Here is a 56,568-nt window from a genome sequence, read left to right on the forward strand (position 1 = left end):
TTTTCAAGCAATCGCATCCGCATGTCGAGCTGCGGCTGGTCGATACCGACCTGCAGCAGGTCGAGGCGTTGATAGGCGCTGGAGAGGCGGACCTGGGGCTGGGGTTCTTCTTCAAGCCGTTGGCGGGCCTGGACCGGGCGCCGGTGGGCAAGTTCAGGCTGATGCGCGTGGCACCCACCGAAGGTGCGCCGGGGCGGCCCACCGGCACGGTCGCCTGGGCCAGTCTGCGCGACGCGCCCTTGATCGGCCTGCCGTCGAGCAATCCCATTCAGCGGCTGATCGAACCGCACCTGGAGAAGATAGGCCGCGGCAATGAAGACCGGCCCAGTTTCAATTTCTTCGAGACCTTGATTTCCATGGTCGAGGCGGGGGTGGGGACGGCCGTCATTCCCACCTTCGCCCTGGTCGCCTGCCACCGCCACCAAGTGGCGACCGACCTGCTGGTCAAGCCGGCGGTCAGCCTGGATCTCTATCAAGTCACGCGGCGCGGTTTCAAGGTGCCGCCCATCATGGAAGCGTTCCGGGCCACACTGACCGAAGCGCTGCCGGCGGTAGGGGGCTGATGAGCGGCGGATCGCCACCGGCTTAGGCTATGCTCCATATCATGTTCGTTAGCGCGAAGGACGGCTCATGAGCCAAACTTCTTTGCAGTACCGCACCTTTCTTTTTTTGATGATCCTGGTCACGGTGGCCTTCGGCTGGCTGTTGTGGCCGTTTTTCGGCGCGGTGTTCTGGGGAGCCATCCTGGCCATCATCTTCTTCCCCATGCAACGCTGGCTGCTGACAGTATTCCGTGGCCGGGCCAATCTTGCGGCGCTGACCACGCTGCTGACCTGCGTGCTGATCGTCATTATCCCGGTCTCGCTGATCGCCGGCGCCATTATTCGCGAGGCCGCGGGGGTCTATGATCAGATCCGTTCCGGCAACATCGACTTCGGACTGTACTTCGAACGTATCGTGGCCGCCATGCCGGAGACGGCGCAGAACCTGCTGGCACGATTCGGGCTCGTCGACATATCGAGCTTCCAGACCAAGCTGGCCGAGGTCGCGACCCGGGGAAGCCAGTTCTTTGCCACGCAGGCGCTCAGCATAGGCCAGAACACGTTCCAGTTCGTCATCAGCCTCGGCGTCATGCTGTACCTGCTCTTCTTCTTGCTGCGGGACGGCTCGCGCCTGTCGGGACGCATACGCCAGGCCCTGCCGCTGGCCGAAGAGCACAAGCGCCACCTGTTCCGCAAGTTCATCGAGGTCGTGCGGGCAACGGTCAAGGGCAACATCGTGGTCGCGATTACGCAGGGGGTCCTGGGCGGCATCATCTTCTCTATCCTGGGCATCCATGGCGCGTTGCTGTGGAGCGTGGTGATGGCCTTCCTGTCGCTGCTGCCGGCGGTGGGCGCGGGCCTCATCTGGGGACCGGTAGCCATTTATTTCATCGTAACGGGCGCGGTCCTGCAGGGCATTATCCTGACGCTGTACGGCATCTTGGTCATCGGCCTGGTGGACAACGTCCTTCGCCCCATCCTGGTCGGCAAGGACACCCGCATGCCGGATTACGTCGTGCTGATTTCCACGCTGGGCGGCATGGCGCTTTTCGGCATCAACGGCTTCGTCATCGGGCCGCTGGTGGCGGCGCTGTTCATTGCCGTGTGGGACCTGTTCTCGTCCATAGACGGTCCGCCGGCTCCGAACTGATCCCGGCCCGCATCCCCAATCCCTGCATGGAGCCCGCCGTTCCGGAATCCCGGAATGGCGGGCTCTCGTTTATTGCGGGTCCCCGCCGCACGAGCCGCATCGTTCGGCTCTCATCGCAAGAATCAAGGCCAACGCCAGCAAGCTGTTCCTGGCCAACGCCGGGGTGGGGGAGATTCCCGCTGCTCCCGAGCAAGGCCTGCCGGGGATAGAGGTCAAGATATGGCACGCCATGTATGCGCCGAAGGGAACGCCGGCGGATGTGGTGGACAAGGTGTCGGCCGCCTTGCAGGCCGCAGTCCAGGACCCGGTATTCCGCGACAAGATGAGCGAGCTCGGGGCGCAGGCCGTTACGGCCGAGCGTGCCCGGCCGGATTCGCTCCGCAAGCACCTGCAAAGCGAGATCGCCAAATGGACGCCCATCATCCGGGCTGCCGGGGCCTATGCCGATTGATCGTGGCTGGACCGTGCCGGCAAGGTGACGCAAGGGCGGCTGCCTTTCCGGGCTCGGTTAGGATAAATTGTCGATCGCTCGAGAACAACGACAATGGGTGGGGACTTGCGCGACAGCCTGTACCCAAGCACGGCGTTCAATCCACGCCTGGTATGGACGGGGGCGTGTTTATTTGCTGTCGGGCTGATCGTCGCCTTTGCCTACGCCTGGGGCGAGCGCACCGGTATCCGGGCCTTGCGCCAAGGCGTCGAGCATAGGCTGGACATCTATGCCGGTGGACTGCAAAGCGAGTTGACCCGCTACGACTACCTGCCGGGAGTCCTGTCCCTGAACAAGGACGTCATCGCCTTGCTGCAGGATCCCGGCAATCCGCAGTGGCTGGCCAGGGTCAATCATTATCTGGAGACTGTCAATCGCAAGGCCGGATCGTCGGAAATCTACGTGATGGACATGGAGGGACTGACGCTGGCGGCCAGCAACTGGAACCGGCCTCCGAGTTTCGTCGGCCGCAATTTTTCCTATCGGCCTTATTTCATCGACGCCGCCAAGGGCCTGCCCGGCCGTTTCTACGGTATCGGCACGGTCAGCCATACCCCGGGCTACTACTTTTCCTACGGCATCTACCATGACGGCAAGATGCTCGGCGTTGCGGCGGTAAAAGTCGATCTGGACAAGCTGGACGATGCCTGGCTGCGCGCCGACGAAAAAGTGCTGGTGGTCGACGAAAACGGCGTGATTTTCCTTACCTCGGTTCCCGCTTGGAAATTCAAGACTCTTGCGCCGCTGTCGCCGCATACCATGGAGAGGCTGGCCGTCACGCGCCAGTATCACCGTGCCGGATCGCTCGCGCCGCTGGGCATGGCTGAAATCAGCAGACTGCCGGACGGCACGCGGGTCATCCAGTTTGCCAGCGAGCCCGGACAGCAGGAGGCCAGCGGCAATTTTCTCCAGCCGTCCTATCTATTGCAGAGCAGGCCGATCCCGGGCACCCAGTGGAAGCTCATGGCGCTGTCCAACATTGCGCCCATCCATGCCCGCGCGCGGAATACGGCAATCGCTGCGGCGCTGGCGATGGGATTCCTGTCCATCCTGGTCCTGTACCTCCAACAGCGCCGGCGTACTGTCGTACAGAGCCTTGCCGCCAGCGCGGCCTTGCAGCGCGCGCACGACCAGCTGGAACGCAAGGTGGCAGCCCGTACCGAGGCATTGAGCAACGCCAATCGGCATTTACAGACCGAGATCGCCGAGCGGCGGCGGGCCGAAGAGGAGCTCAAGTCCACGATGGAAGAGCTCGTGCAGGCCGGCAAAATGGCGGCTCTGGGCCAGATGGCCGCGAGCATCACCCATGAGCTGAACCAGCCTCTGGCGGCGCTGCGTACCCTGGCGGACAACGCGGCGGTGCTGCTGCAGCGTGGCCGGCTGGCCGATGCCGAGGAGAACCTGGCCATGATCGGCCAGTTGACCGGCCGCATGGGGAAGATCACCGGTCAACTAAAGAAATTTGCCCGTAAATCGCCGGCTTTGCTCAAGCCGACATCGATAGCGGTGACCGTCGCAGAAGCCTGCTTCCTGCTAGAGCAGCGGCTGCGCCAGGAGCGGATAACGCTGAAGATCGATGTCCCCGAGCATGCCTGCGCGTATTGCGACGGCAATCGCCTCGAACAAGTCCTGGTCAATCTGCTGGGCAATGCCATCGATGCCATGATGCATAGCGACGACCGGCAGATGGAAATCCAGGTGAGGCAGTTCGACGATTGGGTGTCGATCGCCGTGCGCGATAGTGGCCCAGGTATTCCCGATGAGTTGATGCATCGGTTGTTCGAGCCATTTTTCACGACCAAGGAGCCGGGTGCCGGCCTGGGCCTGGGGCTGGCGATCTCGGCCGGCATCGTCCGGGACTTCGGCGGCATCCTGCGGGCGCACAATCGTCCGGAGGGCGGGGCGGCGTTCGTCCTGCAACTGCGGCCGGCAAAGCTGGAGGAGACGGTGGATGTTTGAAGGGTTGACGGTGCTTTTCGTCGAGGACGATCCGGCGGTGAGGCTGGGCGGCAAGCAGGCGCTGCAACTGGCCGGACTGACTGTTCATGCGCTCGAGTCCGGCGAGCAGGCGCTCAAGCTGCTGGTGGCCGGCTTCCCGGGCATTCTGGTGACCGACGTGAAGATGTCCGGCATGGACGGCCTCGAGCTGCTTCGCCGCGCTTTGGAGGTCGATCCGGGCTTGCCGGTGATCCTGGTGACGGGCCATGGCGATATATCGATGGCGGTCCAGGCCATGCGGCTGGGGGCCTACGATTTCATCGAGAAGCCGTTTTCGTCGGAACTATTGAGCGAAGTGGTGCAGCGAGCCTTGGAGAAGCGCGGCTTGACGCTAGAAGTACAGAGCCTCAGGCAACAGCTCGAGAACCGGCGCGCCATCGAGGGCGTGCTGCTTGGGCGCTCGCCCGCCATCGAGGCCTTGCGGCGTGTCAGCCAGGATCTGGCCGATACCGACGCTGACGTACTGGTAGTGGGCGAGACGGGGACCGGCAAGGAGCTCGTGGCGCGTTGCCTGCACGACTACAGCCCGCGCCGGGGCCGCCACTTCTCGGCGCTCAACTGCGGCGGTGTGCCCGAAACGCTGTTTGAAAGCGAGGTGTTCGGCCATGAGGCAGGTGCGTTCACCGGAGCCGCCAAGCGGCGCATCGGCAAGATCGAGTATGCGCAGGGCGGCACGCTGTTCCTCGATGAAATCGAGACCATGCCGCCGGTCCTTCAGATCAAGCTTTTACGCACATTGCAGGAGCGCGTATTCGAGCGGCTGGGGGCCAACGAGCCGCTTCCCATGGATTGCCGCATCGTGGCGGCAACCAAGTGCGACCTGCTTGCCGAGACCGAGCGCGGGACTTTCCGCCCGGATCTTTACTATCGCTTGAGCGTGGCCGTGCTCGAGATCCCGCCATTGCGTGAGCGGCGGGAAGACATCCCCCTGCTGTTCGAACACTTCGTCCTGCAGGCGGCGGTGCGCTACGGACGGGAGGCGCCGGTCGTGTCCACGGCGCAGCTGCAGTCGCTCATGGCCCATCACTGGCCAGGCAATGTTCGTGAACTGCGCAATGTCGCGGACCGGTTCGTATTGGGCCTGACCAAGGACAAGCTCGCGGGCGGTGCCGCCAGCGGTCGCCGTTCGCTGGAGGAACAGCTGACCATGTTCGAGCGTCTGCTGATCGAAGACGCGCTGAAGAATTGTTCCGGCCGGACAACCGCCGCCAGCGAGCTGCTCGGCCTGCCGCGCAAGACGCTCTACGACAAGATGCACAGGCTGGGCCTGAGCACGGAGGACTTCAAGCAGGGATGAGCGAGCCGGCCAGCCTCGGGGCCGTGCGCGGGGAGTCTTGCGGCCCCGGCACGGGAACGAGGACGTAGCGGCCGCTTTCCTGCGCACTGGCGTAGCCGGTGCCGCGCAACAGCGTGTCCAGGGCTTCCCGCACGGTATAGCGGCCGTGTAGTCCCGCGGTCGTCAGCCCGGCTACCCGCGCAGGATCGAACGAAAGCCGGACGCCGGCCTGCCGGGCATATTTTTCGAGCGCCGGCCGTAGCTGCCCGGCAGCGATGGCGAAATCCAGGCGGTGTTCCTGCGCGGTGTCCGGATTGCTCCGCGCGTGCGGCATGCCCGGCAGCGCGAGCAGCCAGCCTATGGAGAAGGCCACCGGTACGGCGATCATCAACAACTTGCCCGTCACGGGGAAGGTCCGCCGCTTGGCGCGGCGCGGCCGCAGAGGAATCACTTGGCAAGTCATGCGAGTCTCCTGTTGCAGGGTGGCCCTGGGAGGCAGCCTGCTTGTAATTGTTCGATGACGCCTTTAGCGTATCACGGCGGCCGCATTCCGTTTAGTTGCAAGTATCCATAATGATGGCCGCGGGCGGGTCAAGTGGCGGGCGTGCCACGGTGGACTTCTATCGTGATGTGGGCCAGGCGCGTCACATCGGCAAGCTGGCGCTTGTAGTGATCGGGTGTCTGGGGGCGAGGGCTCACGATGGAGGCGATCAGCCCCAGGTGTTCGGGGCCCAGTCGCCAGAGATGGAAGTCGATGACCCGGTCACCATCCTGTTCCAGCCGGTCGCGGATACGGGCGGCAAGTGCCGGATCGGGGATGCGGTCCAGCAGGGTGCGGGACGCTGCCTTGAGCAGGTTCCACGACCAGATGCCGATGACCACCGTACCGACCAGTCCCATGATGGGGTCGACCCAGCCTATGCCGCCAAAGTAGCCGGCGAGCAGGGCGGCAATTGCCAGCACCGAGGTGAGCGCGTCGGCCAGGACGTGGACGTAGGCGGCGCGCAGGTTGGTATCGTGGGCGTGGTCGTGGTGATGACCGTGGCCATGATCGTGATGGTCATGGTCATGGTCATGGTCATGGTGATGATGGTCGTGCAATAGCCACGCGCTGGCCAGGTTGACCACCAGGCCCAGCACCGCGATAGGAAGGGCTTCGGCAAAACGGATGGGCACCGGCATGAACAGCCGCTCCAGGCTTTCATAGCCGATCAGCAGTGCGATCACCAGCAGGAGCAGCGCATTGCCAAAGGCGGCGAGTTCGCCGAACTTGCCTGTTCCGAAGGTGAAGTAGGCGTTGTGCTGGTGCTTGCGGGCCACCCGGTAGGCGACGGCCGCCAGCGCCAGCGCCGCCGCATGGGCGGACATGTGCCAGCCGTCGGCGACCAGCGCCATCGAGCCGAACAAGGTGCCGCCAACGATTTCGGCGACCATCATCGCAGCCGTGAGCGCTACGACCTGCCAGGTTCTGCGCTCGTGCATGTCGTGGCGGCTGCCGAGGAAGACGTGACCGTGCTGCTTGGTGGGGAAGAGGGGCATGGCGGATGGTGTCAGAGGTACTTGGCGAGTGCTTTCATATCGCGCAGCGCTTGCGGCGCTTCCGCCGGACGCGCTTCTTCGAACAAGTGCTCGATGTGGTCGAGGATCAATGCCTGCTTGGCCTTGGCCACGGCGGCCTCGACCGCATGCAGCTGCTGGGCCAGGGCCAGGCCATCCCGGCCTTCTTCGATCATGGCGATGACCGAACGGAGGTGGCCCTCGGCCCGCTTGAGGCGGGGAACAATGTCGGGATGAGTGCGGTGCATGGCGGTATCCTATCGGGGGGGATAGGATACTGCAAGTTTCGCGGGCGTGTCTGCGCCTGCGCCTAGCGCGAGACTTTCACCACCAGCTTGCCGAAGTTGCGGCCTCCCAGCAGCCCGATGAAGGCCGTAGGCGCGTTTTCCAGGCCTGCCACCACGTCTTCCTTGTAAGTCAGCTGGCCGTTGGCGAGCCACCCGCGCATCTGCTCGAGGAAGTCGCGGTACAGGGGGCCGTACCAGTCGGACACGATGAAGCCCTGGATCCGCAGGCTTTTGTTCAGTACGAGCCGCATTAGCGCCGGCAGGCGATCGACGGCATGGTCGCCGGACGTGCCGTTGTATTGCGAGATCAAGCCGCACAAGGGAATGCGCGCGTAGCGATTGAGCAGCGGGATGACCGCGTCGAACATCGCTCCGCCCACGCTTTCGAAGTAGATATCGATTCCGTCCGGGCAGGCTGCCGCCAGCCGCAGCGGCAAGTCGCCGACCCGGTGGTCCAGGCAGGCATCGAAGCCCAGCGTCCCGGTGGCGTAGTCGCATTTCTCGGGACCCCCGGCAATGCCGATCACCCGGCAGCCGTACAGTTTGGCGATCTGCCCGGCAACGGATCCCACCGCGCCGGTCGCGGCTCCTACCACCACGGTTTCGCCCGCCTTGGGCGCGCCTATCTGCAGCAGCCCGACATAGGCCGTAAAGCCCGGCATCCCGAGTACGCCCAGCGCCAGCGAGGGCTGTGTCAGATCGGCAGGCAGGCGGGTGAGCCCCTTGCCTGAGGAAAGCGTGTAGTCCTGCCAGCCGGCGGCCGCCAATACGAGCTCGCCGGCGGGGAAGTCGGCATGGCGGGATTCGACGACGCGGCTGACGGTTCCTCCCAGCATGACATCGCCGATTTCGAGCGGCCTGGCGTAGGACGGCGCATCGCTCATGCGCCCGCGCATATAGGGATCCAGCGAGAGATAGACCGTTTGCAGCAGGATTTCGCCGTCGCCGGGCACAGGTACGCTCGTCGTTTCCAGACGGAAGTCTTCCGGGACCGGTGTCCCGGCCGGGCGGCGAGCCAGGACGATGCGGCGATTCAGGGAAGCGGACTGGGGCATCTCGATCTCCTCGCTGGCCGGCGGGCGCCGGGCATGCTTCATGCTGGGCAAGTGCGGGCCGCCGATTGCCGGCGGCCCGGATCAACGATAAGCGCTCTGGAGTATTTATGAAACCTTCCTCTAAGACGCCTTCCCCGGCGCCCAAGCGTGATCAAGGGAAGGATCCGGACAGGACCGGGTTTGAAGCCACGCGCGAACAGATCGAGCGGCAGAACGACCGTAACACCTCGGCCGACGAGACGGGGCGCTCGCCTAAATCGAACAAGCTGTCGGGCAGCGGCATCAACGTGGCGGGTCCGGGCGGCAAGTAAGCGCGACGCCGGCACCTGGGCCGCGGCCGATTAGTGGCGAGGCGGACCCAGTTTCAGCAGCGGGACCATATTCAGCCGATCGCGCAGGATGCGGTGGACCTCGTAGTCGCACTCGCTATGGCCGGCCTCCAGCAATTCATGGAGCGCCTCGTCGCTGGTCGCGCTTCCCAGGAATTGCCAGCGCTCGACCACATGAATCATCCGGGCCTCGCGGATGCCGACCGGTCCTGGGTAAGGCCAGCCCGGGTCCGCGGGCGGTATCGCGGAGCGGGGACGCCGGTTGTGCGTGGGCGCCAGCACGCGCAGCAATCGGTTTTCGTGCAGCAGCGCCCCGATCGTTCCACCGGTTTCCATCCACTCGATACGCCGCACCTGTTCGGCCAGGCGCCGTGCCTTGGCCGATTTCCACCTGGCCGGCTGGAAATGCGACAGCACCTTGTCCCGCAGGCGGTCGGCGCGGCCCACGTACAAGGCTTGGTCCTGGGGCCCGTAGAAAACATAGACGCCGTGGCCATCGGGAAGCGTATCGGGCAATCCGGGGTCGAGGTGTTCGGGCCAGCGCACGCGGCCCAACAGAGACTCGACCATATCGTCGATGTGCCATGCCGGAAATTCGTTCTGGACGACCTGCCAGAAATGCCAGAGCAGGCGGGCATCGTCCAAGGCCCGGTGACGCGCCTGGAATCGCAGGCCATGGCGGGCGATCAGTGCGTCGAGGTTGTGGTAGCGGTGCTGGGGGTAGAGCTTGCGCGACAGGCGTACGGTACATAACACCTCGGGCCGGAACGGGCGCTCCAGCCGGCGGAACTCCTCGCGCAGGAAACTCTGGTCGAAGCGGGCATTATGGGCAATGAAGAGCCTGCCCTCGAGCCGGGCCGCGATCTCGTCGGCCAGTGCCGCGAAGGCCGGCGCGTCAGCCACCATGGCGTCCGATATGCCGGTCAGCGCCTGGATGGCCGGCGGAATGGGGCGGCCCGGGTTCACCAGGCTGCTCCATTCGCGCATGCCGCGCTCGTCGACCTGCACGATGCCGATTTCGGTGATGCGGTCCTGCTGGGCGGTCGTACCCGTGGTTTCCAGGTCGACGAAAGCCAGCCTGGGCGAGGTGTCCATGGAGGCCAACACAATAGATAGAGAGTCAGCCGGTATGTTACCCGCGACCGGACGCCGCCTCTTCGCCATCCCGCCATAGCTCGTACTATATAGGGACAGGAGAGCGATAAGGAGGCAGCTCGATGGCCGTTTCTTCATGGCGCCGCGAATGGTTGTCCAAACCTTTGTTCGGATGGGCCAAGCGAGCGTTGCCGTCCATGTCGGACACCGAGCGGGAAGCAATCGAAGCAGGCGACGTCTGGTGGGATGCCGAGCTCTTTACCGGCAATCCCGAATGGCGCAAGCTGATCGACATGCCGCCGGCCCGGCTGACCGACGAAGAGCGCGCATTCCTGGATGGGCCGGTGGCCGAGTTGTGCGCCATGGTCGACGACTGGCGCGTCAACTGGGAACTCCATGACCTGCCGCCCGACATCTGGGCTTTTTTAAAGGCCCGCAAGTTCTTCGGCATGATCATCCCCCGCCGGTATGGCGGGCTGGGATTCTCGGCCTATGCTCATTCCGAGGTGGTCCGCCGTATCTCGACACGGTCGCTGGCCGCGGCGGTCACCGTGATGGTGCCCAATTCGCTCGGCCCGGGCGAGCTGCTTCTTCATTTCGGCACGGATGCCCAGCGCGACTATTGGCTGCCGCGGCTGGCGGATGGGCGCGAGATTCCCTGCTTCGGCCTGACGAGTCCCGAAGCGGGATCGGACGCGGCCGCGATGGTGGATCGGGGCGTGGTGTGCAAGGGCAGCTGGGAGGGCCGCGAGGTACTGGGTATACGCTTGAACTGGCATAAGCGCTACATCACGCTGGGGCCGGTCGCCACCGTCCTTGGTCTGGCGTTCAAGCTCTACGACCCCGACCGCCTGCTGGGCGACCGCGAGGAGCTGGGCATTACCGTGGCGCTGGTGCCCACCCAGGCGCCGGGCGTCGAAATCGGCAGGCGGCACATTCCCTCGATGCAAGTGTTCCAGAACGGGCCGAACCGCGGCAAGGACGTCTTCATTCCGCTGGACGCGGTGATCGGCGGCGCGGAACGTGTGGGCCAAGGCTGGCAGATGCTGATGACCGCCCTCGCGGCGGGGCGGGGCATTTCCCTGCCCTCGTTGGCGGCCGCTTCCTGCGTATTCGCGGCGCACACCAGCGGTGCGTATGCGCGCGTGCGGCGGCAGTTCGGTATTCCGATCGGCAAGTTCGAAGGCGTCCAGGAAAAGCTGGGGCGCATGGCGGCATTGGCCTATCAGGTGGACGCCGCGCGCCGCCTGACCTGCGCCGCGCTGGACGGGGGCCACAAGCCGGCGGTGATCTCGGCCATCATGAAATACCACGCCACCGAGCGCATGCGGGTCGCGGTGAACGACGCCATGGACGTGCATGCGGGCAAGGGAGTGATCGACGGGCCACGCAATTATCTGTCCAACGTCTACCGGGCCGTTCCCATCGGCATCACGGTGGAAGGCGCCAACATCCTGACGCGCTGCCTGATCATCTTCGGGCAGGGCGCCATCCGCGCCCATCCTTATCTGATGCACGAAATGGCGGCCCTGGCCGATGCCGATCCCCAGCGGGGCCTCGACGCGTTCGACCAGGTCTTCTGGCGCCATGCCAGCCACGTGGCGGCCAACGCCATGCGTGCCCTGGGAAGGGCGTGGACCGGCGCCCGCTTCGCGCCCGCGCCGCGCGCAGCGGGCGCCATGGCGCCGTACTACCGCCAGTTGAACCGCTATGCGTCCGCCTTTGCCTTGGTCGCGGATGTGGTGTTGGCCATGCTGGGCGGCGCACTCAAGCGCAAGGAGATGCTGTCGGCGCGCCTGGGTGACATCCTGGCCGAGCTGTATTTGCTGTCGGCAGTGCTCAAGCGCTGGCACGACGAAGACCGGCAGGCGGGTGACCTGCCCTTGGTGCAATGGTGCATGGAGAGCGGCTTTGCGACGATCGAGGACCGCCTCGACGGGGTCCTGGCCAATTTGCCCAACCGGGCTGTTGCCGGGCTGCTTCGTGTTGTATGCCTGCCCTGGGGCGTGCGTCGCCGGGGGCCGGCCGACGCCGTGACCCAGGCGTGTGCCGAGATATTGCTCCAGCCCTCGGCGGTGCGAGACCGCTTGTTGCCTGGGTTGGCCCAGCCCCGCCCAGGCGAAGCGCTGGACCGGCTGGCGAGGGCGTTCGACCTCGTCACGCGGGCTGCACCCATCCTGGACCGTCTGCGTAGCGCCGGTGTGGACGACTGGCGGGAAGCCGCGCGCACCGGGGGGCTGGACGCCGCGCAAGCTGTTTTGCTCGAGGAAATGGAGCAAGCCGTGGCCGACACGGTCGAGGTCGACAGTTTCGAGGCAGAGGCGCTCGCGGCCCGGCGGGCTGCGTAGCCGCGGGGATCTCGGCTGCAGGGTGAAAGATAGGTATATTTCAGCGAAATGTCAGAAGATGGCGCGTGAATACGGGTAAATGCGTACCCGTTGGCGTCAAGTTGGCTCTCGAGCCCGGTTGACAGCCGGACTGATTCTGGATAGAATTATTTGAGTTGAAATCATTGCTCTACGTATGAGCAGTGATTTTTTTTCGACCATTGAGCTTCAGCAAGAACATGGACCAAACCGGCTCGGTAGCGGATACGGGCGTCAACTACAACTTGCGTATTTTGCGGGCCTTGCGCCGCATTACGCGCAACATCGCGTTGCACTCGAAGCAGTTGGCGGCCTGCAGCCACATCACCGCGCCGCAATTGGTCTGTCTGTTGGCGGTCATCGAGTCGGGGCCGCTTACTGCTACCGCCATCAGCCGCGAGATCTCGGTCAGTCCCAGCACGGTGGTAGGCATCCTGGACCGGCTGGAAGAAAAGGGCTGGATCAAGCGCGAGCGCAGCAGGGAAGACCGCCGCACCGTGCTGGTGTCCGCAACGGATGCGGGGCGCGAAGTGGCAAGCCAGGCGCCTTCGCCGTTGCAGAAGACGCTGGCCGATGCGCTGAGCGCCTTGCCAGAGCTGGAGCAGGCCACCATCACGCTGTCACTGGAGCGGATCGTGAGCCTGATGGAAAGCCCGGGCGGAGATACGTCGCCGCTGCTGGATCTCAATGCGTCGGATACGTCCCCGGAGTCCGGCCTAGCGGTTTGACCCGGCGCCAATCAACCCAGTATGCCGGGACGGCACGTTGTCCCGGTGTGCGAAAAGAGAGGAGGGTCCGAGTCTGAACGCGATCGACGACACGCTCATCCAACCTGCGGTCTTCAATCCGGCCTTGGAGAATTTCGATCTCAGGCCGCCTGAAATCGAAGATGCCGCGGGCATCCAGCGACTCATCCAAGAGTCGCCGCCGCTGGATGTCAACTCCACCTACGCCTATCTTCTTCTGTGCCGGCACTTTCGCGAAACCTGCGTAGTGGCCACCCGGCAAGGGCAACTGGCAGGGTTTGTTTCTGCCTATATCCCGCCCAAGCAACCCAATGTGTTGTTCGTCTGGCAGGTTGCGGTCCATCCCGCAGCTCGAGGCCATCGCCTGGGTCAGCGCATGCTCGAGCATCTGCTGACACGGTCCCTGCCCACACCCATACATAGCATCGAAACCACGGTGTCCCCGTCCAACCAGCCATCGCGGCGCATGTTCGCGGCGCTGGCTCGGGATCGCGGCGTCCCATGCGTAGAAGCGCCCATGTTCCCTCCCGAGCTGTTCGGCGAGGCGGAGCACGAGGATGAGCGGCTGCTGCGCATCGGCCCGTTCTAGCAGGCCGGATGCCTTCGCGTCCGTCCCGGCCAGTTGCCGGGTATGCCTAAATGTCTTTCAAGCTTCTAGAAGCAAAAACAGGAGGGAAAACCCATGGATCTCAAGATCTTTGACCGCCTCGAATCGGAAGTCCGCGGCTATATACGCTCGTTTCCGGTCATCTTCAGCAAGGCCAAGGGGTCGTTGCTGTTCGACGAGGAGGGCAGGCAGTACATCGACCTGTTTGCCGGCGCCGGCACGCTCAACTACGGCCACAACAACCCCGTGCTCAAGCAGCCGCTGCTGGACTACGTCCAGGCAGATGGCGTGGTGCATGGACTGGACATGGCGACCTCGGCCAAGAAGGAATTCCTGGAAGCGTTCGAGCGGCTGATCCTGAAGCCGCGGGGCATGAAGTACACGCTCCAATTCACCGGCCCGACCGGCACCAATGCCGTCGAAGCCGCCCTCAAGCTGGCGCGGCGTATCAAGCAGCGCTCGAACATCGTTTCGTTTACGCATGGCTTCCATGGCGTGAGCGCCGGTTCCCTGTCGGCGACCGCCAATTCCAAATACCGCGATGCGGCCGGCGTGAGCCTGGGCAATACCACCTTCATTCCCTACGACGGCTATTTCGGTCCTGACGTGGACACCATGGTGTACTTCGAGCGCATACTCGAAGACCGCAGCAGCGGCATGGACGCGCCCGCCGCGGTGATCGTGGAAACGGTCCAGGGCGAGGGCGGCGTGAACGTCGCCACGCTGCGCTGGCTGCAGGAGTTGCAGCGCCTGTGTCGCCGTCACGACATGCTGCTGATCGTGGACGACATCCAGGTGGGCTGCGGCCGCACGGGCACCTTCTTCAGTTTCGAGAGCGCCGGCATCCAGCCCGATATCGTGACGCTATCGAAATCGTTGAGCGGTTTCGGCCTGCCCATGGCCATGGTGCTGATCAAGCCCGAACTGGACCTCTGGAAGCCGGGCGAGCACAACGGCACCTTCCGCGGCAACAACCTGGCCTTCGTGACAGCACGCCAGGCGCTCGAGCACTACTGGAGCGACGATGCGTTCACCCGCGAGATCCAGGCGAAAGAAACGCTGGTGCGCGACTGGCTCGAGAACATGGTCCAGAACCATCCCGAGGCGGATCTCTCGGTCCGCGGCCGGGGCCTGATCCAAGGCCTGGTGAGCGGCGTGCCGGGCCTGGCCAACAAGATCGCGGCGCAGGCCTTCAAGGGCGGCGTGGTGATCGAGACCTCGGGCGCCAACGACGAGGTGCTCAAGCTGCTGCCCGCGCTGACCATCGAAGAGAGCCAACTCAAGCAGGCCCTGGAGGTCCTGGACCGCGCCGTGGGCGAAGTCGTGGCCGCCGAACAGCCTGCCCAGAAACAATCTAACGCCCGTGTATTGAAGTTTGGAGGTAAAGCGCGATGATCGTACGCAACATCAAAGACATCATAGGTACGGAGAACGAAGTCACCACGCCCACCTGGACCAGCCGCCGCGTGCTGCTCAAGAAGGATGGCATGGGATTTTCGTTCCACGAGACCATCATCCATCCCGGGACCGAAACCCACATCTGGTACAAAAACCACGTGGAGGCGGTCTGGTGCATCGAAGGGGACGGCGAAATCGAAACCGTCGCCGACGGCAAGGTCTACAAGCTCGGACCGGGCGTGGTCTACGCGCTGAACGACAACGACGAGCACTATCTGCGCGGCGGCAAGGAGCCCCTGCGCGTCATCTGCGTTTTCAACCCGCCGCTGACCGGCCTGGAAGTCCACGACGCCGACGGCGTCTATCCCCTCGCCGACGAAAAGGCCGCCTGAGCGCAGAATCCGGGCACGGCCCGATTCGGGCCGTGCATTCCTCGCCGGGCACCAAGCCCGGCGACGGCTATGGCCATGGCCGCGTCCGCCGGCGGGCGGGGCGGCCATGCACAAGAAAGGAGGACAAGCATGATTACTCCCGCACGCGATATGTATTCTTCCCGAGCGGACCGCGCTGCAGGCATCGTCCAGCGTCGCGATCCCGTCGTCTATGGCAGCGCCAAAGTAGAGCCGGGCAGCGGCCTGGATGCCGAGCAGCTCGGCAGCTACGAGCGCAATGGCTACATCCTGCTGAAGAACTTCTTTTCGGGCAAGGAAACCGAGACCCTCAAGCGCGAGGTCGAACGCCTGGTACGCGATCCGGCCATCAAGCGCCGCGAGGAAGCGATTACCGAGCCCGGCAGCGATGCGGTGCGTTCGGTGTTCATGGTGCACAAGCTCAGCAAGCTGCTCGGACGCCTGTCGCAGGATCGACGGCTGGTGAGCATCGCCCAGCAGATCCTCGGGTCCGACGTGTATATCCACCAGTCGCGCGCCAACCTCAAGCCCGGCTTCAAGGGCAAGGAGTTCTACTGGCATTCGGATTTCGAGACCTGGCACGTCGAGGACGGCATGCCCGCCATGCGCGCGCTGAGCTGCTCGGTCCTGTTGACCGACAACGACGCCAGCAACGGCCCGCTGATGGTGGTTCCCGGGTCGCATCGCCAATTCGTGTCGTGCGTGGGCGAAACCCCGCAGGACCACTACAAGCAGTCCCTGAAAAAACAGGAATATGGCGTGCCCGATCCGGTCAGCCTGCAGTTGCTGGTGGACCAGGGCGGGATCGATGTGCTGTCGGCCCCGGCAGGATCGATCGTCTTCTTCGACTGCAACACCATGCACGGATCGAACAGCAACATCTCGCCCTATCCGCGCTCCAACGTCTTCATGGTGTATAACAGCGTGGAAAATTGCCTGAGCAATCCCAAGTATGGCTTGAACCCGCGGCCCGAGTTCATCGCCACGCGCGAAAGCTTCGCTCCCATCCAGCCGGTCGAGCCGAGCTATCTGCGGTCGGTCTGACCGCTCCCAGGGTGCCCGACGGCGCCCGCTACCCTGGGAGGCGGTACCCGAGCGCATTGGTGCGAGCCGGCCCGGATCGGGTATAAACGCACCTGGCCGCTGCGGCCGCTTCCTAGGACACCCGAGTTATGCAACGCATCATGCTTCGCGCCAAGATTCACCGTGTGGCGGTGACTCAGGCCGATCTGAATTACGAAGGCTCTTGCGGCATCGATGAAGATTTCCTCGATGCCGCCGGCATGAAAGAATACGAGCGCATCGAAATCTATAACATCAACAATGGCGAGCGCTTCTCCACCTATATCATCAAAGGCCGGCGTGGCAGCGGCGAGATTTCCCTCAATGGCGCGGCAGCCCGCCGGGCGCATGTGGGCGACCTGCTGATCATCTGCACCTACGGGCCCATGACCGACGACGAGGCCGCCAGCTACAAGCCGCGCGTCGTCCTGGTGGACGAGAACAACCGCATCAAAGAAGTGATCGAGAAGTCCTGAGTCTGCCGGTGCGCCGATGCAGACCGATTTGCTGCTTTTCCTGTCTCTTTCGGTCGGCGTGACGGTGGCGCCGGGACCGGACAACCTTCAGGTACTCGCCCGCTCTCTAAGCCAGGGCCGGTCGGCCGGCGTTGCCGCGGCGCTGGGGTTCGCATCCGGCTGTCTGTTCCATACCGCGCTCGCGGTGCTAGGCGTAGCTGCGCTGCTCAAGGCCTCCCCCATGGCTTTCGATGCCATACGGCTGGCGGGGGCCGCCTACCTGATGTGGCTGGCGGTGCAAGTGCTGCGCAACCGCGGCGGCTTCTCGCCCACCGGCGGACCACCGCCGCTGAGTCGCTGGCGCATCTTCGGCCAGAGCGTGCTGGCCAACATGCTCAATCCCAAGGTCACCCTTTTTTTCCTGGTGTTTTTGCCCCAGTTCGTCAACCCTTGGATCGGTCATCCCGATTGGCAGATGTTGTGGCTAGGCGTGATCTTCATGGTCCAGGCCGCAGTGGTTTTCTGCCTCATCGCCTGGTTCGCAGGATGGGTGGGCGAGGCGCTGCGCCGCCGGCCCCAGGTCGGCGTGTGGCTGGATCGCCTGGCGGGCCTGATATTCCTGTTCCTGGCTATCCGCATCGTCTGGGTGTAGGGCCCACCCCCTCCGCGCTTCGCGCGTCCCCCTCAAGGGGGCGGCACTGGCGGACCGGCAAAGCCGGATCCGGCTCCGCCGGTCCGCGCGCATCGCCCCCCGGGGGCGTGCGTCAGCGCGTAGGGGGGTAATACCCCAAGGCGTGCTGCACCGAGGGGTAGCGCAGGCGCACGCGCAGCTCGGTGCGCAGGCGGCGGTTGTCCAGGCGGCGGGACTCCTGCATGAAGGACCACATGGCGGGGGTGACCGCGGCGCGGACCTGGGCGGCGGGCAGCCGCGGGGGGCGTGGAAGGCCCGCTGCGTCGGCGACGGCATCGAAATAATCGCCCATCTTCAGGTCCTGCCCATCGGCGGCGTGGACGACGCGCTGCGGCCGGCCGCGGTACAACGCGGCTTCTAGCGCCCGCGCAAGGTCGCTGATCTCGATGTGGTTGGTGTAGACGTCGTCGTCGGGCGCCAGGCGCGGCAGGCCGTTCTTCAGGCGTTCGAGCGGCAGCCGCTGCGGGCCATAGATGCCCGGGATGCGCAGCACCGTCACCCGCCAGGGCGCCAGCCCCAGCCGCGCACGGCGCGCGCGGGCGGGAGCGACGGTGCGCCAGGTGCGTTCGGCCGCCACCCGCCGCTTGCCGCGTGCAGATGCGGGGCGCACGGGCGCGCTTTCGGCGAGCCGCCGCCCCTGGGCGTCGCCATAGACGCCGGTGGTGCTGGCATACACGACGGTCAGCGGACGGCCGATGCCTCCTGAGGCGGGCCGGCGTTTGGCTACAATGGCGGAATACCGGCTCGGCAGGGCGTCGTGGTCCGGCCGGGCCGGCAGCGCGCGCGTTCCCCGAGCGGGCCGCCGCAGCAGGGCCGACAGCCGTCTGGAGCGCGGGTCGCCGTCGCCGTGGCTGGGCGGTGGCGCCAGCATCAGCACGTGGGCTGCCAGTCCGCGCAGTCTATCGAGTTGCGCGGGAGCGTCCAGGTTGCCCAGGATGGGGATGGCGCCGGCCGTTCGCAATACCGGCAGGCGGTCCGGGCTGGAGGTCAGCGCGAATACCCGTTTACGGGCCGCCAGCCGTTCCAGGACGTGCATGCCCGTGTCGCCGCAGCCGACGATCAACAGGCGCGGGCGTCCCAGGCGCCTGGCCGGCGCAGGCAGCAGGATAGTCATCGTATTTCCACTGTTTTTATAGGATCCAGGTGATGAGTCATCAGGTCACCGTTCTGCCGAGCGGTCATCAGTTCATGGTCCAGGATGGCCAGACCGTGCTCGATGCCGCGTTGCAGGCAGGCGTAATGTTGCCTTATAGCTGCAAGAATGGAGCATGTTCGTCTTGCAAGGGCAAGCTCGTCGCCGGCGAGGTCGAGCTGGGCCCGCACCAGGCCCAGACCTTGACCCCGGAAGAGGCCGAGCTCGGCCTGACCTTGTTCTGCGTCGCCAAGCCGCTGTCCGACCTCACCATCGAGGCGCGTGAGGTCCAGGGCGTGGCCGACATTCCCATCCGCAAAATGCCATGCCGCGTGCAGGGCCTGGCCGACGCCGCGCCCGACGTGAAGATCGTGCGCCTGCAGTTGCCTGCCACCGAGCAGCTGCGCTTCAACGCCGGCCAGTACGTCGAGATCATCATGAAGGACGGGCGCCGGCGTTCGTATTCCATGGCCAATGCGCCTCACGAGGAAGGCGGGCTGGTGCTGCACATCCGCCACCTGCCGGGCGGAGCCTTCACCGACCACGTATTCGGCGCGGGGGCGACCCGGCTCAAGGAACGCGACATCCTTCGTTTCGAAGGGCCGTTCGGTTCGTTTTTCCTGCGCGAAGACAGCCACAAGCCCATCGTCATGCTGGCAAGCGGCACAGGCTTCGCCCCCATCCGGGCGATGGTCGAACACATGATCCACAAGGACATCCGGCGGCCGGTCCACCTGTATTGGGGCGGGCGCCGTCCGCGCGACCTGTACATGGACGAAGCGGCGCGGTCGTGGGCGGACGCCCGTGCCGATTTCCACTATGTGCCGGTCGTCTCCGACGCGCTGCCCGAAGACGCCTGGACCGGCCGCACGGGCTTCGTCCATCGCGCCGTCATGGACGACCTGCCCGACCTCTCGGGCTACCAGGTCTATGCTTGCGGCACGCCGGTCATGGTCGAATCGGCCCATAGGGATTTCGTACAACAGTGCGGCCTGCCGGAAGACGAGTTTTATGCGGACTCTTTCACCTCCGAGGCAGACATCGCCCGCAACACGGTGTAATGTTTACCGACCCGCCATGCCGGCGGGTCATCCATTTTCCGCCCGCCGGGCACGCAAGGAGTTTGAGTCATGGAATTCGGCCAGTTCAACGTCAACGCCCTCATGGAGATCACGCAGCGTCCGGACCTCGTGTTCATCCGAGGGCAGGGGTCGTGGCTGGAGGATCACGCCGGCAAGCGGTATCTCGATTTCATCCAGGGCTGGGCGGTCAACTGCCTGGGCCACTGCCCGCCCCAGATCGTCAAGGCGGTGCAGGATCAATCCCGGCTGCTGCTGAACCCGTCGCCGGCGTTCTACAACCAGCCGTCGATCGAACTGGCCACGCGCCTGACGGGCGCCTCGTGTTTCGACCGTGTGTTCTTCGCCAACAGCGGCGCCGAGGCCAACGAAGGCGCGATCAAGCTCGCGCGCAAGTGGGGCCAGGTGCACAAGCAGGGTGCGTTCAAGATCATCACCTTCAACCATAGCTTCCACGGGCGCACGCTGGCGACCATGTCGGCATCCGGCAAGCCCGGCTGGGGTACGCTGTTCGCGCCCCAAGTCGATGGCTTCCCCAAGGCGGAGTTGAATGATCTGGCCTCGGTCGAGGCCCTGATCGACGACCAGACCGTCGCGATCATGCTGGAGCCGGTGCAGGGCGAAGGCGGCGTCATCCCCGCGAGCAAGGAATTCATGCAGAACTTGCGCAAGCTGGCCGACGCCCGCAAGCTGCTGCTGATCGTGGACGAGGTGCAGACCGGCATGGGCCGTACCGGTACCATGTTCGGATACGAGCAGTCGGGCATCCGGCCGGACATCATGACGCTGGGCAAGGGCATAGGCGGAGGCGCCCCGCTGGCCGCCATGATGGCGAGGGAAGAGGTGTGCGTGTTCAAGCATGGCGACCAGGGCGGCACGTACAACGGCAATCCGCTCATGACGGCCATCGGCGTGGCGGTGTTCGACACGCTGGCGGCGCCGGGTTTCCTCGAAGGCGTGCGGCAGCGCGGTGAACACCTTTCTGCCGGCCTGCTGAAGTTGGCCGCCAAATGGGGCATGCCGGGCGAGCGCGGCAACGGGTTGCTGCGGGCCCTGGTCATGGACCGCGAGGACGGGCCCGCCATCGTCGAACGGGCGCGTACGCTGGAACCCCATGGCCTGCTGCTGAACGCGCCGCGCGGCAATCTGCTGCGCTTCATGCCGGCGCTCAACGTCACCACGGATGAAATCGACCAGATGCTGCAGCTGCTGGACGGAATCATCGCGACGCTGCGCAAGTAAGCGCAATCTGCGCAGACTTCCGACATACACGCCATGACCCGTCTCGTGATCGTCGGCGGCGGCCATGCCGCCGCGCAACTGGCCGCCGCGTTGGCGGAGAAGCAGTTCTCCGGCAAGATCGTCATCGTCAGCGACGAGCCCGTGGTCCCTTATCACCGGCCGCCGCTGTCCAAGACCCTGATCAAGGATCCGGACGCGCCGCTGCCTGAATTGCGCGGCGCGGCGTTCTACGAGGAGGCCGGCATCGAGCTGCGCCTGGGGACGCGCGTGCAGCGCATCGACAGGGCCCGCAAGCTGCTGCGTCTGTCGTCGGCCGCCGGCGAAGGCGAGCTCGGCTACGACCATCTCGTGCTGGCTACCGGCGCCAAGGCGCGCGAATTGCCGCAGGCACCTCCCGGTACCCCCGGCGTCCATTACCTGCGCACCTACGTCCAGGCACAGGCGTTGCGGGACGCCTTGCCCGCTGCCCGGCGCGTACTGGTGCTGGGCGGCGGCTTCATCGGCCTGGAGCTGGCCGCCACGGCACGCCAGCTGGGCAAGGACGTGACGGTGTTCGAGGCCATGCCGCGGCTGCTGGCGCGTGCCGTTTCTCCGCAGATTTCGGACTTCCTGCTGGAAACGCATCGCAAGGCGGGCATCGATATCCGCCTGGGCACGCAGGTGGACGGACTGCATCGGGTGGACGCACGCGTCGAGGGCGTCGTCGTAGCGGGCGAGCCCGTATCCGCCGATCTCGTCATCGCCGGCATCGGTGCCACGCCCGACGTGGACCTGGCCTGCGATGCGGGCTTGCGTTGCGAGAACGGCATCGTAGTGGATGCCACCCTGGCCACGGAGGACCCGGCGATTTCCGCGATCGGCGATTGCACGTCGTTTCCTCATCCGGCCTGGCCGCAGCCGCTGAGGCTCGAGTCTGTCCAGAATGCCAACGACCAGGCGAAGACGCTGGCGGCCAGGTTGTGCGGCAACCCTCAGCCCTATGCCGCCGTGCCGTGGTTCTGGTCCGACCAGGGCGAGGCCCGTCTGCAGATCACCGGCCTGTGGCGCGCCGGGTACGAGGCCGTCGTGCGTCCCGCCACCCGCGGCAGCGGTTTCTCCGTGCTGCATTTCGAGGGGACGCATTTGAGGGTGATCGAATCGCTCAATTCCCCCGTCGACCAGATGGCGGCGCGCCGCCTGATGCAGGCAGGCCAGTCGCCCGACAAGGCCACGGCGGCCGATCCTTCCATCCCCTTGAAAGCCTGAGCCGCAGGCCTGCCTGTCCTCGCGGCGAGCCGGCCCGGGGCCTTGCATGCGGACTCGGACAGGACGATACACTTACGCTTTATACCGCCTGCCGGGGTGGCGCCGTGGCGGGCTTGCCGCCTGGCTCGAGGAGCAAAAATGAAAGTCGTCGTATTAGGTAGCGGAATCATCGGCACGTCCAGCGCATGGTGGCTGCGCCAGTCCGGCCATGACGTAACGGTGATCGACCGCCAGCCCGGTCCGGCGCAGGAAACCAGTTTCGCCAACGGTGGCCAGATCTCGGTGTCGTATGCCGAACCGTGGGCCAATCCCCAGGCGCCGCTCAAGCTCGCACGCTGGCTGCTCCGGGGCGATGCGCCGCTATTGTTCCGGCCTCGCGCGGACTGGCATCAGTGGCTGTGGTGCCTGGCTTTCCTGCGCGAATGCCTGCCGGGGCGCCTGCCGCGCAATATCCGCGCACTGGTCAACATGGCGGCCTACAGCCGCGAGACGCTGCAAACGATGCGGGCCGAACTGGGCATCCAGTACGACCACCTCGAACGAGGCATCATCAATTTCTACCGCGACGCCGCCGAGTTCGACGCTTCGCAGAAAGCGGCCGACCTGATGCGTGAGTACGGCGTGGACCGCCGCATCCTGACTACCGAAGAGCTGGTGGCCCTGGAGCCGGCGCTCGCTGCCCAGAGTCACCGCATCGTGGGGGGAGACTACACCGCTGCCGACGAAAGCGGCGATGTCTACCGGTTCACCACCGCGCTGGCGGACAAGGCGGCCGCGGCGGGCGTCGAGTTTCTCTTTTCCACGCAGATTACCCGCCTGGTCGACGAGGGAGGATGGGTCAAGGCGGTCGAAATCATCGATGCCCAGGGATGCTACGGCAAGATCCGCGGTGACGTATTCGTGGCCGCGCTGGGCAGCTTCACGCCCGAACTGGTACGCCCGCTGGGTGTGCCTTGCATGGTCTATCCGGCCAAGGGCTACTCGGCGACATACCCCGTTACGGATTCGGCCCGCGCACCTACCGTGAGCCTGACGGACAGCGCTCATAAAGTGGTATTTTCGCGCCTGGGAGACAAGCTGAGAGTCGCTGGCACGGCCGAGCTCAGCGGCTATTCCCGTGCGCTGAACACCGCGCGCTGCGAAGCGCTGACGTCCCTCACCGGGGAGCTGTTTCCCGGGGCCGTGGATCTGGACAACGGGGCCTACTGGGCCGGCCTGCGCCCTGCCACGCCTTCGAACGTGCCGCTGATCGGGCGCACGCGCCTGCCGAATCTGTACTTGAACACCGGACATGGCACATTGGGTTGGACCATGGGCTGTGGGTCCGGAAAGGCCGTTGCCGATCTCATCTGTGGCCGCCGGCCGCAGGTCGATTTTCCTTTTTTGTGAGGTCCCGCTTGAGCTTGACCATGTTTTCTGAGAACGGATCGATGCAGCCGGCCAGGCGCTGGCTGAAATGGAGCGTGGCGGCGATGGCCGCCGGCGCATTGGCCCTGGGCAGCCTCGGGGCCACCGCGGCGCAGAACACCAAGAAGAGCACCGCCAAGCCCGCCGCCAAGACGTCGGCCAAGAAAGCGCCTTCGTCGGGCAAGAAGGCCGCGGCCGGTGCCGCGGCGGCGGGCGGGGCGGCGGCAGCGGCGGCGTCCTCCGGGCCGATCGAACTGCAGGTCTGGCATACGATGAACCCTCCGCAAGCCGCGGAGTTCGATACGCTGGTGCAGCGCTTCAACGAACAGCAGCACGGCTTCACCGTCAAGGTGACCGCCAAGCCCTCGCCCGAGGCACTGATCGAGGACGGTACCGCCGCCGTGCGCGCGCGCCGGGCGCCGCACTTGATCGAGCTGCCGGATAACCGGTCGCCGGAGTTCATCGCGCGCCAGGGTGCCATCCTGCCCATGCACCAACTGCTCACCAAATATCCCATCAAGGACCTGCGCTGGTTCCTGCCGCAGACCACCAGCACCATGCGCGATGCCAAGGGCAGGCTGCTTGCGCTGCCCTGGATGGCCGACATCCCGGTCTATCTGTATAACCGGGATCTGTACCAGCGCGCGGGCCTGAACCCCGACGCCCCGCCCCGTACCTGGCGCGAAATGCAAGGGCACCTGCTGGCGCTGCTGCAGAGCGGTGTCAGCTGCCCGTACGCGACCAGCTGGCAGACCTGGGTGCACGTCGAGAACCTCTCGGCCATGCACAACACGGCTTATGCCACCCGCAACAACGGTTTGGACGGCCCCGGGGCCCAGCTGCTTGCCAATGACCTGCTGCACGTGCGGCACCTGGCGCTCATGATGAGCTGGGTGCGCAGCAACCTCTTCCCCGTCCGCTCCGAGCGTGACCAGGCCGATGCCCACTTCGCCTCGGGCGAGTGCGCGGTGTTGACCAGCGGCGGCAGCGCACTGGCCCAGGTGCAGGGCAAGGCCAATTTCTCGTATGGCGTAGCGCCACTGCCCTACTATGAAGAGGAAGCTTCCAGTCCCAGCACGCCTTTTGTCGGCGGTTCGGCATTCTGGGCGCTGGGAGGCCATTCCACCGCCGAACAAAAGGCGCTGGCCACCTTCATCGCCTATCTGGCCTCGCCCGTCGTGGCGGCCGAGTGGCACCAGAAGACGGGCTTCCTGCCGCTGACCGAGGCGGCCTACCGCGCGTCGGAAGTTTCGTTCTACAAGAACATTCCCGGCGCCGAGTCCGTGATTGCGGCCATGTCCAAGCCGCCGGCCAAGTTCACGCGCGGCTTCCGGTTGAGTAACTACTACCGTGTGACCGAGATCATCGACAGCGAGCTGAACGCCGTCTGGGACGGCAGCAAGCCGCCCAAGAAGGGGTTGGACGACGCGGTCGCGCGATCGTCGGCGATCCTCAGCGTGAAAAAATGACGGCCGGGGCCAACGCCGACCTCCAGACGCGCTGGCCGTACCCCCGGATACTGGCCCACCGCGGCGGCGGCGCATTGGCCCCCGAAAACACCATGGCGGGGATGCGCGAGGCCCATGCCCGCCGCATGCGCGGCGTCGAATTCGACGTCATGCTGGCGGCGGACGGCATTCCCATCCTGATGCACGACACCGAGCTCGGGCGCACCGTGCCCGGGGTCGGTGACCTCGGCGCCTTCGACTCCGAAGAGCTGGGGCGCATGGATGCCGGCGCCTGGTTCTCTCCGCATTTCCAAGGCGAGCCCGTGCCGCGCTTGGAGGACGCCGTGCAATGGCTGCGCCGGCACGATGTCTGGATGAACATCGAGATCAAGCCCATGCCCGGCCACGACGTGGATACCGCCGAGGTGGTCGGCCAGATGGTGCAGGATCTGTTTGCGGATGTATCGGACCCCACCCGGCGGCCGCTGTTTTCGTCGTTTTCCGTCAAGGCCCTGGACGCCGCGCGCGAAACCGCGCCCGGCATTCCGCGCGGCCTGCTGGTGGAAGGCGTGCCGCCCGATTGGGAATCGCGCCTGCGGTCGCTCGGGTGCGTTTCGCTGCATTGCCGCCACGACCGGCTCGACGCGGGCCTGGCCCGGCACATCAAGACAGCCGGCTATGGCCTGATGTGCTACACCGTCAACGATCCCGCGCGGGCGCGGGAGCTTTTCTCGTGGGGCGTGGACGCCCTCTGCACCGATCGCTACGACGTGATCGGCGCCGACTTCCGCTGAGCGCCGCTCAGATCTCCACCACCAGTTCGGGATCGAAGTCTTCGTTCTCTCCCGGGTATCCGCCCGGGTTCGCCACTACCCGCGCCTTGCCGATGCGGTAGTCGAAGCAGGTGTGGGTATGGCCATGTACCCACAGGTCGGCCTTGGCCACGAGATCGTCCAGGTGGGACGAGAAGGCCGGCGAGAGCTGATTCCCCTTGTATTGCTCCGGGACCGAGCGTTCGCTCGGTGCGTGGTGGGTGACGACCACCGTTCGGCCGGCGTAGGGCGTATCGAGCTGGGCCGCCAGCCAGTCGCGGGCCTGGCGGTGCAGTGCAATGCATGCCGTCGGGGTGAACCGTCCCGTGTCGGTATCGATGCAACTGAAGTCCGGCATCACGCGCATGGCCATGGCCTGCGCCAGCTCGTCGCCCGGCGAGCCGTACAGCGCGAAGTCCGCCCATAGCGTGGTGCCCAGGATGCGAACGCCCTGCAGTTCGAGCGATTCATTCTGCAGCAGGTGGACCCCCTGGCGGCGCGCCGTCTCGCGCATCTTGCGGTCCAGCCGGCCCATGTGGGCGGAATAGAACTCGTGGTTCCCGGGGACGTACACCACCGGTGTAGCGCCGAAGGTCCGGCCGGCCCATTCAATGCCCAGATCGTGAGAGTGGATGTCGCCCGCCAGGACGACGAGATCGGCATCGATGTCGGGAAGCGGCCGGTTGCCGCCGAAGTGTTCGTGATGGAGGTCGGAGAGGATTCGGATGCGCATGGGAGGACAAAGACGACCTTACGTACGTAGTTCACACGCTACTCGCGCCTGGCTGCCTGCGGCACGATGCAGCCCTGTACGCGGCCCGGGCCGCGACGTTTTGCCAAGGGTTGATTATGCATCTGTGCCGAACCGCCGTGTCTGTTCTTGCCGTGCTGGGGTGGGGCGCCGCTCATGCCCAGGCCGTGCCGCCGGCATCGGGGCCCGCCGGCGCGGGGAGCGCCTACGATTTCGCCTACCGCGTCGTGGGCGACACGCGGGTCGCCCCCGTACAAGTCTTTGACGACGGGCGGCAGACCTACATGCAGTTCCGCGTTGGCCAGCTTCTGCCGGCAATCTTCCGGGTGGAACCGCAGGGCGAAAAACTGGCATCGGTGGCTTGGCAGGGCGGCTATGCGGTGGTGGAGGGGACGGCAGGCGAATTTTCCCTGCGCATCGGCAACGTGGTCGCGCGCGCCCACTACCAGGGGAGCGCGTTGCGTCCTGGCGCGAATGGCGGTGCCGATGGTCGTATCTCGGGCGTGCCCGTGGTGCCGGGCATGAAAGGCGCTGCCGGTCAGGTACCGGCGCGGCCCGCCCAGGGCTACGAGGCGACTCCGGCCGACCGCAATATACGCCAGGCCTTGATGCGTTGGGCCAAGGCCGCCGGTTGGACCTTCGAGGCCGAACACTGGACGGTCGACGTGGATATTCCATTGGCCGGCTCCGCCCGCCTGGGCAGCGACTTCAAGGCGGCGGTGCGGACGTTGCTGGCATCCACCGAGCTGTCGGCGCACCCGCTGCAGCCGTGCTTCTATTCCAATCTCGTGCTGCGCGTCATCCCTTACGCCGAGTCGTGCGACCGTACCGCGTCGGCGGGCGGCCGCCAGGGGTAGATCATGTCGCCATCCCGTTTCTTCCGTTTCTTCCGGTACGGCAGCATGGCCGCAGTCCTGTGCGCGAGCGGCTGCGCCCACATCGATGCCGTGCGCAGGATCGACGACGGGGCGGCCCGCGCCTCCGAACATATCGCCAAGGCCCGGATCGGATTCCAGGAGTCCGTGGTGAACGCCACCCGGCGCCTCCAGGCCCAGGAGGTCGACCGGCCGTGGCTCGCAGGGCGCGCACAGCCGTTGTCGCGCGAGGTCACCTTGCCGGAGCCGCTGCGCGCCTCGGTCGAGACGGCGCTCATGTTCCCCGGGGGCAGGGTGGATCTGCCCACGCTGGGCGAACAGGTTTCGCTCGCTACCGGGCTGCAGGTGCGCATCCGCCCCGATGCCTTGTTGCCCTATGAATCATTTCTGCCTCGCCTATCCACGCAAGAGGCCGCAGGCGGCACGCCCGCAGCGCGTCAAGTGGCGCTGCCTACGGGACTGCATCCCCTGCCGCGCTTGCTGGATCTCGCGGCCAACCGCCTTGGCGTCTATTGGAAGTACGAAGCCGGGGCCATCGTCTTCTACCGTACGGATACCCGGGTTTTCAACGTTCGCGCGCTTACCCTCAAGGCGTCGGCCGCAGCGAGCCTCGGCCGGGCCGGAGGGGGCGGGACCGGCACGTTCGAAAGTGCGTCGTCCACGCGCATCGAATCGAGCGGCAGCGACGCACTGGCGGCGGTCAAGACCAAGCTCGAACCCTTTCTCACGCGCGCGGGCGTGATCGCCGCGAACGGCGATGCTTCCGGGCTCATCGTCGTTACCGATACACCGGAGGCGCTCGATCGCGTGGGCGTGTTCCTCGAGAGAGAGAACAAGGCGCTGACCCGGCGGGTGCGGCTCATGTTCGAAGAAATAGAGTTGGTGGCCAAGAACCAGAGCGAGCAGGGCATCGACTGGAACCTGGTGTACCAGCGCAGTCGCGATGCGCTGCGGGCCGGGACGTCCGAATCGCTGGTATCGGATGTGGCGGGCGCGGGCCTGGGCCTATCGATCACCGGCGGGCGCTGGGATGGAACATCTTTGATCCTGAAGGCCTTGAGCGAGGTGGGCACCATCGTCCGGCGCACCACCGTCCCCCTGCAGACGCTGAACCGGCGTCCGGTGACGCATGCGGTGCGCACGACCTTCACCTATATCGACCAGGTACAGGTCACGACGGTTGCGTCATCGGCCGGTACCTCCACCGCGCCATCCGTTACTCAGAAGGAGGAAACGGTGGGTACCTTCCTCACTGTCATTCCCGACGCGCAGGATGACGGCCAGGTACTGCTGACCATCGCCTACGACAGCACCGTGGCCCAGCCCCTTAAAACCTTGACCTTCGGAGCGAACGGCAACCAGGTTCAACTGCAGCAGAAGACGATCGACGGCATGGGGACCGTGCAGCAGGTCGAACTGCGCCCCGGCCAGCCAGTGCTCATCTCCGGATTCGAGCGCTCGCAGGACCAGTACGACAAGCGAAGGCTGGACGAGAAGGCGCCGCTCATTTTCGGCGGCTCCGGCAAGACCGCGCGGGAGCGACGCAATACCGTCGTCCTGATCACCGCGCAGGTCGAAGAGGGATTCTGAGGTTCGGGCATGAACGACTATGTCCTTCTTCCTTGTCCTGCCGATGACCGCCTGCTGGTCCTGGGCATGCGCTGGCACACCATTCTAGGCAGCCGGCTGGACCTGCGGGCCAGGCAGAAGGCACGGCAGGCCAAGGCCTCGCATTATGCGCACGCGGAAAACTCCGAGGCGGTCGGGGTAGTGCGCCTGCATCGCGCGGATCGCGGCGAGGCCGGGAAAATCCATAGCGCCGCGCTGGCATTTGCCGCCGAGCATAGGCAGGGCATCGTTGCATTGCGCGCCAGCCTGCCCGACGGCCGCGTATGGGTGGTCGCCGCCCAGGCCGGCAAGGTGTTGACCCAGTCGGACCGCATCTATCCCACCGACGGCGATGCGCGGATGGCGCTGGACGACCTCGCGGAGCGCTATGGCGACGGCCTCACGGTGCTGTCGTTCGAAGATGACGATCCGCCGGGCCAATCGCTGGCCGCGATGTTGGGCGAGTCGGCGCAGCGGCATTTGCTTCGCCCCGCGGGCTGGGCCTTGCCGTCCGTTCCGCGTCCGCTTGCGGTGGCCGTTCTGGGTTGCCTCGCGGCCTTCCTGCTGCGAGGGCTCTGGGACTGGTACCAAGGTGTCCGCAGCGACCCGCCCCCGGTGCCGCAGCGCGTCGACCCGCAAGCGGCGTGGAGCGAGGTCTACAGCCAATTCGAGCGGCGGACGCGAGTCCATGCCGGCAAGGACTGGACCGCCTTGTTAAGCGGACTGGCCGAGTTGCCCGTCGACGTAGGCGGCTGGCGCTTGTCCTCGGCGCAGTGCAAACGGGCCGTTGCGGCAGACTGGTCCTGCCTGGCCCGATACGGACGGGCCCATCGGCTGGCCACCAATGCCAGCTTCCTCGCCGCACGTCCCTCCGGGTGGCACGAGAACTGGCAACCCATGGACGCGGTGGTGGCGGAGTTCGCGATAGCCGGCGGGGGGCGGGCGCTCGATTTGGCCAAACTCAAGAGCCTCGCCCAGCACGAGAACGAAATCATCACCTCCTTGCAGCAGCTGCTGCCCGTGCTCTCGAGCGCCACGCTTGGCGATGCCACCCCGGTCCGGCTCGAAGCCCCGCGCGACGAGCTGGGGCAACCCATACCGGCCATGGGCGGCGGGCCGCTCATTCTTGAACGCGCCCTGACCCTTGAAGGACCGTTGCGGTCGCTGTTCCTGACGCCCGACACGCTGTCCGACCAGATCGAGTGGCGTTCGGTTTCCCTCACCGTCGACGAAGCCGCGGAACCGTCGTTGAATCGCAGCCGGCTCATGGCCGGTCTTTCTGGAGTGCTCTATGCACATGAGTAAGCAGGCTACGTGGCGCGTTGGTGCCGTCGCGGCCGGACTATTGCTGCTTTTCTGCCACGTCGAGGCGGCCGAGGCAGAGCTCGGCAAAGTGCGGGAAATGCTGAGGCTCGATACGGAACGGGCGTTGGCCGCGGAACGCTCCCGCCAGGGAAGCCCCAAAGGCGCTTCGCCGGCGCCCGCCCGACGTGGGGACCGGCTCGTGCTCTCTTCCATCCATGGATTGCGCGGAGACCTGAGCGCGGTCGTCCTGGTGAACGGGGAAGCCAAACTCTATCGCCAGGGCCGCGACCTGCCGCGCGGTACCGTGTCCCCCGCACATGAATATAGGCTGCAGCGCATCGACGAGGACTGCGTCTATCTGCGCAAGGGACGGACCGGGGAGCGGTCGGCATGTTTTACGCCGCCGCAACTGGTGCCGCCCCGGCGCGCCAGCGAGGCGCCCGGCAGGCCGGCTGTGCCGCCCCAGTTTCCCCTGCTGGTGCCGCCTCCGGGGGGACGCCCATGAACTTCCCCGTCTGGTCCAGGGCAGCCGTGCCCCTAGGCGTGTCAGCCCGCTTGCGCAACCGCCGGATGGCGGACGCCCCGGCTCCGCCCGGCTCTGGCGAATCCGGCCGGGACATCGGCGAACCGGCGCATGCCGGTATCGCCCGCATGGATAGCCGGGACCAACTGGCACGGATGACGCCGGCCTTCAAACGAGTGCTGCGTACCGAGTTCGACGTCGGCAACCTGCTGAACAAGCTCTGCCCAGTGGAGCTGGACAACGGCCAGGTCGCGCTGTTCACCGTCGACGACTATGTCCGTAGCGAGCAGATAGAGGAGTTCGAGCGCATGGTGCGGGAACGCGGCCGCGTGCTGGCCGCACCCGCCAGGGTCGTCGTGCCGGCCACCCTGCTGCTGTCCATCGTGCGCGGGCAGATTACGGGCGAGACTTTGCGCTCGCGTCGCCGGGTGCTGCTGGACCCGGTAAAGAGCTCCATGGCGGGTGCTTTCCATGACATCGTCGCCTGGGGCGTGCGCCATGGAGCGAGCGACGTCCATCTCAATGTCAGGACGGCCCATCCTGAATCCGAGATCCGGTATACGGTAGGCGGCCGCTATGTCATGCCCGACAGATTCCGCGGTATGCAGACGTCGACCTTGATGGAAGTGCTGGCCGTCGCCTACATGGACATCCAGGGTGGAAACGGCGCTGTATTCGACCCGGTGGTGGAGCAGCAGGGAAGCATCCTGCACGAGGTCGACGGATCGATGTTCATGCTGAGGTGGGCGTCGCTGGCCACCGATGCCGGTGCCTCGGTCACGATGCGCCTGTTGCGTATGGACACGCGCGAGCAGGCCCTGGATTTCGCACAGCTTGGTTACCTGCCATCCCAGATCCGGACCATCGAAAGGGCATTGACAGCCGAAGGCGGGGCCATCGTGCTGGCTGGGGTGGTCGGATCCGGCAAGTCGACCACCATCGCCTCGATGATGTCGTCCATTCCTTCCACGCGCAAGGTCATTACGCTGGAAGACCCGGTCGAATATCTCATTCCCAATGCCTTGCAGAACAGTGTCAGCCGGTCGCTCGACGGATCCGTATCGAACGAGTTCGATGCCAAGCTCAAGACGATCAAGCGGTCCGCCATGAACGACCTGCTGATAGGCGAAATCCGCGACCGCTCCACCGGCCGCGCGTTCATGGATCTCGCCAGTTCGGGAAGCAGCCTCTATACGACGACCCACGCCGGCTCCGCGGCGCTGATTCCAGACCGTCTTGCGTCCGATTTCATAGGCGTGTCGCGCAGGTTGCTCGCCACGCCCGGGATACTGAAGCTGCTGGTCTACCAGGCGTTGCTGCCGACGCTGTGCCCTCACTGCGCGTTGCCGATTTCCAGCCTGTTCGACCATGGCGCTCCCGATCAGGAGCATGGGTGTCCAGGCCGGGATTACTGGCTGTCCTACGCCGACCGGTTGCAGGTGCTCTACGGCCTTGATATCGCAACCCTGAAGGTACGCAATCCGGAGGGATGCCCGGGCTGCCGCCGAAGTGCCCTGGCCGAACTCCAGGGATACGCGGGGCGCACGGTCGCCGCGGAAATGATAGATCCGGCCATCGACGACGACTTCCTGCGTCTGGTGCGGCAGGCCGATACGATCGCGTTGCGCGATTACTTCCGCTTCCAACGGCGGACCGCTTTCGACCATCCCGATATGACGGGCAAGACCGCCATGGAATGCGCCGTCTACAAGGCCTCGCAGGGGTGGATCGATCCGCGGGATATCGAGCCCAGGTTCGTCAGCTTCGAAACGGTGCAGCTGCGTAACCGGAAGCTGGCCCAGGCCGGCAAGAGACGCCCGCGCCGCCTTGCTTCGGGACGTGTTCCGGCGCTGGTGGATGGCAGGCGGGCACCCCGTACCGGGAGCGGGCGGGCATGAACCGGCTTGCCGAAGTCCTGCGGGTATCGTGGGCGGCCTGGCGGTTCAGGCCGGGGCGCGCCGACTACTACGACTACCTTGCCGACGTCATGGAGGCCAGTAGCGGGCGCAAGACACTGCGGGACATCTTCCTCGACGATGCCAGGCGGTACGGGACCCATCCTCGCGGCGTGCTGGCGGCTTATTGGGCCGGCCGCTATCAGGAGGGGGGCGGCGACCTCTATGAAACCTTCCGGTCGACCCTGCCTGCCGACGACCTGGTCCTGATAAGGATGGCCCAGCGAGGCGGAGCCGGGGCGCTGGAGCAGATGCTGCGCGATGTCGCCGCGGTCACCCGGCTGGTGGACGAAACGCGCCAGACGCTGGCCGGAACCCTCGCGGTCGCCTTGGCTGCGGTACTGGTCACGTTTGCGATGATTGTCGCCGTTCCGTTGTTCACCGTGCCGCGGTTGAAGCGGGCATTCGGCATGGTGCCCGACGAGTTCGCGGGCATCCTGACCCGCAGGCTCTATGCCTTCGCAGAGTTCATTCAAGGGCACTTGTTCATCGCGACGATGTTGCTCGCGCTGGCCATTTATTTCGTGGCATGGTCCATGCCGAACTTGACCGGACGGATGCGCCGAGTACTGGACCGATGCTTTATCTGGCGTCTTTATCGCGACCTGCAAGGCATACGGTTCCTCGCTTCGCTGGCGACCATGGTCAAGAAGCGGGGCAATGTCACCACGGCTTTGCGCGAGGCACTGGATCTACAGGTGGACGGCGCCAGCCCGTGGCGCCGTTGGCACCTCGAACAGATGATCGCCAACATCGACGATGGCCGAGTCGGCAGCGCTACGTTCGACACGGGGATCATCGAGCCGGAAACCTTGTGGTTTCTCACCGACCTGACCGCCGCGCGGGGCATGGACAACGCCTTGCAGCAAACGCGCGTGCGCCTGGAAGGGCGATCGTTGCGCCAGGTCGCAAAGAAGGCGACCGCAGCCCGGTGGGCGTTGCTGCTGACCTCCGTGGGTGTGGCACTGGCCATCGTGTTCTGGCATCTCGGCGTCGTCCACGAGATGCGGGCCGCCCTGATCAACTACTACTCTAGCCGATGAGGTATTGCGCATGTCCCGCCTGTCCCATGTCCGTCCCGGCCGACAGAATGGCTTCACCCTGGTCGAGGTCGCCATCGTCGCTGCGATCGTCTTGATTGCCGCCATCGTCGGCATCCCTGCCATCAATGGCTACATCATCGAGAACAAGGTTCCGACCGTCGCCCAGGAACTGCAGCGCTTCATCGCCCGCACGAAAGTCACCGGCCAGGGCCTCGGCAACACGCCCTATGCGGGAATCGGCATCGCCCAGCTGGCGAACGCGTTGCGCAGCAGCAGCGTGATTACGGTGGCCGGGACCGGCTTGGCCGCGACGGTGCGCCACGGCCTCGGTGCCACCGACGGACGCATTTCCCTGGCGGCCGACACGATTACTTCGGCGGGCGACGCGTTCGGCCTGACGCTGGACAAGGTCAACGAGGCGGCATGTCCCTCCCTGGCGGCCGTCATGCAGCGGGTGTCCGAACGCATCGTCATCAACGGTGTGACGGTCAAGCAGCCCGGTACCGGCGGCGCAGCCGGGGTCTACAACGCGGTCGGCGCCGACGGCGCGTGTACCAGCGGCGACACGAACGCCTTTTCCTTTACCGCGCGCTAGAGGCTGAAATGCCCCGGCTGACTATCCGGCTCGCCCGCTTCGGCATGGCGACGTCACAGCGCGGCCTGACGCTGATCGAACTGGCGATCGCCGGCAGCATCGTGATGATCCTCACCGTGCTGGCTGCCGGGCGGCTGATGCAGGAGGTGGACGACGCGGCGGCGGAGGCAACCGGCACTTACCTGCTGGCGGTCAAGGGAGCGCTGGATGGCTACCTGGTCGAGCACTATGACGCCTTGGCAAAAGGCGATGGCGTAGCAGGCGTTGCAAACGCGCTCGCCCCCACCTTGAGCGAACTGCGGGCGGCCGGCATGCTGCCGGCCTCTTTCCCCGACCGCACCCCCTTCAACCAGACCGTGGCCGTCCGCATCGACCGCAGTGGCACCTGCCCCGGCGCGGGTTGCAGGATGGACGCGCTGGCCCATACCACTACGCCATTGCGTACACCGGGATCGCCCGAACCGAATTCCGATCTCCTGGCCAAGGTCATCATGGCGAGCGGCGGATTCGGGGGTGCGGCCTATATCAACCAGCCCTCGCTCGTGCGAGGCCCCACCTATGCCGTGCCCAACCCCCTCGGCGCCACGGCGGGTATCGTCGGCGCCCTGGCCAGCCTCGACACTACCCTGTTCCACCAGTTCGTCCGCATGCGGGATAGCCGCAATCCCGACCTCCAGGGCGGGCTGGACGTCGCCGGCGCCGTCACGTTTCATGACTCCCTGGCGTTGCGCGGCGCCGGCGGAGACTGCGTGTCCGCCGTCAATACAGGGGTGCTGAGCGTTCAGTGCGCCGGGGCGCTGGAGGCCAAGACCGGGCTGTTCCGCGCAGACAACGGCAGTGTGGTGCAGATCGATCCCGTATCGGGGGTAATCGCCAGCCAGCGCATCAAGGGCGCGTTGGGGCTTGCCACCGACCGCGGAACGATTTTCGACAGTGCCGATGCCCAGCCCACCATACGCGTGGCTGCAGGACAAATGATCGTGGCTACGGGCGAGGGGCTGGCGCTCACCGTAGCCGGCCGGGATCTCGTCGGCCATGCCAGCATTTCCGCCGACCGGTTAGGCATCAGGGAAGTATCGGTGGCCAACAGCCCCTGTGTTCAGCGCATATCCGCCGCCGCAGGCGTGAACGCCGAATTCGCCCGCACTGCGGCCGGCGGCCTGCTGGTATGCGCGGGCGGCGCCTGGCGGGAACTGGCTGCCCTGGCCGCTGCCGGTACCGCCTGCGCGCCCAACGGTGCCTTCGCCACGGACTCCGGCAGCGGAACCGGACTGGTGTGCCGATTGGGCGTCTGGATGCGCGCGGACGACCTGCTCTCCAGCTACGTCATGGTCGGCAGCCAGATCGTTGCTTCGGGCGACATGGTGCCCAAGCCAGCATGTGGACAACTGGGCACCGCCACGGGCACACCGCTCATCTACCTGTTGCCCCAGATCGAATCATCCAAGGCCTCGTCCTTTACGCGCAAGGCTGTCGATGCCGGCGCGGCGTGGCAAGTCCAGCTGCTGGATTACGACGGCACGGTGCTTGGCGGTCAGGCCAGGGCGATCGCCCAGATTTATTGCAAATACTGAAGGAGGACGTCAATGAGAAAACTTGCCTGGGCAGCAGGCGGATGCCTGGCTGTGACCCTGCAGGCCCACGCCCAACTGGCCGCCCCGCAAACTAGGGGGGCATGGGCGGATTCGACGCTTATAACGGGCGTGGCTGAGAAGGTTATGCCGGATGCTCCCCCTATACCGTCGGCCCCTGTCGATCCTCGCCCTATTACGCCTATGCCACCTCTTACTGTGCAAGAGCTACTCAATAGGATGAATGGTGCCGAACTATATTTTCGGCAGCTCCGGGACCGAAGGAGTGGCTGGGACGAACTTCCCGGAACCCTGCGAGTTGTTGTGCGTAATTCAGGGGCGGAAATTCAGGCCCATAATGCCGGGAAAAATAACTGGTACCGCTTGTGCACGCTGGCCCCTACGACTACTGAATGCGTAGTAAGTGCCGGCTCTTCGGTAGGGGCGAACCTCGTGATAGATATCACGAGCTCGGCAATTTCTGTAAGTGATGCCTATTGCCAAGCCGGTTTCTCTGGAACCGTCGAGGCGCATGCGACATTTACATGGGAAAACTACAGCATGGGTCATGGCGCCTTTTCTAATCAGAACTGGCGTTTACAGGTCGTGGATAACGGCTACTCGGGCTATTTCTTCCAGAATGGTCGTTTTTCTTCATCCTGTTATTACGAAATGCCCGGATAAACGCCTGTTCGAATAAACGCAGTCTAACTGGGGTGCCGTGTCCTGAACTGCCATGTAGCATTCACTGGTTCCCCGGCCTGGGTGGCGCTGATCTGTACCTCGTAGGTTTTGCCAAACTCTAGTGGGATGGTAGGAAGCAAGAAGACGCAACCTTGATAAATCGATGCCGGGGTTAAGTTCGCGTCCTCCACGACGTCTGCCTCAACGCCGTCTTGCGCCTGTAACGCCGAACTCACCAGCAACCGGATGGGCACTGTGGTCGCGCTGCCTTCTTCTTGAAGCGCTGCTTTGGAAATCTTGAGCATCGCGTAGTTGTCTAGCGCTCCGCACAGCATGATGGGCGTTCCAGCAATCTCGAGGTCGGGGGCAGGGTTAGGCGATTCTCTAGCGGGTGCGAAACGTGGGTTGACGTCCTGCTGGTCGCCTGTCGGCCAATGCCATAGCGGCCCCGTAGCCAGTAGTCCGTTTGCAGTCGTGCCCAGCGTGATGCTGGTGCTGGAAAGCGGGCCCGGCGTCGTGGTACGGTCGACCCCTATGCCGATCTGGTTGGCTCGGGGGTCCAAAAGTCCGTGGAGGTGATAGACCGACGAAAGAAATGACTCGATGGCCTCGACTCCGGGAGGATCGTAGCTGATTATTTCGACGACAGGAGTGTCTGTGTAACCCTGAACGAGGGCTCGCGATAAGGGATCTTGCCCCGTAAACCACGGCTTATCGGGGTCCTCTCCGTGGCCCGTCACATAGTTCCTAACCTGATAAGTCGCATGCGCCTGCGCCGCCGCATCCAGCTGGGCGTTCTGTTCCACGGCGCTCACACCTGCCGCCAGGCGTGCTTCATTCAGGCGGATGAAGGCGGCAAGCTTGTCGCCGGTGTAGCTGGACGTAGGCATTTCGGTAATGGGCTGGTCGATTTCCGACGGGGGAGTGGGCGTTGGCCCAGGGCCTGCGGAGCCGCCATCATCGCCGCCGCCGCAGGCGGTGAGCAGCGCGGTCAGCGGGAGGGCGCGGATGATGCAGCCTAGGGTGCTGAGGGAGGTGCGTTCGGGGGTTGAATTCATGCAGGGCGTCCGGTGTTCGTGGAAAGGTTGTCACCCCGATGTGGTACTGCCCGCGCGCAGTGGCCGGCCAATATGTCGAGGGCATCCGATCTAACGGGCCCATGGATCGTTTCGATATGAGGGGCTTTACGTACGTAGTCGGGGGTGCCAGCCGGTTTCTTTTCGCAGCTTCGCGGCTAAAATGGCCGGCCTATGTGATTCCAGACCGGCTATGCGTCTTCTCCTTGCTCTCCTGCTCCCCTGGCTTCAGTTTTTCACCATCGGTCGCCCCTTCGCCGGCATCTTCTGCCTGATCCTCCAGATCACCCTTATCGGCTGGATTCCCGCCGCGATCTGGTCCGTGTACGGGTTGAGCCAGTACAAGACCGACCAGAAGATCAAGAAGGCGCTGGCCGACCGCTAGCCCACTGCGCCAGGCGGGGCGGGCAGGGGGCCAGAGCGGGCTCCCGGCCCTCGAACGTCCGGGCTACACGGATACGCCCGTTTTCCGGCGCCGGGCCGGAGGCGCGCTTTCGTGCCCGCGTCCCTCTATAATTGAGGATTCGATATTTATCCGGGGATGCAAACGGGCGCTGCTGGCGATTCATCCCCCTACTGCGTGCAGCGATGAAATCCGCCGAGATCCGTCAGAAATTCCTTCAGTTTTTCGAGTCCAAGGGCCACACCGTGGTGCCGTCCTCGTCGCTGGTGCCCGCCAACGACCCGACCCTGCTCTTTACCAATTCGGGCATGGTGCAGTTCAAGGACGTGTTCCTGGGCAACGAGGTCCGGCCCTACAAGCGCGCCACCTCGTCCCAGCGCAGCGTGCGCGCGGGGGGCAAGCACAACGATCTCGAGAACGTCGGCTATACCGCCCGGCACCATACGTTCTTCGAGATGCTGGGCAATTTCAGCTTCGGCGACTACTTCAAGCGCGAAGCCATCCACTACGCCTGGGAACTGCTGACCACGGTCTACAAGCTGCCCAAGGAAAAGCTCTGGGTCACGGTCTATCAGGAAGACGACGAGGCCTACGGCATCTGGCAGAACGAGATCGGCGTGCCGGTGGAGCGCATCGTGCGCATCGGCGACAACAAGGGCGCCCGCTACGCCTCGGACAATTTCTGGCAGATGGCCGATACCGGCCCCTGCGGCCCGTGTTCGGAAATTTTCTACGACCACGGCCCGGAAATCTGGGGCGGTCCCCCGGGATCGCCCGAGGCCGACGGCGACCGCTACATCGAGATCTGGAACCTGGTGTTCATGCAGTTCGACCGCGACGCGGCGGGCAACATGACGCCGCTGCCCAAGCCTTGCGTGGACACGGGCATGGGGCTCGAGCGCATCGCCGCCGTGCTGCAGCACGTGCACTCCAACTATGAAATCGACCTGTTCCAGAACCTGATCAAGGCGGCGGCGCGCGAAACCGGCTGTACCGACCTGGCGGACAATTCGCTCAAGGTGATCGCCGATCACATCCGTGCCTGCTCGTTCCTGGTGGTGGACGGCGTCATTCCGGGCAACGAGGGCCGCGGCTACGTGCTGCGCCGTATCATCCGCCGCGCGCTGCGTCACGGCTACAAGCTGGGGCAGACCAAGCCCTTCTTCCACCGCCTGGTGAAGGACCTCGTGGCCGAGATGGGCGAAGCCTATCCCGAGCTGGCCAAGGCCCAGGCACGCGTGGAGCAGGTGCTGCGCCAGGAAGAAGAGCGCTTCGGCGAAACCCTGGAACACGGGATGAAGATCCTGGACAACGCGCTGGCCGCGCTCAAGCCGGGCGCCGCGCTGGATGGCGACACGCTGTTCAACCTGTACGACACCTATGGCTTCCCGGTGGACCTCACGGCCGACATCTGCCGCGAGCGCAACGTCGAAGTCGACATGGAAGGTTTCGAGGCCGCCATGACGCGCCAGCGCGAGCAGGCCCGCGCCGCCGGCAAGTTCAAGATGGCCGCCGGCCTGTCCTACGATGGGGCCAAGACGGTGTTCGAGGGCTATACGCATCTGGCAGCGCAGGGCAAGGTGACGGCGCTGTACGTGGACGGCGTGTCGGTGCCGCGTATCGAGGCCGGCCAGTCCGCCGTCGTGGTGCTCGACCGTACGCCTTTCTATGCCGAGTCGGGCGGGCAGGTGGGCGATGCCGGCGTGCTGGTGCATGGCAGCGTGCGTTTCGACGTCGAGGACACCCAGAAGATCCAGGCTGACGTCTTCGGCCATCATGGCAAGCTCGCGTCCGGTTCGCTGGCGGTGGGCGATACGGTCGATGCGCAGGTCGACGAGGTGCGCCGGGCGCGCACCATGCGCAACCATTCCGCAACCCACCTGATGCACAAGGCGCTGCGCCAAGTGCTGGGCGAGCACGTGCAGCAGAAGGGCTCGCTGGTCGATCCGGACAAGACCCGTTTCGACTTCGCGCACGACGCGCCCATGACCGCCGAGCAGATCGCACAGGTGGAAGCCATTGTCAATCGCGAAGTGCTGGCCAATACGCCGGTGCAGGCGCAGTTGATGGCTTATGACGACGCCGTCAAGGGCGGTGCGATGGCGCTGTTCGGCGAGAAATACGGCGACGAGGTCCGGGTGCTGGACATCGGCTTCTCGCGCGAGCTGTGCGGGGGCACGCATGTCTCCCGCACCGGCGATATCGGCTTGTTCAAGATCGTTGCGGAAGGCGGCGTCGCGGCGGGGATACGGCGCGTCGAGGCCATTACCGGCGACAACGCCCTGGCTTACCTGCAGAATCTCAACGCCACGCTGGCCGCGGCCGCAGGAGCGCTCAAGGTCCAGCCCGGCGACCTGCCCGGACGCATCGCCCAGGTACAGGACCAGCTCAAGAGCCTGGAGAAGGAAATCGCCCAGCTCAAGAGCAAGCTGGCCAGCAGCGCGGGTAACGATCTGGCGGCCTCGGCGCTGGAGGTCAAGGGCGTCAAGGTCCTGGCTGCGACCCTGGATGGCGTGGATCCGAAGTCGCTGCGCGAAACCGTCGATCAGCTCAAGAACAAACTGAAGTCGGCGGCGATCGTGCTGGCTGCCGTCGATGGCGGCAAGGTAAGCCTGGTGGCCGGCGTCACCGCCGATGTATCGGGCAAGGTCAAGGCCGGTGAACTGGTCAATTTCGTGGCTCAGCAAGTGGGCGGCAAGGGCGGCGGCCGGCCCGATATGGCCATGGCCGGCGGCTCCGATCCGGCCGGCCTGCCGCAGGCGCTGGCCGGCGTGCAAGGCTGGGTCGAAGGCCGTCTTTAAGCAAGGCGCATGGAAGGAAGCATCATGAGTACCGAATCTGTTGCCTTCGATCTGGAAGTGGACGCCAAGGGACTCAAATGTCCCCTCCCCATTCTCCGAGCGAAAAAGGCGCTGGCCACGCTGACCAGCGGCCAGGTCCTGAAAGTCGTCGCCACCGACAAGGGGTCGGTACGTGATTTCCAGGCTTTTGCGAAGCAGACCGGAAACGAGCTGCTGGCACAGACACAGAGCGATGACGGCGAAGTGTTCGTGCACTATATGAAGCGGCGTTGATCGCTTGATTCGCGGCACGGCCTGTGCCGCGAATTTCTTTCCCGCTAGGCCGTTCGGGCTTATCCTGGGCCAGGCGCCCCGGCGCCGTGCCGCTTATCCCCTCCCGTCGTTCTCCCGTCGCAAACCGTTCGTCGGCCCGCGGCGCGATCCGTTGCGCGAACTCCAAACGTTCGTTTTTACTCATCAATCGTACGTATTTACTTGATTGATGCAGGGTTAGGCGTCGCCTACCATCTTCGGCAATTCAAGGGCGAATGGAACGTGTCCTGTAAACCGTTCCGCTCCTCGCCCATAAGAAAAGCCGGAGACAAGCAGAGCGATGACTATCGATTTCGAAGCCGCGAAGGCGAAGGTGGCCGCGCTGGCCACGCCGCGCAATGTCGTGCTGGTGGGGGCGACCGATCGCCCTGGGGCCTGGTCCGCCAAAGTATGGCGCAGCCTGGGCCTTGCCGGTTACGAAGGAAACGTCTATTTCATCAATCCGCGGCGCAACGAGATTTTCGGTCGGCCCTGCTACCCGGATTTTGCGTCGTTGCCCGAGCCGCCGGACCATCTGGCCGTGCTGGTGCCGGCGCAGGCCGCGGTGGGCGCGGTGCGCGACGGCGCGGCGGCGGGGGCGCGCAGCGCAATGATCTTTGCCGCGGGCTTTGGCGAGGATGGCGACGGCGAAGGCGTGGTACGCCGGCGCGAGCTCGAGGAAATCGCCGCGCAGACGGGTGTCGCCGTGGCGGGCCCCAACGTGATGGGCAACCTGATCGGCAAAAGCCGTTTCGCTACGCTGACCAATGACCTGGTCCAGTCTGTCACGCCCGGGCCAGTGGCCCTGGTCGGCCAGAGTGGCGGGGTGCTGATCCACCTGAACGTGGTGTTCCTGGAGCGCGGCATTACGCCTGGTTATGTGCTGTGCACGGGCAACGAGGCCGCATTGTCTACGCCGGACTACATCGCCTATCTGGCGGGCGATCCCGAGGTGAAGGTCATCGTGGCCTACGTCGAGGGCATTGCCGATGTCGAGCGTTTCAAGGAGGCCTGCCTGCTGGCGCGGCAGGCAAGCAAGCCCGTCATCGTGTTGAAGATCGGGCGATCCGATGCAGGCCAGCAGGCGGTGATGGCGCATACCGGGTCGTTGGCCGGCAGCACCGAGGTGTTCGATGCCATTGCGGGAGAATGGGGCGTGATGCGCGCCGAGACTACCGACGATGCCGTCGAACTGGTGGAGCTGCTGCTTTATACGCCGGTACCGGCCGGCCGCCGGATAGGCGCGATTACCCTGTCGGGCGCCTATCGTGGCTTGCTGCTCGATGCCGCAGACAAGTATGGCCTGCATTTCGAGGCCTTGGCGCCGGCCACCACGGCGCGTCTGGAGTCGCTGTTCACGGTTGGCGCGAAAGTGTCCAATCCCTTGGACGGCGGCTTCGGCGTGTTGACCAGCGAAGAGGTTTATCTCGCCTGTATCGAAGCGCTCGACGACGACCCTGGCATCGATATGTTGCTGGTGCAGGAAGAACTGCCTCGCGTGCCGGGCAAGGACCGAACCGTGCAGTACATTCGGCGCGTGCACGAGTACGTGGCGACGCGCGCGAAAAAGCCGATCGCGTTCGTGTCCTTTGCCACGCACAGCCGCAGCGACTATAGCCGCGACCTCAAAGCCCAGTTGCCGCGCCTGTCTTTTCTGAACGAGCCCGACAAGGCCTTGCGGACAATCGCCAAGGCGATCCGATCTGACGAACAGCAGCGCCTCGCGCAGGCTTCCCGGCCTTATGCCGGCATGCCGTCAGCCGATGCAAGCGACGCTGTGCGGCGCTTGCAGGAAGACGCCTTCCGATCGAGCGTACTCAACGAGGCGCAATCCAAGCAACTGCTGCAGGCTTATGGGATTCATGCTCCACGAGAAACGATAGTCGCTTCCGGCGACCAAGCCGTGGCGGCTGCGGAGGCGCTCGGCTATCCCGTCGTGCTCAAGATTGCGTCGGCCGATATTCCGCACAAGTCCGACGTCGGCGGAGTCTTCGTGAACCTGCGGTCGGCCGACGAGGTCCGTAGCGCGTACGACAGGATTTTTGCCAATCTACGGCGGCACGGTTTCGCCGTGTCGGCCGACGCCGCGTCGGTTGGGGCCGCAGATCCAGGTATCGACGTGTCGCGGCCTGGCCGGTCCGTCGTCATCGACGGCGTGCTGGTCGCACAGCACGTGGGTGGCGGTGTCGAGCTGGTGCTGGGTTTGCATCGCGATCCGGAAATGGGCCTGGTCGTGATGGCAGGTTGCGGCGGTGTCATGCTCGAACTGATCAAGGACGTCGCGTTTGCCGCGCCGCCTGTCACGGCTGCCAAGGCCCGCGACATGCTTCAGTCCACCCGCGTCGGCCAGTTGCTGTCCGGGTACCGCGGCGCACCGCCGGGCGACATCGAGGCCGTGGTGCAGGCGCTGGTCGCCCTGGGCCGCGTTGCTATGGAGCTGGGCGACGCCCTGGCTTCCATTGATATCAATCCCTTTGTGGTACTGCCTGAGGGCCAAGGCGCTGTCGCGCTCGACGCACTCGTCATCCTCAAGGGCGACGCCCGCCATTGAGACTTTCCGGCCTGCCGGCGGACTCCGGTCCGCCGGGCGGCCTCGTCCCGCCACCCCCGCAACGCATCTCCATAGGACCCAGCCATGACAGCCTCCAAGTATCAGTACGAAAACGTAAAAGTGGAAATCCGCGACGGCATTGGATTCGCCATGCTGAACCGGCCTGAGAAGCGCAACGCCATGAGTCCCGCCTTGCACGACGACATGGACGACGCGCTGGCCCGCCTGGAGTTCGATCCGGACGTCAAGGTCGTGGTCGTGGGCGGCATGGGCGGCAATTTCAGCGCGGGGCAAGACCTGAAAACGTTCTTTCGGGACCTCGACAACAACCCGGGCGAGCGCAAGCGCAGCCGCCTGGTTGCCAACCGCTGGCGCTGGGAGCGGCTTTTCAGCTATGACAAGCCGACCATCGCCATGGTCGAGGGCTACTGCGTAGGTGGTGCGTTCATGCAGCTGTGCGGTTGCGATTTCGCAATCGCGGCCGATAACGCGACCTTTTCGCTTTCCGAGATCAACTGGGGCATCTTGCCCGGCTCGCTTGTCGCCAAGGTGGTCGCCGACGCAATCTTGCCCCGCCATGCGCTTTATCACGCTTGCCTGGGTGACCCGTTCGACGGCATCGAGGCTGCGCGCATCGGGCTGATCAACTTCTCGGTTCCCCAGGAGAAGCTGCTGGGCGCCGTCGAGTCCCTGGCCTCCAAGCTCATGAGCAAGAGCCCCAACGCACTGCGCGGCACCAAGCAGGCCATGCGCACCGTGGTCGGTATGGATACCGTGCAGGCTTTTGATTACCTGATCGAGAAAACCAAGGCGATCAAGGTCGGCGACAAGGAGGACTCCTACAACGCCGGCCTGCACCAGTTCCTCGATGAGAAGTCATACAAACCTGCGCACGAGCCGTTCAAGCTCAAGGCCGGCAGCAAGCCCGCCTGACGGGCGTTTGCCCGCCAGAACGGAGCATGTCCGGGAGCAAGACGATTATGCGAATACCGACCAGGCTCGTCCCCGCCATGGCGGGAACCATAGTGAGTTGCGTGTCGGCGGTGGCCGCCGCGCAGGACTTCCCGAACAGAATGGTGCGCATCGTCGTGCCATTCTCGGCCGGGGGCGTGACGGACGTCATGGCGCGCGGTATTGCCAGCGAACTGGGCAAGACCTGGGCGCAACCCGTCGTGGTCGAAAACAAGCCGGGGGCCAATACCATCATAGGCACCGAGTTCGTGGCCAAGTCGCCCGCCGACGGCTACACCATCCTGATGGCCAACGATCCGTCGCTGTCGTCCAACCAGTATCTTTATTCCCGCCTTCCCTACGATCCGGTGCGTGATTTCACGCCAGTGGTCAATATTGCGGCGAGTATTACCGTCCTGGTGGCGGCGCCGTCGTTGAAGGCAGACACGCTACAGGCCTTCATCGCATCGGCCAAGGCGGACCCGGGCAAGAGAACCTATGGCAGCTTCGGGCTGGGCAGCGCCACGCATTTGTCGACCGAGGAATTCAGCGCGCTTGCCGGCATCCGGCTCAATCATATTCCCTACAAGGGCATCGCCGACGTCGTGCCGGCGGTGATGAGCGGACAGATCGACGTCGCGCTGTCGGCCGTCTCGCCCGTGCTCGGGGCGATCCGCGGCGGCAAGCTCAAGGCGCTGGCCTACGCCAATCCGACCCGGTCGCCGGTGATGCCCGATGTACCGACCTTCGCCGAGCAGGGACTGCCTTTCGAGACGCGGGCTTGGTTTGGCTTCGCGGTACCTGCGGGCACACCCAGGCCGGTAGTCGACAAGATAGCCGCCGACACCCTTCGCATCATCGAAACGCCAGAATTCGACCAGAAGTACGTGTCGGGCGTCGGTCTCGAACCCATCAATCAAGGACCCGATGCGTTCGCCACGTTCCTGAAGCAGGACAGGGCGCGCTGGGCCGAGCGCGTGCGCCGCGTCAATGTGAAGCTCGATTGAACGCGGCGTCCAGCCACCGAGGAGGAGAGCATCATGACATCGTTCACGCATCGTGCCGCGGCGCGTACGGGCCCGGCTGGCCGCCGGATGGCCGGCGTGGCCGCGCTGTGCGCCGGTCTTCTATTGGCCTGCGCGGCCACGGCCGCAGCCGCCCAGGAGTTTCCGAGCAAGCTGGTCCGCATCGTCGTGCCGTTTTCCGCCGGGGGAGTGGCCGACCTGATCGCTCGTGGAATTGCTTCTGACCTGAGCAAGACGTGGGGCCAGCCCGTCGTGGTGGAGAACAAGCCGGGCGCCAGCACGATCATCGGCTCGGAAGCCGTGGCGAAAGCGGCGCCGGATGGCTATACGCTATTGATGGCGAACGATCCGTCGCTGTCCTCCAACCAGTATCTGTTCAGCAAGCTGCCTTACGATCCGGTCAAGGACTTTGCGCCGGTCATCAACATCGTATCCGGCGCCACGGTATTCGTCGCGGGCCCGGCGTTGAAGGGTGCAACGCTGGCAGAATTCCTTGCCGCCGCGAAAGACCGTCCCGGAGAGATTACCTACGGCACCTTCGGGCCAGGTAGTTCCACGCATCTGACGACCGAGGAGCTGAGCGCGCTTGCCGGCATCCAGCTCAACCACATTCCCTATAAAGGCATTGCCGATGTGGTGCCGGCAGTCTTGAGCGGGCAGATCCACGTCGCATTGTCGTCGGTATCCCCAGTGCTGAATCTGATCCGCTCAGGCAAGCTCAAGGCGCTGGCGTATGCAGGCGCGACGCGTTCCAAGGTGCTGCCCGATGTTCCCACCTTTCGCGAGCAGGGCATTCCGTTCGAAACGCGGACCTGGTTCGGATTCGTTGCGCCAGCCGGTACGCCGCGCGCGGTTATCGACAAGATCGCCGCCGATACCCATCGCATCATCTCGACGCCGGAGTTCGACCAGAAGTACGTGACGGGCGTCGGCCTCGACCTGCTCGACCTGGGACCCCAGGCGTTTGCAGATTTCCTGCAGCAGGATCGCGCCGTGTGGGCCGCGCGTGCCCGGCGCGTCAACGTCAGGCTGGACTGAGCCGGGGAGGGCGTGCATGGACAGCACCACGATTATTGGGGATGTGGACCGGCGTGGCGTTGCCACGCTGGTGCTCAACCGGCCCGACAAAGGCAATCCTTTCAACGGCGGGATGCTGGCGGCGGTCGCCGACCGGGTGCAGGCATGGCGCCGTGCGGCGGAGGTGCGCGTGGTGGTACTGCGCGGCGCGGGCAGGCATTTTTGTACCGGCGCAGACCTGGGGCCCGGCTCGCATGACCCGGGGGCAGGCCCAAGCCTGGATGAAGTCTGTCGCCTGATCGACGGGCTGCCCAAGCCCACGGTAAGCGTGGTGCAAGGCGCCTGCCTGGGGGGCGGGCTGGCGCTCGCTGGATGCTGCGACGTGCTGCTGGCGCAGCGCGACGCGTTCTTTGCCATTCCCGAAGTCAGGCTCGGTTTTGCAGCCGCTCCGATGACGCCGTTTTTCCTGCGCATGATGGGTGCGCGCCCGTTGCGCCGCTACGGGCTGACGGGCGAGCGGTTCTCTGCCGATATCGCACTGCGCTTGGGGGTGGCACACGAACTCTGCGACGAGGCGACGCGGGAAGACGTCCTGGATCTGATCCTGGACGGCCTGCTGCTGGGCGCGCCCAGCGCACAGGCCGAGATGAAGTCGCTATGCCGGACCCTAGAAGGCCGTCCGTACAGTAAGGAGCTGGCCTTGGAATTGCAGCAGGCGTTCGTCGCGATGCGCGATGGCGCCGACGGTGTAGAAGGCCGCGCAGCCTTCCGCGAAAAACGCAAGCCGGCCTGGTATCCGGAACCACGTGCGAACGGGGAACTTCCATGAACCTGGGGAAGGTGCCGGCCGTGATGAGGAAATGGAGAAGCCGCTGCACTGCTCGCCGGCCAAGGCCGTCAATATCATGCTGGCCCGATCGGCGCGTCAGTGGACGCGGATACCGGGTAGGCGGGCCAGTTTCGGCAGGTCACGGCGGATTTCCTTGAGCAGTTCCGCCGCAGCGGGCGATAGTGATTTTTCGTTCCGGTACAGCACGCCGACCGTGCGCACGCAGCCGGGGCTGTGCAGGGGTTTGAAGGTCAGCCGATGCAGCGGCGGCCGCCTGGCCGACAGCGCCGACATGACCGAGATGCCCAGCCCCGTGCGTACCAGCGTGGCGATCGCGGCGGCGTTCGAGGCCTGATAACGCGGCGCGCGCAAATGGTCGACAATGCCAGGCAGGTAAGCGAGCTGGTTCTGGGTCTCCAGGTCGACGCTGTATCCCACCAGCTGCATGGGCTCGAGTTCCATCCATTCGATGTGGCCCTTGCGGGCAGCAAAAGGATGACCGGGGGCGACGACTACGCCGTAATGGTCGTCGAACATGGGTTCGAATGCCAGGTCGGTATTCGGGAACCACAGGCTGGAAATGCCGAAATCGATGCGGCCGCGCAAGACGTGCATCTGAATATTGCGCGCCGTGTCTTCCCACAACCTGACGTCGATGCCGGGAAACTCGGCAATGTAGCGGGCGGCGCTGTCGGGCAGCAGCGAGGCCATTACCGAAGGCACTACCGCCACGCCGACCGACCCGCGCTTGCGCTGCCCCAGCGCCCGCATACTGCGCAAGGTAGAGTCGAAGTCCCGGATCAGCCGCTCGGCCGAGTCCAGGAATTCCTCGCCGGCAGTGGTCAGCTCTATTCGCCGGGTCGTGCGGTCGAACAGCTTGACGCCCAGGTCTTCCTCGAGGTGATGGATGGTCAGGCTAAGCGCCGATTGGGTGACGAACAGCGCCTTGGAAGCCTTGGTCAGGCTGCCCTGGCGCGCCACCATCACGAAACTGCGCAGGTGGCGTACCGAAATCCGAGAATTCGGCATCAAGCCGGTGGTCATCATCGCTCCGCTCCCCCTCACCGCAATGCCGCGGTACCCGACCCGCGTCAGCCAGCACGGCCCTGAGGCCGGCGCGTCAGTGCGCGGCGGGCGGCGACAATCTTTTCCGTTGTTCGCGTACCTTGTCCAGCGTCGCCTGGAACTGCGCGATGCGGCTCCGTTCCTGCTCCACCACCGCCGCCGGCGCGCGTTCGACGAAGCTCGGGTTGTTCAGCTTGCCGCTGGCTTTGGCGATTTCGCTTTCTAGGCGGGCGATTTCCTTGTCCAGGCGCTGCTGTTCCGCTGCCACGTCGATCTCGACGTGAAGCATGAGGCGGGCCTCGCCCACGACCTGCACCGGCGCGCCCAGCACGTCAGGCAGCGCATCGACCACCTTGACCTCGGACAGGCGGGCGAGCGCGGCCAGGTAGGGGGCGTTGCGCTCCAGCGTCGCCCGGTTGCCGGTGGCATTGAGCGGAGCCTTCTGCGAGGGCGGTATGTTCATTTCACCGCGCAGCGCGCGCACGGCGTCCACCTGGGCTTTGAATTCGGCCATGGCTGCCTCGGCCGCTTCGTCGACTTTTTCCGGCTGAGTGCTCGGATAGGCCTGCACGCCCACGCTGGTGGATTCGTCGCCGCGGCGTTTGCCTGCCACCACCGACACCTTCTGCCACAGTTCCTCGGTAATGAAGGGGATGATGGGGTGAGCGAGCCGCAGCACGGTTTCCAGCACCCGGATCAGGGTGCGGCGCGTACCGCGCTGTTGCGCCTCGGTGCCTTGTTGCAGCTGGACCTTGGCCAGCTCGACGTACCAGTCGCAGTATTCGTCCCAGACGAAGCGGTAGATGGCGCTGGCGATCTTGTCGAATCGATAGTCTTCGAAACCCTTGGCAACCTCGGCTTCGGTGCGCTGGAGCTGGCTGACGATCCACTGGTCGAACACCGACAGTTCCACCTGCGCCGACTCGTCCAGGCCGCAATCCTTGCCTTCGACATTCATCAGCACGAAGCGCGTGGCGTTCCAGAGCTTGTTGCAGAAGTTGCGGTAGCCCTCGCAGCGCTTGAGATCGAAGTTGATGTTGCGGCCCAGCGTGGCGTAGGCCGCCATGGTAAAGCGCAGGGCGTCGGCGCCGAAGGCCGGGATGCCGTCGGGGAATTCCTTGCGGGTCTTCTTGGCGATGCTGTCGGCCTGCTTGGGGTTCATCAGGCCGGAGGTGCGCTTGGCGAGCAGGCCGTCCAGCGCGATGCCGTCGATCAGGTCCACGGGGTCCAGGGTGTTGCCCTTGGACTTGCTCATCTTCTGGCCTTCGGCGTCGCGGATCAGGCCATGCACGTAGACGTGCCTGAACGGGACCTGGCCCGTGAAGTGGGTGGTCATCATGATCATCCGGGCGATCCAGAAGAAGATGATGTCGAAGCCGGTGACCAGTACGGAGGAGGGCAGGTAGCGTGCCAGGTCGGGCGTTTGCTCCGGCCAGCCCAGCGTCGTGAAGGGTACCAGGGCGGAGGAGAACCAGGTGTCGAGGACGTCCGGGTCGCGCGTGAGGGGGCCGGTGTAGCCCTGGGCGGCGGCCTTCTCCCGCGCTTCCTGCTCGTTGCGGGCGACGAAGATGCGGCCGTCGTCGGCGTACCAGGCCGGGATCTGGTGGCCCCACCACAGCTGGCGCGAGATGCACCAGTCCTGGATGTTGTTGAGCCACTGGTTATAGGTAGTGGTCCAGTTCTCGGGATAGAACTTGACGCGGCCGTCGGCCACGACTTCCAGCGCGACGTCGGTGATCGACTTGCCGGGGTGGAAGGTGCCTTCGGGCGCCGGCTTGCTCATCGCGACGAACCACTGGTCGGTCAGCATGGGTTCGATGATGGCGTTGGTGCGGTCGCCGCGCGGTACCATGAGCTTGTGTTTCTTGACCTCGGCCAGCAGTCCCTGGGCTTCCAGGTCGGCGACGATGCGCGTGCGGGCTTCGAAGCGGTCGAGCCCGCGGTAGGTTGCCGGCGCTTCGTCGTTGATGCGCCCGTCCAGCGTCAGGATCGAGATCATGGGCAGGCCGTGCCGCTGGCCTACCGCATAGTCGTTGAAGTCGTGGGCCGGCGTGACCTTGACCGCGCCCGTGCCGAATTCCCGGTCGACGTATTCGTCGGCGATGACGGGAATCAGCCGGCCGGTGAGCGGCAGGCGGACCTGCTTGCCGATCAGGCCCTGGTAGCGCTCGTCTTCGGGGTGCACCATGACGGCGACGTCGCCCAGCATGGTTTCCGGGCGCGTGGTGGCGACGGTGATGGCGGTATCCATGCCTTCCACCGGGTAACGGATGTGCCACAGGTGGCCGTCTTCTTCTTCGCTGACCACTTCCAGGTCGCTGACGGCGGTGAGCAGCTTGGGATCCCAGTTGACCAGCCGCTTGCCGCGGTAGATGAGGCCTTGCTCGTAGAGGCGGGAGAAGACCTCGGCCACGCCGCGCGACATGTCTTCGTTCATCGTGAAGTATTCGCGCGTCCAGTCGGGAGACGTGCCCAGGCGACGCATCTGGCTGGTGATGGTGCCGCCCGAGTACTGCTTCCATTCCCAGACTTTCTCGACGAATTTTTCGCGTCCGAGATCGTGGCGGCTGACTTTCTGAGCATCGAGCTGGCGCTCGACCACGATCTGGGTAGCAATGCCGGCGTGGTCCGTGCCGGGGACCCAGACGGTGTCGAAGCCGCGCATGCGGTGATAGCGCGTCAGACCGTCCATGATGGTCTGGTTGAATGCATGGCCCATATGCAGCGTGCCGGTCACGTTGGGCGGGGGCAGCTGGATCGCGAACGTTTCGCCGTTGTGCGGGCCCTGGACGTGGGCTCCGGCTTTGAAGTCTCCCCGTTGCTCCCATAGCGGATACCAGCGCGCCTCGATGGCGGCCGGCTCGAAGCTCTTGGGAAGTTCGTCGGTCTCGGTGTGAGCTTGGGAAGAGGCTTGGGTCATCGGGTTTCCGGAATACGTCGGGCCGGCCACGCGGCATGCGCGGCGGACGGTAAACCTTGGATTTTAGTGGATTGCGCGCCCGGCCGTGTAGGCGCGGCCAGCCCGGCCGGGTCGATAGGGGCGGTCCCCCGGTACGGGTCAGCGCTCGGTGGCGGGCCGGCTTTCCATGGCTGCGCGGCGGATCAGTTCTTTTTCCACCGCCTCGTCGACCATACGGGCCAATTCTTCCTTCAGGCCGCGGGCGATCTCTTCGATGGCGCGGGCGGCAGCGGTTTCCACCGCGGTGCGCATGCGCGCCTGGAGCAACGGATCGATACGTTCCAGCAAGTCCTGCAGGATGGCCGAGCGCAGCGCCTCTATTTGGGTTTCGCTATCGTCCCGGGGGGCGGCGGGCGAAAGGGTTGCCGCGACGCCGGAAGCGGCAGCAGGGGCTTCGGTGGCCGCGGGCGTGTTCGCGGGCCGGGACTCCTGGCCGGACGGCAGCGGAATGTCGAGGACTTCGGTCAGCAGCGGGATGCCTGCATCGTCGGGGGGAGGAAGAGGGGAGGGCATGGCATTACTCCATGGAGCGTCCCGCGCAGTATCGGCGGCCTTCCTGGCGGGCGGGCCGGCGCGGGGGCGCCATTCTCAGGGGATCTGGTGGCGCGATACGTCGTGCCGCACGATGGTATGGCCGCATTCCTGGTAGAACCGCCAACGCGCCCGCGCTGCTTCGCGATCGGCCGGGTCGTTGGACACGACTTCGATCACGCGTTGGAAACGGGTGTAGATGGGCGGCCAGGTATCGTCCAGGTTGAGCAGCCATTCGTGGTGCGGCGTGGGCACGTCGGACGTGGTGAGCACCACCGGCGTTTCCGCCGCCAGCGGGTCGTTGATCCGGACGTGCGGAATGAACGAGATGTCGTCCAGCGCCCACAGCATTTGATCGAAGGCATTCAGGCGCCCGGCGTCCCGGCAATACACCACCAGCCGGTGCCCGGCCTGGTGGCGGCGGGCGGCGATCTGGCAAGCGGTGCGCAGCCGGTCGGGCGCGCTGAAGGCGAAGTCGATTTCGGTCATGGGCGCCGGGGGCTCACACCAGCGAAAGCAGGTATTGCGTCAGCAGGGGGACCGGGCGGCCGGTAGCGCCCTTGTCCTTGCCGCTGCGCCAGGCGGTGCCGGCGATGTCGAGGTGCGCCCAACGGTAGCCCTTGGCGAAGCGAGACAGGAAGCAGGCGGCCGTGACCGCGCCCGCCGGGGGCCCGCCTATATTGGCCATGTCGGCGAAGTTGGACTTGAGCTGTTCCTGGTAGTCCTCGTCCAGCGGCAGGCGCCACACCGGATCGAGCGCTTGGCGCGAGAGGCTCACGAGCGTATCGGCCAGCGCATCGTCCTGGGTGAACAGACCGGTGTTCACGTGTCCCAGCGCCGTGACGCAGGCACCGGTGAGGGTGGCGATGTCGATGACCGTAGCTGGCTTGAAGCGCGCAACATAGGTGAGCGCGTCGCACAGGATCAGGCGGCCTTCGGCATCGGTGTTGAGGATTTCCACCGTCTGGCCGGACATGGTGGTGACGACGTCGCCGGGCTTGTTGGCACGGCCACTGGGCAGGTTCTCGCAGGCCGGGACCACGCCGATCACGTCCAGGGGCAGGTTCATCTCGGCCACCGCACGCAGGGTGCCGAAGACGCTGGCAGCCCCGCACATGTCGTACTTCATTTCGTCCATGCCGGCAGCGGGCTTGAGCGAAATGCCGCCGGCATCGAAGGTGATGCCCTTGCCGACCAGCACCACCGGGCCGGCAGCGGCGGCCTTGCCCCGCGCAGCCGGCTTCTGGCGCGCACCGTCGTAGCGCATGACGATGAACTTGGGCGGTTCGTCCGAGCCGCGTGCCACCGACAGGAAGGAGCCCATTTTCAGGGCCTCGATCTGCTTGCGGTCCAGCACCTCGACTTTCAGCTTGTGCGTGCGGCCCAGTTTCTTGGCCGTCTCGCCCAGGTAGGTGGGAGTGCAGACGTTGCCGGGAAGGTTGCCCAGGTCGCGCGCGAGCGACATGCCGTTGGCAATGGCGCCGCCCTCGAGCAGGCCGGCGTCGGCTTCCTTGGCGTCCGCGCGTTCGACGACCAGTGCCAGCCTGGCCAGCTTGGGCCTGGCAGCGGCGTCCCGCTTGCCCAGCGTGGCATCGAAGCGGTAGGTCACGTCGCCGGCGGCGATGGCGGCCAAGCGCGCGCGGGTGCGCACGTCGGCGGTCTGCAGCGGCACGGCGGCAAGCGCGGAGACGGTCTCGGGCACGCCCAGTGCTACGGTGGCCGAGAAGGAGGCGCGGTAGGCTGCCGACAGCGCTTTTGGCGAGAATGTATCCTGCGCCCCGAGCCCGACCAGGATGACCCGTTGGGCCGCCACCCCGGACAGGGACCTCAGCACCAGTGTTTCGCCCGTCTTGCCTTTGAAGTCGGTCTTGACGGCGGCGCGGACCGCGCCCTTTGCCGCCCGGTCGACGGCGTCGGCGGCCGCCGTCAGCACGCCTTCGGCGAAGACGCCGACCACCAGCGCGGCGGTCTTGATTTTCTCGGGGGCGGATGTCTGTATGCTAAAGTCCATGCGCGATTCTTCCTGTTTGTAGTCGCGAGATTGTCAATTATCCCGCAGATGCGGGTCCCTCGCACAGGCCAGCCCAGTGTCCCTGTTTCAGCGCTCCATCAAAGACGAACTGACCAGCCATGCCAGCGTGGTTTTCTCTACGCTCGTAGTGGTGTGGATCAGCGTGCTGCTGGTGCGACTGCTCGGCGAGGCCGCGGCCGGACGCATCGGCGCCGACGTGGTCTTCGGCATCGCGGCGTTCTCCTCGATCAACGCGCTGCCCACCATCATCGCGGTGTCGGTGTTCATCGCCGTACTCACGACGGTCACCCGCAACTACCGCGAATCCGAAATGGTGGTCTGGTTTTCCAGCGGCTTGAGCCTGCTCGACTGGATCAAGCCGATACTGCGCTTTGCGATACCGTCGGCGGTGCTGGTGGCGCTGCTGACCCTGGCCGCCTCGCCCTGGGCGCAGAGGCAGATCGCCGATTACCGCCAGCGCTACGAACAGCGCTCCGACGTCTCCAAGGTCACGCCGGGCCAGTTCCTGGAATCGAGCGGGATCGACCGCGTGTTCTATGTGGAGTCGGCCAACGATGCGGCCGACCGCGTCAACAACGTGTTCGCCCGCTGGATCGAAAACGGACGGCTGAACGTGCTCGTATCCGGGGCCGGCTCGCTCGAGGATCAGCCCAACGGCGACCGTTTCATGGTGCTGGAGTCCGGCCACCGGTACGAATTCGTGCCAGGTACGCCGCAGTTCCGGCTGATGAGTTTCGAGAAGTACGGGGTGCGGATGGAAAGCAAGGGCGGCGGTTCGTCCGACGACTTGTCCACCAAGGCCCGTTCCACGGCGCAGCTGCTGCGCGACGGCGGCTCCGGCGCCGCCGGTGAAATGCTCTGGCGGCTCAGCATGCCGTTGCTGGCCATCAATCTTGCGCTGCTGGCCATTCCGCTGGGCGCGGTGAACCCGCGCCTGGGCCGGTCGGGGGACGTCGTGATCGCCTTGCTGGTGGCACTGTTCTACCTGAACATGGTCAACCTGGCCAGGGCCTGGGTGAATAACGGACGGGTCGACTTTTTCGTCGCCATGGTGGGCTTGCACGGCGCGGTGGCTTTGCTGACGGCGACGTTGTTGTATTTCCGCTTGCGGGTCAAGGCGCCCCGGGGAAAGTGAAACGCCCTCGACGGCAGTGATCGCCCCGGCGTCGGCCGCTGGTGAGGCGGTAAATACTGCAAATCGGATTATGCTAATTACTAAATATAATAAGTAGCATACCGTATATTACATTATGATCTATGGCTTGCCAGAGCCCCCCCTGAGCCGGGCGACGGCCGACCCTCGTGAACCGCACCATGAACCTGCAGCAATTCAAATTCGTCAGGGAAACCGTGCGCCGCGACTTCAACCTGACCGAAGCCGCCCGCATGCTCTACACGTCCCAGCCGGGCGTATCAAAGGCCATCATCGAGCTCGAAGACGAGCTGGGGGTGAAGATCTTCGAGCGCCACGGCAAGCGCATCAAGGGCCTGACCAAGCCGGGCCAGGCCGTCTCGCAGATCGTCGATCGCATCATGCGCGAAGTGGACAACCTCAAGAAAGTCAGCGACGAGTACGCCCGGCGCGACGAAGGGGGCTTGACCATTGCGTGCACCCATACCCAGGCGCGCTATGCCCTTCCGCAGGTCATTCCGGCGTTCCGGAAGTTGTTCCCCAAGGTCCATTTGTCCCTGATCCAGGGGAGCCCGGGGCAATTGGCCGACATGGTGCTCAACGAGCAGGCCGACCTGGCCGTAGCAACCGAGGCACTTGCGCTGACGCCCGGAATGGTGACCTTGCCCTGCTATACCTGGGAACACGTGGTGGTCGTTACGCCGGATCATCCGCTGGCGCAGCTGACGTCGTCCCAGGCCAAGAAGCTGACCCTGGAACAGCTCGCCCAATATCCCATCGTCACCTACGACCGCGCGTTTGCGGGCCGCGGCGCGATCGATCAGGCGTTCAGCGCGCAGGACCTGCACCCGGACTTCGTACTCGAGGCCATCGATGCGGACGTCATCAAGACCTACGTCGAGCTGGGGCTGGGAGTGGGCATCATCGCTGGCGTCGCGTACGACCCCCGGCGCGATGGCGGCCTGGTAGGACTGCCGGTGGGCAGGCTGTTCGGCATGCATACCAGCCGCATCGGCATGAAGTCCGGCACCTTCTTGCGCGATTACGTCTACACCTTCGTGGAACTGCTTGCGCCCAACCTGACCCGCGACGTGATACAGAACGCGATCCGGCCAC

General features: G+C 65.2%; 51 protein-coding genes and 1 pseudogene (2 of these 52 running past the window's edge). 39 read left to right on the top strand and 13 right to left on the bottom strand.

Annotated elements, in window-relative coordinates; genetic code table 11:
* From QHC78_RS16630 to QHC78_RS16650, 5 genes and pseudogenes are all read left to right on the top strand, one after another.
* Positions 1 to 563: the 3' portion of a LysR family transcriptional regulator gene (locus QHC78_RS16630; RefSeq protein WP_319746504.1), read on the top strand. 340 nt of this gene lie to the left of the window's left edge; only the last 563 of its 903 coding nucleotides appear in the window; the start codon falls outside the window, past its left edge; the stop codon is at positions 561 to 563.
* A gap of 67 nt (positions 564 to 630) precedes the next feature.
* The gene (locus tag QHC78_RS16635; RefSeq protein WP_319746506.1) at positions 631 to 1,692 is read left to right on the top strand and encodes an AI-2E family transporter; all 1,062 of its coding nucleotides are present in this window, start codon (positions 631 to 633) and stop codon (positions 1,690 to 1,692) included.
* Positions 1,693 to 1,861: 169 nt separating this feature from the next.
* Positions 1,862 to 2,143, top strand: a pseudogene (locus QHC78_RS16640) (tripartite tricarboxylate transporter substrate-binding protein); the annotation flags it as partial.
* A gap of 93 nt (positions 2,144 to 2,236) precedes the next feature.
* Positions 2,237 to 4,141 carry a sensor histidine kinase gene (locus QHC78_RS16645; protein WP_319746508.1) on the top strand — a complete coding sequence of 635 codons (1,905 nt, stop codon included), beginning with the start codon at positions 2,237 to 2,239 and terminating at the stop codon, positions 4,139 to 4,141.
* Positions 4,134 to 5,477 carry a sigma-54-dependent transcriptional regulator gene (locus QHC78_RS16650; RefSeq protein ID WP_319746510.1) on the top strand — a complete coding sequence of 448 codons (1,344 nt, stop codon included), beginning with the start codon at positions 4,134 to 4,136 and terminating at the stop codon, positions 5,475 to 5,477. Before QHC78_RS16645 ends, QHC78_RS16650 begins: the two co-directional genes overlap by 8 nt.
* Here QHC78_RS16650 and QHC78_RS16655 read toward each other — a convergent pair.
* From QHC78_RS16655 to curA, 4 genes are all read right to left on the bottom strand, one after another.
* Entirely contained in the window at positions 5,464 to 5,919 is a 456-nt protein-coding gene (locus QHC78_RS16655; protein ID WP_319746512.1) for an STN domain-containing protein, read from the bottom strand. The two genes, QHC78_RS16650 and QHC78_RS16655, sit on opposite strands and share 14 nt — an antisense overlap.
* 128 nt (positions 5,920 to 6,047) lie before the next feature.
* Positions 6,048 to 6,995, bottom strand: coding sequence for a CDF family Co(II)/Ni(II) efflux transporter DmeF (gene dmeF / locus QHC78_RS16660; protein ID WP_319746514.1), 948 nt, complete (start codon positions 6,993 to 6,995; stop codon positions 6,048 to 6,050).
* A gap of 11 nt (positions 6,996 to 7,006) precedes the next feature.
* Positions 7,007 to 7,261: a metal-sensing transcriptional repressor gene (locus QHC78_RS16665; RefSeq protein WP_319746516.1), complete on the bottom strand. Its 255-nt coding sequence runs from the start codon at positions 7,259 to 7,261 to the stop codon at positions 7,007 to 7,009.
* Between the two features lie 62 nt (positions 7,262 to 7,323).
* Complete coding sequence (curA, locus tag QHC78_RS16670) at positions 7,324 to 8,355, bottom strand: NADPH-dependent curcumin/dihydrocurcumin reductase (RefSeq protein ID WP_319746518.1); 1,032 nt, start codon at positions 8,353 to 8,355, stop codon at positions 7,324 to 7,326.
* Positions 8,356 to 8,462: 107 nt separating this feature from the next.
* On the opposite strand from curA, the gene QHC78_RS16675 reads away from it, so the two are divergent.
* On the top strand, positions 8,463 to 8,666 hold the full coding sequence (locus QHC78_RS16675) for a hypothetical protein (RefSeq protein WP_319746520.1): 204 nt from the start codon (positions 8,463 to 8,465) through the stop codon (positions 8,664 to 8,666).
* A gap of 30 nt (positions 8,667 to 8,696) precedes the next feature.
* Here QHC78_RS16675 and QHC78_RS16680 read toward each other — a convergent pair whose 3' ends face one another.
* A complete protein-coding gene (locus QHC78_RS16680) occupies positions 8,697 to 9,779 on the bottom strand; it encodes an exonuclease domain-containing protein (RefSeq protein ID WP_319746521.1) in 1,083 nt (360 codons plus the stop codon).
* A 122-nt stretch (positions 9,780 to 9,901) separates the two neighbouring features.
* Here QHC78_RS16680 and QHC78_RS16685 point away from each other — a divergent pair, with 122 nt between their 5' ends.
* The 8 genes from QHC78_RS16685 to QHC78_RS16720 all read left to right on the top strand — a co-directional run bounded on the left by QHC78_RS16685 (position 9,902) and on the right by QHC78_RS16720 (position 17,475).
* Complete coding sequence (locus QHC78_RS16685) at positions 9,902 to 12,127, top strand: acyl-CoA dehydrogenase (protein WP_319746523.1); 2,226 nt, start codon at positions 9,902 to 9,904, stop codon at positions 12,125 to 12,127.
* 218 nt (positions 12,128 to 12,345) lie between these two features.
* Positions 12,346 to 12,873 carry a MarR family winged helix-turn-helix transcriptional regulator gene (locus QHC78_RS16690; RefSeq protein WP_319746525.1) on the top strand — a complete coding sequence of 176 codons (528 nt, stop codon included), beginning with the start codon at positions 12,346 to 12,348 and terminating at the stop codon, positions 12,871 to 12,873.
* A 37-nt stretch (positions 12,874 to 12,910) separates the two neighbouring features.
* A complete protein-coding gene (ectA, locus tag QHC78_RS16695; RefSeq protein ID WP_319746527.1) occupies positions 12,911 to 13,480 on the top strand; it encodes a diaminobutyrate acetyltransferase in 570 nt (189 codons plus the stop codon).
* Positions 13,481 to 13,573: 93 nt separating this feature from the next.
* Entirely contained in the window at positions 13,574 to 14,893 is a 1,320-nt protein-coding gene (gene ectB, locus QHC78_RS16700) for a diaminobutyrate--2-oxoglutarate transaminase (protein ID WP_319746529.1), read from the top strand.
* Positions 14,890 to 15,288 carry an ectoine synthase gene (locus tag QHC78_RS16705; RefSeq protein ID WP_319746532.1) on the top strand — a complete coding sequence of 133 codons (399 nt, stop codon included), beginning with the start codon at positions 14,890 to 14,892 and terminating at the stop codon, positions 15,286 to 15,288. The genes ectB and QHC78_RS16705 overlap by 4 nt, the downstream gene beginning before the upstream one ends.
* Before the next feature lie 129 nt (positions 15,289 to 15,417).
* Positions 15,418 to 16,350: an ectoine hydroxylase gene (gene thpD / locus QHC78_RS16710; RefSeq protein WP_319746534.1), complete on the top strand. Its 933-nt coding sequence runs from the start codon at positions 15,418 to 15,420 to the stop codon at positions 16,348 to 16,350.
* A gap of 128 nt (positions 16,351 to 16,478) precedes the next feature.
* Positions 16,479 to 16,844, top strand: coding sequence for an aspartate 1-decarboxylase (gene panD, locus QHC78_RS16715; RefSeq protein ID WP_319746536.1), 366 nt, complete (start codon positions 16,479 to 16,481; stop codon positions 16,842 to 16,844).
* Positions 16,845 to 16,860: 16 nt separating this feature from the next.
* Positions 16,861 to 17,475 carry a LysE family translocator gene (locus tag QHC78_RS16720; RefSeq protein ID WP_319746538.1) on the top strand — a complete coding sequence of 205 codons (615 nt, stop codon included), beginning with the start codon at positions 16,861 to 16,863 and terminating at the stop codon, positions 17,473 to 17,475.
* Positions 17,476 to 17,587: 112 nt separating this feature from the next.
* On the opposite strand, the gene QHC78_RS16725 is transcribed toward QHC78_RS16720, so the two are convergent.
* Positions 17,588 to 18,628: a Rossmann-fold NAD(P)-binding domain-containing protein gene (locus QHC78_RS16725; protein WP_319746540.1), complete on the bottom strand. Its 1,041-nt coding sequence runs from the start codon at positions 18,626 to 18,628 to the stop codon at positions 17,588 to 17,590.
* Positions 18,629 to 18,660: 32 nt separating this feature from the next.
* On the opposite strand from QHC78_RS16725, the gene QHC78_RS16730 reads away from it, so the two are divergent.
* From QHC78_RS16730 to ugpQ, 6 genes are all read left to right on the top strand, one after another.
* The gene (locus QHC78_RS16730) at positions 18,661 to 19,707 is read left to right on the top strand and encodes a CDP-6-deoxy-delta-3,4-glucoseen reductase (protein ID WP_319746541.1); all 1,047 of its coding nucleotides are present in this window, start codon (positions 18,661 to 18,663) and stop codon (positions 19,705 to 19,707) included.
* 69 nt (positions 19,708 to 19,776) lie between these two features.
* Complete coding sequence (locus tag QHC78_RS16735) at positions 19,777 to 20,967, top strand: acetylornithine transaminase (RefSeq protein ID WP_319746543.1); 1,191 nt, start codon at positions 19,777 to 19,779, stop codon at positions 20,965 to 20,967.
* A gap of 33 nt (positions 20,968 to 21,000) precedes the next feature.
* Positions 21,001 to 22,212, top strand: coding sequence for an NAD(P)/FAD-dependent oxidoreductase (locus QHC78_RS16740; RefSeq protein ID WP_319746545.1), 1,212 nt, complete (start codon positions 21,001 to 21,003; stop codon positions 22,210 to 22,212).
* A gap of 138 nt (positions 22,213 to 22,350) precedes the next feature.
* On the top strand, positions 22,351 to 23,601 hold the full coding sequence (locus QHC78_RS16745; RefSeq protein WP_319746547.1) for a D-amino acid dehydrogenase: 1,251 nt from the start codon (positions 22,351 to 22,353) through the stop codon (positions 23,599 to 23,601).
* Positions 23,602 to 23,621: 20 nt separating this feature from the next.
* Positions 23,622 to 25,088 carry an extracellular solute-binding protein gene (locus QHC78_RS16750; RefSeq protein ID WP_319746549.1) on the top strand — a complete coding sequence of 489 codons (1,467 nt, stop codon included), beginning with the start codon at positions 23,622 to 23,624 and terminating at the stop codon, positions 25,086 to 25,088.
* Positions 25,085 to 25,861, top strand: coding sequence for a glycerophosphodiester phosphodiesterase (gene ugpQ / locus QHC78_RS16755; RefSeq protein ID WP_319746551.1), 777 nt, complete (start codon positions 25,085 to 25,087; stop codon positions 25,859 to 25,861). Before QHC78_RS16750 ends, ugpQ begins: the two co-directional genes overlap by 4 nt.
* 7 nt (positions 25,862 to 25,868) lie before the next feature.
* Here the strand turns inward: ugpQ and QHC78_RS16760 are convergent, their stop codons facing one another.
* On the bottom strand, positions 25,869 to 26,612 hold the full coding sequence (locus tag QHC78_RS16760; protein WP_319746553.1) for a metallophosphoesterase: 744 nt from the start codon (positions 26,610 to 26,612) through the stop codon (positions 25,869 to 25,871).
* A gap of 137 nt (positions 26,613 to 26,749) precedes the next feature.
* Between QHC78_RS16760 and QHC78_RS16765 the strand changes: the two genes are divergently transcribed.
* The 9 genes from QHC78_RS16765 to QHC78_RS16805 are packed head-to-tail and all read left to right on the top strand — an operon-like array spanning position 26,750 to position 36,789.
* A complete protein-coding gene (locus tag QHC78_RS16765) occupies positions 26,750 to 27,487 on the top strand; it encodes a TrbG/VirB9 family P-type conjugative transfer protein (protein ID WP_319746555.1) in 738 nt (245 codons plus the stop codon).
* A gap of 3 nt (positions 27,488 to 27,490) precedes the next feature.
* A complete protein-coding gene (locus tag QHC78_RS16770) occupies positions 27,491 to 29,095 on the top strand; it encodes a secretin GspD/PilQ domain-containing protein (RefSeq protein WP_319746557.1) in 1,605 nt (534 codons plus the stop codon).
* A 9-nt stretch (positions 29,096 to 29,104) separates the two neighbouring features.
* The gene (locus QHC78_RS16775; protein ID WP_319746559.1) at positions 29,105 to 30,418 is read left to right on the top strand and encodes a type IV pilus inner membrane component PilO; all 1,314 of its coding nucleotides are present in this window, start codon (positions 29,105 to 29,107) and stop codon (positions 30,416 to 30,418) included.
* Complete coding sequence (locus tag QHC78_RS16780) at positions 30,411 to 30,923, top strand: hypothetical protein (protein WP_319746560.1); 513 nt, start codon at positions 30,411 to 30,413, stop codon at positions 30,921 to 30,923. The genes QHC78_RS16775 and QHC78_RS16780 overlap by 8 nt, the downstream gene beginning before the upstream one ends.
* On the top strand, positions 30,920 to 32,839 hold the full coding sequence (locus tag QHC78_RS16785) for a GspE/PulE family protein (protein ID WP_319746561.1): 1,920 nt from the start codon (positions 30,920 to 30,922) through the stop codon (positions 32,837 to 32,839). Before QHC78_RS16780 ends, QHC78_RS16785 begins: the two co-directional genes overlap by 4 nt.
* Positions 32,836 to 33,939 (top strand): hypothetical protein, encoded by a 1,104-nt coding sequence (locus QHC78_RS16790; RefSeq protein WP_319746563.1) that lies wholly within the window; start codon positions 32,836 to 32,838, stop codon positions 33,937 to 33,939. The genes QHC78_RS16785 and QHC78_RS16790 overlap by 4 nt, the downstream gene beginning before the upstream one ends.
* A 19-nt stretch (positions 33,940 to 33,958) precedes the next feature.
* Positions 33,959 to 34,534, top strand: a complete 576-nt coding sequence (locus QHC78_RS16795; protein ID WP_319746612.1) for a type 4 pilus major pilin — start codon at positions 33,959 to 33,961, stop codon at positions 34,532 to 34,534.
* A gap of 8 nt (positions 34,535 to 34,542) precedes the next feature.
* Positions 34,543 to 36,108: a type II secretion system protein gene (locus QHC78_RS16800; protein ID WP_319746564.1), complete on the top strand. Its 1,566-nt coding sequence runs from the start codon at positions 34,543 to 34,545 to the stop codon at positions 36,106 to 36,108.
* A 12-nt stretch (positions 36,109 to 36,120) separates the two neighbouring features.
* Positions 36,121 to 36,789, top strand: coding sequence for a hypothetical protein (locus QHC78_RS16805; RefSeq protein ID WP_319746566.1), 669 nt, complete (start codon positions 36,121 to 36,123; stop codon positions 36,787 to 36,789).
* Positions 36,790 to 36,812: 23 nt separating this feature from the next.
* Here the strand turns inward: QHC78_RS16805 and QHC78_RS16810 are convergent, their stop codons facing one another.
* Positions 36,813 to 37,847 (bottom strand): CAP domain-containing protein, encoded by a 1,035-nt coding sequence (locus QHC78_RS16810; RefSeq protein WP_319746567.1) that lies wholly within the window; start codon positions 37,845 to 37,847, stop codon positions 36,813 to 36,815.
* A gap of 211 nt (positions 37,848 to 38,058) precedes the next feature.
* On the opposite strand from QHC78_RS16810, the gene QHC78_RS16815 reads away from it, so the two are divergent.
* The 8 genes from QHC78_RS16815 (at position 38,059) to QHC78_RS16850 (ending at position 47,733) form a co-directional block, all read left to right on the top strand.
* Positions 38,059 to 38,250, top strand: coding sequence for a YqaE/Pmp3 family membrane protein (locus tag QHC78_RS16815; protein ID WP_319746569.1), 192 nt, complete (start codon positions 38,059 to 38,061; stop codon positions 38,248 to 38,250).
* A gap of 203 nt (positions 38,251 to 38,453) precedes the next feature.
* Positions 38,454 to 41,069, top strand: coding sequence for an alanine--tRNA ligase (gene alaS, locus QHC78_RS16820; RefSeq protein ID WP_319746570.1), 2,616 nt, complete (start codon positions 38,454 to 38,456; stop codon positions 41,067 to 41,069).
* 24 nt (positions 41,070 to 41,093) lie between these two features.
* Positions 41,094 to 41,342 carry a sulfurtransferase TusA family protein gene (locus QHC78_RS16825; protein WP_319746572.1) on the top strand — a complete coding sequence of 83 codons (249 nt, stop codon included), beginning with the start codon at positions 41,094 to 41,096 and terminating at the stop codon, positions 41,340 to 41,342.
* Positions 41,343 to 41,661: 319 nt separating this feature from the next.
* Entirely contained in the window at positions 41,662 to 43,911 is a 2,250-nt protein-coding gene (locus QHC78_RS16830; RefSeq protein WP_319746574.1) for an acetate--CoA ligase family protein, read from the top strand.
* An 84-nt stretch (positions 43,912 to 43,995) separates the two neighbouring features.
* Positions 43,996 to 44,844, top strand: coding sequence for a p-hydroxycinnamoyl CoA hydratase/lyase (locus QHC78_RS16835; RefSeq protein ID WP_319746575.1), 849 nt, complete (start codon positions 43,996 to 43,998; stop codon positions 44,842 to 44,844).
* Positions 44,845 to 44,891: 47 nt separating this feature from the next.
* Complete coding sequence (locus QHC78_RS16840) at positions 44,892 to 45,869, top strand: Bug family tripartite tricarboxylate transporter substrate binding protein (RefSeq protein ID WP_319746577.1); 978 nt, start codon at positions 44,892 to 44,894, stop codon at positions 45,867 to 45,869.
* 33 nt (positions 45,870 to 45,902) lie between these two features.
* Positions 45,903 to 46,925 carry a Bug family tripartite tricarboxylate transporter substrate binding protein gene (locus QHC78_RS16845; protein WP_319746578.1) on the top strand — a complete coding sequence of 341 codons (1,023 nt, stop codon included), beginning with the start codon at positions 45,903 to 45,905 and terminating at the stop codon, positions 46,923 to 46,925.
* 16 nt (positions 46,926 to 46,941) lie between these two features.
* Complete coding sequence (locus tag QHC78_RS16850; protein ID WP_319746580.1) at positions 46,942 to 47,733, top strand: enoyl-CoA hydratase-related protein; 792 nt, start codon at positions 46,942 to 46,944, stop codon at positions 47,731 to 47,733.
* A gap of 96 nt (positions 47,734 to 47,829) precedes the next feature.
* On the opposite strand, the gene QHC78_RS16855 is transcribed toward QHC78_RS16850, so the two are convergent.
* The 5 genes from QHC78_RS16855 to QHC78_RS16875 all read right to left on the bottom strand — a co-directional run bounded on the left by QHC78_RS16855 (position 47,830) and on the right by QHC78_RS16875 (position 54,299).
* Positions 47,830 to 48,780 (bottom strand): LysR family transcriptional regulator, encoded by a 951-nt coding sequence (locus tag QHC78_RS16855; RefSeq protein ID WP_319746582.1) that lies wholly within the window; start codon positions 48,778 to 48,780, stop codon positions 47,830 to 47,832.
* 73 nt (positions 48,781 to 48,853) lie between these two features.
* Positions 48,854 to 51,718, bottom strand: coding sequence for a valine--tRNA ligase (locus QHC78_RS16860; protein WP_319746583.1), 2,865 nt, complete (start codon positions 51,716 to 51,718; stop codon positions 48,854 to 48,856).
* Between the two features lie 138 nt (positions 51,719 to 51,856).
* A complete protein-coding gene (locus QHC78_RS16865) occupies positions 51,857 to 52,270 on the bottom strand; it encodes a hypothetical protein (protein WP_319746585.1) in 414 nt (137 codons plus the stop codon).
* 75 nt (positions 52,271 to 52,345) lie between these two features.
* Positions 52,346 to 52,777 carry a DNA polymerase III subunit chi gene (locus QHC78_RS16870; RefSeq protein WP_319746586.1) on the bottom strand — a complete coding sequence of 144 codons (432 nt, stop codon included), beginning with the start codon at positions 52,775 to 52,777 and terminating at the stop codon, positions 52,346 to 52,348.
* Positions 52,778 to 52,790: 13 nt separating this feature from the next.
* On the bottom strand, positions 52,791 to 54,299 hold the full coding sequence (locus tag QHC78_RS16875) for a leucyl aminopeptidase (RefSeq protein ID WP_319746588.1): 1,509 nt from the start codon (positions 54,297 to 54,299) through the stop codon (positions 52,791 to 52,793).
* Between the two features lie 76 nt (positions 54,300 to 54,375).
* Here QHC78_RS16875 and lptF point away from each other — a divergent pair, with 76 nt between their 5' ends.
* Both lptF and QHC78_RS16885 read left to right on the top strand, forming a co-directional pair.
* Positions 54,376 to 55,455, top strand: coding sequence for an LPS export ABC transporter permease LptF (lptF, locus tag QHC78_RS16880; RefSeq protein ID WP_319746589.1), 1,080 nt, complete (start codon positions 54,376 to 54,378; stop codon positions 55,453 to 55,455).
* A 179-nt stretch (positions 55,456 to 55,634) separates the two neighbouring features.
* A protein-coding gene (locus QHC78_RS16885; protein ID WP_319746591.1) for a CysB family HTH-type transcriptional regulator crosses the window boundary here: on the top strand, positions 55,635 to 56,568 show its 5' portion. The gene runs 11 nt beyond the window's last position; only the first 934 of its 945 coding nucleotides appear in the window; it begins with the start codon at positions 55,635 to 55,637; its stop codon lies off the right edge, out of view.

It is taken from the genome of Pigmentiphaga sp. (genome assembly GCF_033795525.1).
GTDB lineage: Bacteria > Pseudomonadota > Gammaproteobacteria > Burkholderiales > Burkholderiaceae_B > Pigmentiphaga.

Bases quoted from the DNA above. Each gene is read 5' to 3' on its own strand.
- ugpQ (WP_319746551.1), top strand. From the start codon at position 25,085: ATGACGGCCGGGGCCAACGCCGACCTCCAGACGCGCTGGCCGTACCCC.
- QHC78_RS16730 (WP_319746541.1), top strand. From the start codon at position 18,661: ATGAGTCATCAGGTCACCGTTCTGCCGAGCGGTCATCAGTTCATGGTC.
- QHC78_RS16865 (WP_319746585.1), bottom strand. From the start codon at position 52,270: ATGCCCTCCCCTCTTCCTCCCCCCGACGATGCAGGCATCCCGCTGCTG.
- thpD (WP_319746534.1), top strand. From the start codon at position 15,418: ATGATTACTCCCGCACGCGATATGTATTCTTCCCGAGCGGACCGCGCT.
- QHC78_RS16805 (WP_319746566.1), top strand. From the start codon at position 36,121: ATGAGAAAACTTGCCTGGGCAGCAGGCGGATGCCTGGCTGTGACCCTG.
- QHC78_RS16825 (WP_319746572.1), top strand. From the start codon at position 41,094: ATGAGTACCGAATCTGTTGCCTTCGATCTGGAAGTGGACGCCAAGGGA.
- QHC78_RS16680 (WP_319746521.1), bottom strand. From the start codon at position 9,779: ATGGACACCTCGCCCAGGCTGGCTTTCGTCGACCTGGAAACCACGGGT.
- QHC78_RS16770 (WP_319746557.1), top strand. From the start codon at position 27,491: ATGTCGCCATCCCGTTTCTTCCGTTTCTTCCGGTACGGCAGCATGGCC.
- QHC78_RS16785 (WP_319746561.1), top strand. From the start codon at position 30,920: ATGAACTTCCCCGTCTGGTCCAGGGCAGCCGTGCCCCTAGGCGTGTCA.
- QHC78_RS16735 (WP_319746543.1), top strand. From the start codon at position 19,777: ATGGAATTCGGCCAGTTCAACGTCAACGCCCTCATGGAGATCACGCAG.
- QHC78_RS16635 (WP_319746506.1), top strand. From the start codon at position 631: ATGAGCCAAACTTCTTTGCAGTACCGCACCTTTCTTTTTTTGATGATC.
- QHC78_RS16740 (WP_319746545.1), top strand. From the start codon at position 21,001: ATGACCCGTCTCGTGATCGTCGGCGGCGGCCATGCCGCCGCGCAACTG.
- QHC78_RS16835 (WP_319746575.1), top strand. From the start codon at position 43,996: ATGACAGCCTCCAAGTATCAGTACGAAAACGTAAAAGTGGAAATCCGC.
- QHC78_RS16690 (WP_319746525.1), top strand. From the start codon at position 12,346: ATGGACCAAACCGGCTCGGTAGCGGATACGGGCGTCAACTACAACTTG.
- QHC78_RS16870 (WP_319746586.1), bottom strand. From the start codon at position 52,777: ATGACCGAAATCGACTTCGCCTTCAGCGCGCCCGACCGGCTGCGCACC.
- QHC78_RS16850 (WP_319746580.1), top strand. From the start codon at position 46,942: ATGGACAGCACCACGATTATTGGGGATGTGGACCGGCGTGGCGTTGCC.
- QHC78_RS16650 (WP_319746510.1), top strand. From the start codon at position 4,134: ATGTTTGAAGGGTTGACGGTGCTTTTCGTCGAGGACGATCCGGCGGTG.
- QHC78_RS16800 (WP_319746564.1), top strand. From the start codon at position 34,543: ATGCCCCGGCTGACTATCCGGCTCGCCCGCTTCGGCATGGCGACGTCA.
- QHC78_RS16705 (WP_319746532.1), top strand. From the start codon at position 14,890: ATGATCGTACGCAACATCAAAGACATCATAGGTACGGAGAACGAAGTC.
- ectB (WP_319746529.1), top strand. From the start codon at position 13,574: ATGGATCTCAAGATCTTTGACCGCCTCGAATCGGAAGTCCGCGGCTAT.
- alaS (WP_319746570.1), top strand. From the start codon at position 38,454: ATGAAATCCGCCGAGATCCGTCAGAAATTCCTTCAGTTTTTCGAGTCC.
- QHC78_RS16655 (WP_319746512.1), bottom strand. From the start codon at position 5,919: ATGACTTGCCAAGTGATTCCTCTGCGGCCGCGCCGCGCCAAGCGGCGG.
- QHC78_RS16685 (WP_319746523.1), top strand. From the start codon at position 9,902: ATGGCCGTTTCTTCATGGCGCCGCGAATGGTTGTCCAAACCTTTGTTC.
- QHC78_RS16860 (WP_319746583.1), bottom strand. From the start codon at position 51,718: ATGACCCAAGCCTCTTCCCAAGCTCACACCGAGACCGACGAACTTCCC.
- QHC78_RS16745 (WP_319746547.1), top strand. From the start codon at position 22,351: ATGAAAGTCGTCGTATTAGGTAGCGGAATCATCGGCACGTCCAGCGCA.
- dmeF (WP_319746514.1), bottom strand. From the start codon at position 6,995: ATGCCCCTCTTCCCCACCAAGCAGCACGGTCACGTCTTCCTCGGCAGC.
- QHC78_RS16675 (WP_319746520.1), top strand. From the start codon at position 8,463: ATGAAACCTTCCTCTAAGACGCCTTCCCCGGCGCCCAAGCGTGATCAA.
- QHC78_RS16815 (WP_319746569.1), top strand. From the start codon at position 38,059: ATGCGTCTTCTCCTTGCTCTCCTGCTCCCCTGGCTTCAGTTTTTCACC.
- QHC78_RS16840 (WP_319746577.1), top strand. From the start codon at position 44,892: ATGCGAATACCGACCAGGCTCGTCCCCGCCATGGCGGGAACCATAGTG.
- QHC78_RS16775 (WP_319746559.1), top strand. From the start codon at position 29,105: ATGAACGACTATGTCCTTCTTCCTTGTCCTGCCGATGACCGCCTGCTG.
- QHC78_RS16810 (WP_319746567.1), bottom strand. From the start codon at position 37,847: ATGAATTCAACCCCCGAACGCACCTCCCTCAGCACCCTAGGCTGCATC.
- QHC78_RS16725 (WP_319746540.1), bottom strand. From the start codon at position 18,628: ATGACTATCCTGCTGCCTGCGCCGGCCAGGCGCCTGGGACGCCCGCGC.
- curA (WP_319746518.1), bottom strand. From the start codon at position 8,355: ATGCCCCAGTCCGCTTCCCTGAATCGCCGCATCGTCCTGGCTCGCCGC.
- QHC78_RS16750 (WP_319746549.1), top strand. From the start codon at position 23,622: ATGTTTTCTGAGAACGGATCGATGCAGCCGGCCAGGCGCTGGCTGAAA.
- QHC78_RS16645 (WP_319746508.1), top strand. From the start codon at position 2,237: ATGGGTGGGGACTTGCGCGACAGCCTGTACCCAAGCACGGCGTTCAAT.
- QHC78_RS16665 (WP_319746516.1), bottom strand. From the start codon at position 7,261: ATGCACCGCACTCATCCCGACATTGTTCCCCGCCTCAAGCGGGCCGAG.
- QHC78_RS16875 (WP_319746588.1), bottom strand. From the start codon at position 54,299: ATGGACTTTAGCATACAGACATCCGCCCCCGAGAAAATCAAGACCGCC.
- QHC78_RS16760 (WP_319746553.1), bottom strand. From the start codon at position 26,612: ATGCGCATCCGAATCCTCTCCGACCTCCATCACGAACACTTCGGCGGC.
- QHC78_RS16845 (WP_319746578.1), top strand. From the start codon at position 45,903: ATGACATCGTTCACGCATCGTGCCGCGGCGCGTACGGGCCCGGCTGGC.
- panD (WP_319746536.1), top strand. From the start codon at position 16,479: ATGCAACGCATCATGCTTCGCGCCAAGATTCACCGTGTGGCGGTGACT.
- QHC78_RS16720 (WP_319746538.1), top strand. From the start codon at position 16,861: ATGCAGACCGATTTGCTGCTTTTCCTGTCTCTTTCGGTCGGCGTGACG.
- QHC78_RS16830 (WP_319746574.1), top strand. From the start codon at position 41,662: ATGACTATCGATTTCGAAGCCGCGAAGGCGAAGGTGGCCGCGCTGGCC.
- QHC78_RS16855 (WP_319746582.1), bottom strand. From the start codon at position 48,780: ATGATGACCACCGGCTTGATGCCGAATTCTCGGATTTCGGTACGCCAC.
- QHC78_RS16780 (WP_319746560.1), top strand. From the start codon at position 30,411: ATGAGTAAGCAGGCTACGTGGCGCGTTGGTGCCGTCGCGGCCGGACTA.
- QHC78_RS16790 (WP_319746563.1), top strand. From the start codon at position 32,836: ATGAACCGGCTTGCCGAAGTCCTGCGGGTATCGTGGGCGGCCTGGCGG.